The 57,671-nt window shown below is 67.6% G+C and carries 50 protein-coding genes (2 of these 50 cut by a window edge); 14 read left to right on the forward strand and 36 right to left on the reverse strand.

The genetic code is table 11. The annotated features are described in order from the left end of the window. Positions 1–1,809 carry the 3' portion of an AAA family ATPase gene (locus tag ESP51_RS04235; protein WP_164990398.1) on the forward strand. The gene continues 597 nt to the left of window position 1, outside the view, so the window shows 1,809 of its 2,406 coding nt (coding positions 598–2,406); its start codon lies off the left edge, out of view; the stop codon is at positions 1,807–1,809. Positions 1,810–2,022: 213 nt separating this feature from the next. Here ESP51_RS04235 and nrdF read toward each other — a convergent pair whose 3' ends face one another. The 4 genes from nrdF to nrdH all read right to left on the reverse strand — a co-directional run bounded on the left by nrdF (position 2,023) and on the right by nrdH (position 5,981). Further along, on the reverse strand, positions 2,023–3,045 hold the full coding sequence (gene nrdF, locus ESP51_RS04240) for a class 1b ribonucleoside-diphosphate reductase subunit beta (RefSeq protein WP_129519652.1): 1,023 nt from the start codon (positions 3,043–3,045) through the stop codon (positions 2,023–2,025). Between the two features lie 95 nt (positions 3,046–3,140). Then, complete coding sequence (gene nrdE / locus ESP51_RS04245) at positions 3,141–5,246, reverse strand: class 1b ribonucleoside-diphosphate reductase subunit alpha (RefSeq protein ID WP_129519728.1); 2,106 nt, start codon at positions 5,244–5,246, stop codon at positions 3,141–3,143. 20 nt (positions 5,247–5,266) lie between these two features. Next, a complete protein-coding gene (gene nrdI, locus ESP51_RS04250; protein ID WP_129519653.1) occupies positions 5,267–5,689 on the reverse strand; it encodes a class Ib ribonucleoside-diphosphate reductase assembly flavoprotein NrdI in 423 nt (140 codons plus the stop codon). 58 nt (positions 5,690–5,747) lie between these two features. Continuing rightward, positions 5,748–5,981 carry a glutaredoxin-like protein NrdH gene (gene nrdH, locus ESP51_RS04255; RefSeq protein ID WP_026481845.1) on the reverse strand — a complete coding sequence of 78 codons (234 nt, stop codon included), beginning with the start codon at positions 5,979–5,981 and terminating at the stop codon, positions 5,748–5,750. 496 nt (positions 5,982–6,477) lie between these two features. Between nrdH and ESP51_RS04260 the strand changes: the two genes are divergently transcribed. Both ESP51_RS04260 and ESP51_RS04265 read left to right on the forward strand, forming a co-directional pair. Next, positions 6,478–7,275: an alpha/beta fold hydrolase gene (locus ESP51_RS04260; protein WP_164990399.1), complete on the forward strand. Its 798-nt coding sequence runs from the start codon at positions 6,478–6,480 to the stop codon at positions 7,273–7,275. Positions 7,276–7,320: 45 nt separating this feature from the next. After that, positions 7,321–7,794, forward strand: coding sequence for a MarR family winged helix-turn-helix transcriptional regulator (locus tag ESP51_RS04265; protein WP_129519655.1), 474 nt, complete (start codon positions 7,321–7,323; stop codon positions 7,792–7,794). Between the two features lie 63 nt (positions 7,795–7,857). Here the strand turns inward: ESP51_RS04265 and ESP51_RS04270 are convergent, their stop codons facing one another. Next, positions 7,858–8,433, reverse strand: coding sequence for an HhH-GPD-type base excision DNA repair protein (locus tag ESP51_RS04270; protein WP_206737200.1), 576 nt, complete (start codon positions 8,431–8,433; stop codon positions 7,858–7,860). A gap of 229 nt (positions 8,434–8,662) precedes the next feature. On the opposite strand from ESP51_RS04270, the gene ESP51_RS04275 reads away from it, so the two are divergent. Both ESP51_RS04275 and ESP51_RS04280 read left to right on the forward strand, forming a co-directional pair. Beyond that, positions 8,663–9,043 (forward strand): glyoxalase superfamily protein, encoded by a 381-nt coding sequence (locus tag ESP51_RS04275; RefSeq protein ID WP_129519656.1) that lies wholly within the window; start codon positions 8,663–8,665, stop codon positions 9,041–9,043. Between the two features lie 138 nt (positions 9,044–9,181). Beyond that, positions 9,182–10,117: a CPBP family intramembrane glutamic endopeptidase gene (locus ESP51_RS04280; protein ID WP_129519657.1), complete on the forward strand. Its 936-nt coding sequence runs from the start codon at positions 9,182–9,184 to the stop codon at positions 10,115–10,117. 110 nt (positions 10,118–10,227) lie between these two features. On the opposite strand, the gene ESP51_RS04285 is transcribed toward ESP51_RS04280, so the two are convergent. The 21 genes from ESP51_RS04285 to ESP51_RS04390 all read right to left on the reverse strand — a co-directional run bounded on the left by ESP51_RS04285 (position 10,228) and on the right by ESP51_RS04390 (position 36,489). After that, positions 10,228–11,268, reverse strand: coding sequence for a LacI family DNA-binding transcriptional regulator (locus tag ESP51_RS04285; protein WP_129519658.1), 1,041 nt, complete (start codon positions 11,266–11,268; stop codon positions 10,228–10,230). An 83-nt stretch (positions 11,269–11,351) separates the two neighbouring features. After that, the gene (gene yjfF, locus ESP51_RS04290; protein ID WP_129519659.1) at positions 11,352–12,398 is read right to left on the reverse strand and encodes a galactofuranose ABC transporter, permease protein YjfF; all 1,047 of its coding nucleotides are present in this window, start codon (positions 12,396–12,398) and stop codon (positions 11,352–11,354) included. Beyond that, complete coding sequence (locus ESP51_RS04295) at positions 12,395–13,441, reverse strand: ABC transporter permease (RefSeq protein WP_129519660.1); 1,047 nt, start codon at positions 13,439–13,441, stop codon at positions 12,395–12,397. The genes yjfF and ESP51_RS04295 overlap by 4 nt, the downstream gene beginning before the upstream one ends. Continuing rightward, on the reverse strand, positions 13,438–15,105 hold the full coding sequence (locus ESP51_RS04300) for a sugar ABC transporter ATP-binding protein (RefSeq protein ID WP_129519730.1): 1,668 nt from the start codon (positions 15,103–15,105) through the stop codon (positions 13,438–13,440). The genes ESP51_RS04295 and ESP51_RS04300 overlap by 4 nt, the downstream gene beginning before the upstream one ends. Before the next feature lie 160 nt (positions 15,106–15,265). Continuing rightward, entirely contained in the window at positions 15,266–16,243 is a 978-nt protein-coding gene (locus ESP51_RS04305) for an ABC transporter substrate-binding protein (RefSeq protein ID WP_129519661.1), read from the reverse strand. Between the two features lie 232 nt (positions 16,244–16,475). Beyond that, the gene (locus ESP51_RS04310) at positions 16,476–17,621 is read right to left on the reverse strand and encodes a LacI family DNA-binding transcriptional regulator (protein WP_206737201.1); all 1,146 of its coding nucleotides are present in this window, start codon (positions 17,619–17,621) and stop codon (positions 16,476–16,478) included. Positions 17,622–17,632: 11 nt separating this feature from the next. After that, entirely contained in the window at positions 17,633–19,156 is a 1,524-nt protein-coding gene (gene araA, locus ESP51_RS04320) for an L-arabinose isomerase (protein ID WP_129519663.1), read from the reverse strand. A 41-nt stretch (positions 19,157–19,197) separates the two neighbouring features. Continuing rightward, entirely contained in the window at positions 19,198–20,808 is a 1,611-nt protein-coding gene (locus ESP51_RS04325) for a xylulokinase (protein WP_129519664.1), read from the reverse strand. Next, a complete protein-coding gene (locus tag ESP51_RS04330) occupies positions 20,805–21,560 on the reverse strand; it encodes an L-ribulose-5-phosphate 4-epimerase (protein WP_129519665.1) in 756 nt (251 codons plus the stop codon). The genes ESP51_RS04325 and ESP51_RS04330 overlap by 4 nt, the downstream gene beginning before the upstream one ends. A gap of 196 nt (positions 21,561–21,756) precedes the next feature. Next, positions 21,757–23,001 carry a multiple monosaccharide ABC transporter permease gene (gene mmsB / locus ESP51_RS04335; protein WP_129519666.1) on the reverse strand — a complete coding sequence of 415 codons (1,245 nt, stop codon included), beginning with the start codon at positions 22,999–23,001 and terminating at the stop codon, positions 21,757–21,759. A 31-nt stretch (positions 23,002–23,032) separates the two neighbouring features. Further along, positions 23,033–24,562 carry a multiple monosaccharide ABC transporter ATP-binding protein gene (gene mmsA / locus ESP51_RS04340; RefSeq protein WP_129519667.1) on the reverse strand — a complete coding sequence of 510 codons (1,530 nt, stop codon included), beginning with the start codon at positions 24,560–24,562 and terminating at the stop codon, positions 23,033–23,035. A 136-nt stretch (positions 24,563–24,698) separates the two neighbouring features. Then, on the reverse strand, positions 24,699–25,778 hold the full coding sequence (gene chvE, locus ESP51_RS04345) for a multiple monosaccharide ABC transporter substrate-binding protein (RefSeq protein ID WP_206737208.1): 1,080 nt from the start codon (positions 25,776–25,778) through the stop codon (positions 24,699–24,701). Positions 25,779–25,962: 184 nt separating this feature from the next. Further along, the gene (locus ESP51_RS04350) at positions 25,963–26,724 is read right to left on the reverse strand and encodes an L-ribulose-5-phosphate 4-epimerase (protein WP_129519669.1); all 762 of its coding nucleotides are present in this window, start codon (positions 26,722–26,724) and stop codon (positions 25,963–25,965) included. A gap of 240 nt (positions 26,725–26,964) precedes the next feature. Next, the gene (locus tag ESP51_RS04355) at positions 26,965–27,984 is read right to left on the reverse strand and encodes a LacI family DNA-binding transcriptional regulator (RefSeq protein ID WP_129519670.1); all 1,020 of its coding nucleotides are present in this window, start codon (positions 27,982–27,984) and stop codon (positions 26,965–26,967) included. Between the two features lie 109 nt (positions 27,985–28,093). Further along, positions 28,094–29,557, reverse strand: a complete 1,464-nt coding sequence (locus ESP51_RS04360) for an MFS transporter (protein WP_241842967.1) — start codon at positions 29,555–29,557, stop codon at positions 28,094–28,096. A gap of 59 nt (positions 29,558–29,616) precedes the next feature. After that, positions 29,617–30,447 carry an aldo/keto reductase gene (locus tag ESP51_RS04365; RefSeq protein ID WP_129519671.1) on the reverse strand — a complete coding sequence of 277 codons (831 nt, stop codon included), beginning with the start codon at positions 30,445–30,447 and terminating at the stop codon, positions 29,617–29,619. Positions 30,448–30,510: 63 nt separating this feature from the next. Further along, positions 30,511–31,452: a cyclase family protein gene (locus ESP51_RS04370; RefSeq protein ID WP_129519672.1), complete on the reverse strand. Its 942-nt coding sequence runs from the start codon at positions 31,450–31,452 to the stop codon at positions 30,511–30,513. Next, positions 31,449–32,879 carry an APC family permease gene (locus ESP51_RS04375; protein WP_241842968.1) on the reverse strand — a complete coding sequence of 477 codons (1,431 nt, stop codon included), beginning with the start codon at positions 32,877–32,879 and terminating at the stop codon, positions 31,449–31,451. The genes ESP51_RS04370 and ESP51_RS04375 overlap by 4 nt, the downstream gene beginning before the upstream one ends. A gap of 76 nt (positions 32,880–32,955) precedes the next feature. Beyond that, positions 32,956–33,747: a slipin family protein gene (locus tag ESP51_RS04380; protein WP_129519673.1), complete on the reverse strand. Its 792-nt coding sequence runs from the start codon at positions 33,745–33,747 to the stop codon at positions 32,956–32,958. Between the two features lie 180 nt (positions 33,748–33,927). Further along, entirely contained in the window at positions 33,928–35,091 is a 1,164-nt protein-coding gene (locus tag ESP51_RS04385) for a cystathionine gamma-synthase (RefSeq protein WP_129519674.1), read from the reverse strand. 30 nt (positions 35,092–35,121) lie between these two features. Further along, complete coding sequence (locus tag ESP51_RS04390; RefSeq protein WP_129519675.1) at positions 35,122–36,489, reverse strand: cystathionine beta-synthase; 1,368 nt, start codon at positions 36,487–36,489, stop codon at positions 35,122–35,124. Between the two features lie 277 nt (positions 36,490–36,766). On the opposite strand from ESP51_RS04390, the gene ESP51_RS04395 reads away from it, so the two are divergent. Together ESP51_RS04395 and ESP51_RS04400 are read left to right on the forward strand one after the other, a co-directional pair. After that, entirely contained in the window at positions 36,767–37,447 is a 681-nt protein-coding gene (locus ESP51_RS04395) for a DUF3105 domain-containing protein (protein ID WP_241842969.1), read from the forward strand. Next, a complete protein-coding gene (locus tag ESP51_RS04400; RefSeq protein ID WP_241842970.1) occupies positions 37,444–38,103 on the forward strand; it encodes a DUF305 domain-containing protein in 660 nt (219 codons plus the stop codon). Before ESP51_RS04395 ends, ESP51_RS04400 begins: the two co-directional genes overlap by 4 nt. Positions 38,104–38,115: 12 nt before the next feature. On the opposite strand, the gene ESP51_RS04405 is transcribed toward ESP51_RS04400, so the two are convergent. Next, positions 38,116–40,050 (reverse strand): ABC transporter ATP-binding protein, encoded by a 1,935-nt coding sequence (locus ESP51_RS04405; RefSeq protein WP_129519677.1) that lies wholly within the window; start codon positions 40,048–40,050, stop codon positions 38,116–38,118. Between the two features lie 212 nt (positions 40,051–40,262). Between ESP51_RS04405 and ESP51_RS04410 the strand changes: the two genes are divergently transcribed. Beyond that, positions 40,263–41,786 carry a helix-turn-helix transcriptional regulator gene (locus tag ESP51_RS04410; RefSeq protein WP_129519678.1) on the forward strand — a complete coding sequence of 508 codons (1,524 nt, stop codon included), beginning with the start codon at positions 40,263–40,265 and terminating at the stop codon, positions 41,784–41,786. 309 nt (positions 41,787–42,095) lie between these two features. Here the strand turns inward: ESP51_RS04410 and ESP51_RS04415 are convergent, their stop codons facing one another. Beyond that, positions 42,096–42,365, reverse strand: a complete 270-nt coding sequence (locus tag ESP51_RS04415) for a hypothetical protein (protein WP_129519679.1) — start codon at positions 42,363–42,365, stop codon at positions 42,096–42,098. A gap of 27 nt (positions 42,366–42,392) precedes the next feature. On the opposite strand from ESP51_RS04415, the gene ESP51_RS20835 reads away from it, so the two are divergent. Then, positions 42,393–43,202, forward strand: coding sequence for an LPXTG cell wall anchor domain-containing protein (locus tag ESP51_RS20835; RefSeq protein WP_129519680.1), 810 nt, complete (start codon positions 42,393–42,395; stop codon positions 43,200–43,202). A gap of 67 nt (positions 43,203–43,269) precedes the next feature. On the opposite strand, the gene ESP51_RS04425 is transcribed toward ESP51_RS20835, so the two are convergent. The 3 genes from ESP51_RS04425 to ESP51_RS04435 form a co-directional block, all read right to left on the reverse strand. Then, the gene (locus ESP51_RS04425) at positions 43,270–44,256 is read right to left on the reverse strand and encodes a carbohydrate ABC transporter permease (RefSeq protein WP_129519681.1); all 987 of its coding nucleotides are present in this window, start codon (positions 44,254–44,256) and stop codon (positions 43,270–43,272) included. After that, positions 44,253–45,224, reverse strand: a complete 972-nt coding sequence (locus ESP51_RS04430; protein WP_129519682.1) for a carbohydrate ABC transporter permease — start codon at positions 45,222–45,224, stop codon at positions 44,253–44,255. Before ESP51_RS04430 ends, ESP51_RS04425 begins: the two co-directional genes overlap by 4 nt. A 95-nt stretch (positions 45,225–45,319) precedes the next feature. Further along, positions 45,320–46,663, reverse strand: coding sequence for an ABC transporter substrate-binding protein (locus ESP51_RS04435; protein WP_129519683.1), 1,344 nt, complete (start codon positions 46,661–46,663; stop codon positions 45,320–45,322). Positions 46,664–46,937: 274 nt separating this feature from the next. Between ESP51_RS04435 and ESP51_RS04440 the strand changes: the two genes are divergently transcribed. Then, entirely contained in the window at positions 46,938–47,963 is a 1,026-nt protein-coding gene (locus ESP51_RS04440; protein WP_129519684.1) for a LacI family DNA-binding transcriptional regulator, read from the forward strand. Between the two features lie 307 nt (positions 47,964–48,270). After that, positions 48,271–49,788, forward strand: a complete 1,518-nt coding sequence (locus ESP51_RS04445; RefSeq protein ID WP_206737202.1) for an AbfB domain-containing protein — start codon at positions 48,271–48,273, stop codon at positions 49,786–49,788. A gap of 270 nt (positions 49,789–50,058) precedes the next feature. Here the strand turns inward: ESP51_RS04445 and rplL are convergent, their stop codons facing one another. From rplL to ESP51_RS04460, 3 genes are all read right to left on the reverse strand, one after another. Then, positions 50,059–50,442, reverse strand: coding sequence for a 50S ribosomal protein L7/L12 (gene rplL / locus ESP51_RS04450; protein ID WP_022891542.1), 384 nt, complete (start codon positions 50,440–50,442; stop codon positions 50,059–50,061). A gap of 48 nt (positions 50,443–50,490) precedes the next feature. Further along, on the reverse strand, positions 50,491–51,006 hold the full coding sequence (gene rplJ / locus ESP51_RS04455; protein WP_129519685.1) for a 50S ribosomal protein L10: 516 nt from the start codon (positions 51,004–51,006) through the stop codon (positions 50,491–50,493). 301 nt (positions 51,007–51,307) lie between these two features. After that, on the reverse strand, positions 51,308–52,024 hold the full coding sequence (locus ESP51_RS04460) for a response regulator transcription factor (protein WP_129519686.1): 717 nt from the start codon (positions 52,022–52,024) through the stop codon (positions 51,308–51,310). 278 nt (positions 52,025–52,302) lie between these two features. Between ESP51_RS04460 and ESP51_RS04465 the strand changes: the two genes are divergently transcribed. Beyond that, the gene (locus ESP51_RS04465; protein ID WP_129519734.1) at positions 52,303–54,000 is read left to right on the forward strand and encodes an MDR family MFS transporter; all 1,698 of its coding nucleotides are present in this window, start codon (positions 52,303–52,305) and stop codon (positions 53,998–54,000) included. Between the two features lie 9 nt (positions 54,001–54,009). After that, positions 54,010–54,519: a MarR family winged helix-turn-helix transcriptional regulator gene (locus ESP51_RS04470; protein ID WP_129519687.1), complete on the forward strand. Its 510-nt coding sequence runs from the start codon at positions 54,010–54,012 to the stop codon at positions 54,517–54,519. Between the two features lie 84 nt (positions 54,520–54,603). Here ESP51_RS04470 and ESP51_RS04475 read toward each other — a convergent pair whose 3' ends face one another. Both ESP51_RS04475 and ESP51_RS04480 read right to left on the reverse strand, forming a co-directional pair. Beyond that, the gene (locus tag ESP51_RS04475) at positions 54,604–56,154 is read right to left on the reverse strand and encodes a sensor histidine kinase (protein ID WP_129519688.1); all 1,551 of its coding nucleotides are present in this window, start codon (positions 56,152–56,154) and stop codon (positions 54,604–54,606) included. Then, entirely contained in the window at positions 56,151–56,894 is a 744-nt protein-coding gene (locus ESP51_RS04480) for a response regulator transcription factor (protein ID WP_129519689.1), read from the reverse strand. Before ESP51_RS04480 ends, ESP51_RS04475 begins: the two co-directional genes overlap by 4 nt. Positions 56,895–57,033: 139 nt before the next feature. Between ESP51_RS04480 and ESP51_RS04485 the strand changes: the two genes are divergently transcribed. Continuing rightward, on the forward strand, positions 57,034–57,671 hold the 5' portion of the coding sequence (locus tag ESP51_RS04485; RefSeq protein WP_206737203.1) for a Cof-type HAD-IIB family hydrolase. Its footprint extends 295 nt past the window's final position; the window shows 638 of its 933 coding nt (coding positions 1–638); it begins with the start codon at positions 57,034–57,036; the stop codon falls past the right edge of the window.

The following is a 57,671-nucleotide window of genomic DNA, read 5'->3' on the forward strand; positions in this document are numbered from 1 at the left end:
GCCGAACTGGATGGCGCAAGGGCTCGCCTAAAGGCTGCATTCGACACGCTCCAGGGCCTCATGGAGACGCCAGGGAGCGTGAAGGTCGAAGAGCTGCTGAGAATCGCGGTCGAGCGTGGGCGTGACTCCGAGAGTAGCCGGGCTGACCTGGCTGAGCTGGAGGAGCTCCAAGCCAAAGTAGACGCCATTGCTAACTTGAGCCGTCAGCTTGAATCTTCCGAATCGACCGTGAGCGGCCAGCTTGATGTGACACGGGCTGAGGAGGCTCAGTCAGCGTATCGTGCGTGGGAGGAGGGTCCCGGAGCCGCAGCGTTGGCTGAACTCAATCAGATTCGTCAAGATTCGCTGCGCCTTCCACTCGTTCGGATGTCACAAGTGGGTGAGGCTTACAAGGAGAGCATCGAAATTGCTGCCGAGGCCTCGCGTCAACATTCTGAAGCCGTCGCCGCCGACCAGGCCAGGGCTGAGAAAATCGACACCTTGGACCGTCGGATCGAAGTGCTCGAGCAGGAGATTGCGGAGACTGAGAAGCGCGCGAGGTCGGTCGACGTGCCTACGGACGTGCGGGTACTGATTGAGATTCTTCAGCTGGCGGTTCCACTGGTGGATTCTGACCGCTGCCCTTTGTGCGACCAGAAGTTCGCAGGTGCCGGTACTCTCAGCGACCATCTCGCGGCAAAGCTCGGCCGGCTGAGCGCCGGCTCGCAGGAGCTCCTTCTGATCGAGCGGGAGTTGAATTCGCTTCGCTCAGACCACCAGACTGCGGTGAAGCAGGTGATCCTCTTCAAGAGTCTGCCTCCGGTTGCCGCTGGTAGTCCGCTCGACAAGTCGATTCGCAGTCTCAACTCCTTGGGCGATTCCGTCGGCCAAGGTGCTCGCCTGCTGCGGGACGTCCAGTCGACGCAGGCCAGAAGTGCCGAGCTTGCTGCACGCGAGGCCCAGCGCTTGGTAGTGCGGGAGCGTGTCACGCAGGTATGCGAAGCGTTGGGGCTCTCGACGGACGATGTACCGGGTCAAGCCCCCGATGAAACGCTCGGGCGTGAGATTTCCGCGCGCATTCAGAAGGTTCGCTACGCGGACATCCAACGAGGCCGTGAACGCGAGGCACGCGAGGCCGTCGAGGATTCGCACCGTGACGTAGAACGCTTGGAGCGGGCGTCCCGAGAAGCAGAACTCGCGGTCTCCAGAGTCCGATCGCAACTGTCGACAGCGGAGTCACGAATGGCGAGCGCGCGTGAGCTTCTTCAAGTCTCCGAGCAGACCCGTTCCACGCTCATAAACCAGGTATTTGATCAATCGCTCAACTCCTTGTGGGCTCAACTCTTCGGTCGCTTTGCGCCGTCCGAGAAGTTCACTCCGCGTTTTGTGAAACAGACATCTGCCAGCCGTTCAGTCGACGTGCGGCTCGAGACCGCGCTTCCCGACGGGAGAACGTCGGGAAGTCCCGGCGCAATGCTTAGCTACGGGAACACGAACTCTGCGGCGTTGGCGCTGTTCATGGCATTACACCTCTCCGCGCCTCCCCAGCTTCCATGGCTCATCTTCGATGACCCCGTTCAGTCGATGGATGAGATCCACGTGGCGAACTTCGCAGCGATCGTGCGACAACTTGCCTTCGTGCATGAACGCCAGGTCGTGATTGCAATCCATCAGCCGGAACTGTTTGACTACCTCGCTCTTGAGTTGGCGCCGAGCACTAGCGACCATTCGCTGGTGCGGGCAACGTTGGATCGTGGCGCTGGGACGACGAGCGCGCGAATTGAGCGGATCGACTATGCGCCTGAGTCGGTACTGCATGGCGCTCTTTGACTGGTCTCGATCAAGCGATCGCGCCTCATTGGAACTCCGTCAACTGGTTGGACTTTCCGTGAGCGGTGCGCCCCATCTCGGGCGCATCACAGCGAACGGGCGGCGTGCTTTCTAGCAATTGAATGGCTCAGGTCCAGCGATGACGGTCAAGATGTTGGGTGGGATAACTTCGATGCGACGCCGGCTCACCTATCGTGACGTTTCACACAACGGTTAGAAGTCCCAGTCCTCATCCTCGGTAACCACGGCCTTGCCGATGACGTACGACGAACCAGACCCCGAGAAGAAGTCATGGTTCTCGTCGGCGTTAGGCGAGAGGGCCGAGAGGATCGCCGGGTTCACGTCGGTGACCGAGGAGGGGAACATCGACTCGTAGCCGAGGTTCATCAGGGCCTTGTTGGCGTTGTAGTGCAGGAACTTCTTGACGTCTTCGGTGAGGCCGACGCCGTCGTAGAGGTCTTGCGTGTACTGCACCTCGTTGTCGTAGAGCTCGTAGAGCAGCGAGAACGTGTAGTCCTTCAGCTCGTCGCGCTTGGCCTGGTCGACCCGCTCAAGTCCCTTCTGGAACTTGTAGCCGATGTAGTAGCCGTGCACGGCCTCGTCACGGATGATGAGGCGAATGAGGTCGGCCGTGTTGGTGAGCTTCGCCCGCGACGACCAGTACATGGGCAGGTAGAAGCCCGAGTAGAACAGAAAGCTCTCGAGCAGCGTCGAGGCGACCTTGCGCTTGAGGGGCTCGTCGCCACGGTAGTACTCCATGACGATCGCAGCCTTCTTCTGCAGGTTCTCGTTCTCGACCGACCAGCGGAAGGCGTCGTCGATGTCTTTCGTCGAGCACAGCGTCGAGAAGATCGACGAGTAGCTCTTCGCGTGCACCGACTCCATGAACGCGATGTTCGTGTACACCGCCTCTTCGTGCGGGGTGATCGCGTCGGGAATGAGCGAAACCGCGCCGACCGTGCCCTGGATCGTGTCGAGCAGCGTCAGGCCGGTGAACACGCGCATCGTCAGCGTCTGCTCTTCGGGGGTGAGCGTGTTCCACGACTGCACGTCGTTCGACAGCGGCACCTTCTCGGGCAGCCAGAAGTTGTTGACGAGACGGTTCCAGACGTCGACGTCTTTCTCGTCCTGGATCTTGTTCCAGTTGATCGCGTTGACGTGCGAGACGAGCTTGAGCTTGCCGCCGACGTGTGCGGGGTCGTTCTGTGCCGAGTTGACCGGGTCTGTGAGGGTCATGTCATTCCTTTGGAAATCGGATGCTTCGGGGTGGTGAGTGGTTTCGATACGCGGCGCTTCGCGGCGCTACTCAACCACCGGAACGTGAGCAATGCTCATAGCATGCACGAGACGCACATTTCCAACTCAGTTCCTTCAAGCGCCATCTGCCGCAGGCGGATGTAGTAGATGGTCTTGATGCCCTTCTTCCACGCGTAGATCTGCGCGCGGTTGATGTCGCGGGTCGTCGCGGTGTCTTTGAAGAAGAGGGTGAGCGAGAGGCCCTGGTCGACGTGCTGCGTCGCCGCGGCGTAGGTGTCGATGACCTTCTCGTAGCCGATCTCGTAGGCGTCTTGGTAGTACTCGAGGTTGTCGTTCGTCATGAACGCCGCCGGGTAGTAGACGCGGCCGATCTTGCCTTCCTTGCGGATCTCGATCTTCGACGCGATCGGGTGGATCGACGCCGTCGAGTTGTTGATGTACGAGATCGATCCGGTGGGCGGCACGGCCTGCAGGTTCTGGTTGTAGATGCCGTGCTCCTGCACGGAGGCCTTCAGCTCCACCCAGTCCTGCTGCGTGGGGATGTGCACTCCGGATGCCTCGAACAGCCCGGCGACCTTCTCGGTGGCGGGCACCCACGCGGCATCCGTGTACTTGTCGAAGAATTCACCCGACGCGTACTTAGACTCGGCGAAGCCGTCGAAGGTCTCGCCGCGCTCGATCGAGATGCGGTTCGAGGCGCGCAGCGCGTGGAAGAGCACCGTGTAGAAGTAGATGTTCGTGAAGTCGATGCCCTCTTCGCTGCCGTAGAAGATGCGCTCGCGGGCGAGGTAGCCGTGCAGGTTCATCTGGCCGAGGCCGATGGCGTGGGACTTGTCGTTGCCGTCTTCGATCGAGCGCACCGACGTGATGTGGCTCTGGTTCGACACCGAGGTAAGGCCGCGGATCGCGGTCTCGACGGTCTTGCCGAAGTCGGGCGAGTCCATGGTGAGGGCGATGTTCAGCGAACCGAGGTTGCAGCTGATGTCTTTGCCGATGACGTTGTACGAGAGGTCTTCGTTGTACGTGGTCGGCGTGTTCACCTGCAGGATCTCGGAGCACAGGTTCGACATGTTGATGCGGCCCTTGATGGGGTTGGCCTTGTTCACCGTGTCTTCGAACACGATGTAGGGGTATCCGCTCTCGAACTGGATCTCGGCGAGGGTCTGGAAGAACTCGCGCGCGTTGATCTTCGTCTTCTTGATGCGCGCGTCGTCGACCATGGCGCGGTAGTTCTCGCTGATCGGCACGTCGCCGAAGGGCTTGCCGTAGACCTTCTCGACGTCGTACGGCGAGAAGAGGTACATGTCTTCGTTGTTCTTCGCGAGCTCGAACGTGATGTCGGGCACGACCACGCCGAGGCTCAGCGTCTTGATGCGGATCTTCTCGTCGGCGTTCTCACGCTTGGTATCGAGGAAGCGCAGGATGTCGGGGTGGTGCGCGCTGAGGTACACGGCGCCGGCGCCCTGGCGAGCGCCGAGCTGGTTGGCGTAGCTGAAGCTGTCTTCGAGGAGTTTCATGACGGGGATGATGCCCGACGACTGGTTCTCGATCTGCTTGATCGGCGCGCCGGCTTCACGGATGTTGCTGAGCGACAGTGCCACACCGCCACCGCGCTTGCTCAGCTGCAGTGCCGAGTTGATGCCGCGGGCGATCGACTCCATGTTGTCTTCGATGCGGAGCAGGAAGCACGAGACGAGCTCGCCGCGCTGCGCCTTGCCCGTGTTGAGGAATGTGGGGGTGGCCGGCTGGAAGCGGCCGCCGATGATCTCTTCGACGAGGTCGACGGCAAGCTGCTCGTCGCCCTGCGCGAGGCCGAGCGCGGTCATGACGACGCGGTCTTCGAAGCGCTCGAGGTAGCGCTTGCCGTCGAACGTCTTGAGCGTGTAGCTCGTGTAGTACTTGAACGCGCCGAGGAAGGTCTCGAAGCGGAACTTCTTCGAGTAGGCGAGGTCGTTGAGCTTCTGGATGAACTCGAACGGGTACTGGTCGAGCACGGCCTGCTCGTAGTACTCCTTCTCGACGAGGTAGTCGAGGCGCTCTTTCAGCGAGTGGAAGAAGACGGTGTTCTGGTTGACGTGCTGCAGGAAGTACTCGCGCGCCGCTTCACGGTCTTTCTCGAACTGGATCTCGCCGTTCGGACCGTAGAGGTTGAGCATCGCGTTGAGCGAGTGGTAATCCATCGCCGTACGAGGTGCCTCGATCACTGAGACACCGTCTGCAATTGCTGAGTTCGCCAAAATGCGTCCAATCCATCGTTGACGGCGCGAACGTCGTCAGGGGTTCCGAATACTTCGAAGCGGTAGAGGTGCGGCACATGGCATTTCGCGGCGATGACGTCGCCGGCGAGGCCGAAGGCCGTACCGAAGTTGGTGTTGCCGGCGCTGATCACGCCGCGGATGAGTGCACGGTTGTGCGGGTCGTTGAGGAAGCGGATGACCTGCTTGGGCACCGCGCCGTGCCCGTCGCCGCCACCGTAGGTGGGAACGACGAGCACATACGGCTCTTCGACCGTGAGCGCTTCGTCACGCGCGTACAACGGGATGCGGGTCGCTGCGCGACCGAGCTTCGCGATGAATCGTTGCGTGTTGCCCGAAACGCTCGAGAAGTAGACCAGGTTCGTCATGGTTCATCCTTCGCGTTGCGTTCTCTTCCGGCTGCTCCCCCGAGCGACCGGAGGGCCGCTATGCGAGGCGTGAGGCGAGTTCGTCGATCTTGTCGGGGCGGAAACCGGACCAGTGGCCTTCGTCGGTGATGACGACCGGCGCCTGCAGGTAACCCAGCTCTTTGACCTGCGCGAGGGCGTTCTCGTCGACAGACAGGTCGAGCACTTCGTACTCGATGCCCTTGCTGTCGAGGGCACGATACGTGGCGTTGCACTGCACGCACGAAGGCTTCGTGTAAACCGTTACCGTCATTGTTTTCCCCTCGTTCTCCGGGCTCCCGAGGGAGCTCGCCCCCAGTACCTCACTGGACTTCTAATACTACATCTAGTGCCTGCGGAACAGAACTGGCACAACATGCTGTAGTTACATTCGTGTAGTTATCCACCGGTTTCTCCACCGGCTGTGCACAACGGATGTCGCGACGATCGGCGGATTCTCGCGGGTGGCCCGGAGGTTATCCACATGCGACGAGCCGGAAAACTCTTCGCCTGTGGACGGATGCCGGGCGTGTCGCGGCGTGTCGCCCGGCACGATCCCTAGGGCCTGCTCGACCCGCCGACCCCTACATATGGTGTTGTGACTCCAACGATGCCACCACCCACCGACATTCCTGCGGGCCTCGCACCGGCGGTTGAGTAGCCGGCGAAGCAGGCGTATCGAGACCCCGACCGCGCCACACGGCCGCCGTCCGATGCGGACGTCGGACGGGCTGGGTAGCCTGACCTCGAGCAGGAGGAAGGACTCGACGATGACTCTGTACGCGACATCCGCCGACGGCACCCGCATCGCCTATGAAGAGGAGGGCTCCGGGCCGCCCGTGATTATCGTGCACGGGGCGATGCAGTTCCGGGCGTTCGATCCCACGACGGCCGAGATGGTGACGATGCTCGCGTCGCACGGCTTCACCGTCGTCAACTACGACCGGCGCGGGCGCGGCGAGAGCCCGGCCGATGGGCCGATCACGCTCGCGCAGACGATCGACGACCTGCGCGCGATCATCGCCGCGGTCACCGAGGGGGCCGACGACGCGGTCGCCCTGTACGGCAGCTCGTCGGGCGGTGCGATCTCGCTCGCGGCGGCGGCATCCGGGCTCCCGATCTCGAAGCTCGTGCTCTGGGAGGTGCCGCTCGACGAGGAGCTCGGCTCGCAGGGCGCCGAGTTCCTCGCGGGCTTGCGCGAGCGCATCGCCGCCGGTGACGGCGACGCGACGATCGAGTACTTCATGAAGGACATGCCGCGCGAGTGGCTCGAGGGTGCGAAGGCGAGTGGCGGCTGGCCGATCATGACGGCGCTGGGCCCGAGCCTCGAGCCCGACTCCGAGGCGCTCGAGTGGACGCAGAGTGCCCCGCGCGCCGAGCTCTGGCGCGACATCACGCAGCCGACCCTCGCGCTCGTCGGCGATGAGACCCTCGACTTCATGGGGCCGGCGGCCGACTCGATCGTCGCGGCGCTGCCCAACGCCGAGAAGCGCGTCATCCCGGCCGCTGATCACACCTGGGAGCCGCGGCTCATGGCGCTCACGATCGCGGAGTTCCTCGTCGACTGATCCTGAAAGCTGACGTGTCAACCAAACGTCGAGTAGTCTGAAGTCATGTCTGAGGTGTCCGAGATCGACGAGGCCGAATGGGCTCTCTGGAGCGGCTTCGTGGCCATGCACAACCACTTGGCACGCGAGCTCGACCGTCGGCTGCAACGCGACGCGGGCATCTCCCAAGGCGACTACGGGGTTCTGCTCACGCTGTTCAAGGCCCCTGAGCATCAGCTTCGACCGAGTGCTCTCGGCGAGAAGATCGGCTGGGAGAAGAGCCGGCTGTCGCACCAGCTCACGCGCATGGCGAACCGCGGGCTCGTCGAGCGCATCGAGCACGACACCGACGCCCGCGGCACGCTGGTGGTGCTCACGAAGGCCGGCCGCCTCGCCCTGCTCAAGGCGATGCGCGATCACGCGATGGCGATTCGCAGCCTCTTCCTCGACCAGCTCGAGCCCCACGAGAAGCAGGCGCTGGCGGATGCCTCGTCTCGCGTGCTCGCCCGCCTAGCCGCTCCGGCTCCGGTGGTTGAGTAGGCAGCGAAGCAGCCGTATCGAAACCACCCTCTGCGAGGAGCTCAGCCCGGCCACCGACCATCCTCAGCTCTTCGCGTCCTTCGCGGCGGCCTTGGCCGCTTGCTTCGTGGCACGTACCCTGACGAGCGACTCGGGGTCGACGATGTCGGCGACCGAGCGATACACGCCGTCTTCGCCGTAGTGACCGGCGGCCTCGCGCCATCCGCTCGCCTTCAACCCCAATTGCTTGCCGAGCAGCGCCAGGAAGATCTTCGCCTTCTGCTCGCCGAAGCCGGGCAGCGCCTTCAGTCGTCGCAGCACCTCGGCGCCGTCGGGGTCGCCTTGCGTCCAGATGGCGGATGCGTCGTCGCCCCACTCATCGCGAACGGCGACGGCGAGCGCCTGCACCCGCCCGGCCATCGAGCCGGGGAAACGGTGCACCGCCGGCGTCTGCTTGAACACGTCGACGAACGCCTCGGGATCGTAGTCGGCGATCGCCGCCGGGTCGATCGTGCCGATGCGCTGGCGGATCTTCTCGGGCCCCGCGAAGGCGGATTCCATGGGCACCTGCTGGTCGAGCAGCATGCCCGTGAGCAGTGCGAACGCGTCGTTGCCGAGCAGCTCGTCGGCCGCCGTATCTCCCGTGATGTTCAGCGCCATGGGGTCAATCTTGGCAGGTCGGGTGTGGTTTCGATACGCGTCCGGCTTCGCGCGGGCGCTACTCAACCCAAGGGTTTCGATACGCGTCCGGCTTCGCGCGGGCGCTACTCAACCCAAGGGTTTCGATACGCGTCCGGCTGCGCCGGGCGCTACTCAACCACCGGGTGCGAACGTCGGCGGGCAGTGCCACGATGAAACAGATCGCCACTCGAGAAGGAGAGCACGCCCCATGGACTGGAAGATCGAACTCATCTTCGTGCCCGTCACCGACGTCGACCGCGCGAAGGACTTCTACGTGAACAAGCTCGGCTTCAACGCCGACCACGACCAGCGGGTCTCCGAGTCGCTGCGCTTCGTGCAGTGCACGCCGCCCGGCTCGGCCTGCTCGATCGCGTTCGGCGAGGGCATCGGCGGCACGCTGCAGCCGGGCCAGCAGGACTCGATCCAGGTCGTCATCCCCGACGCCGATGCCGTGCTCGCGCAGCTCCGCGCCAAGGGCGTCGAGGCCGAGGGCGTCGACGAGCAGCCGTGGGGCCGATTCATCACCGTGAACGACCCCGACGGCAACAAGTGGACCCTGCAGCAGCTGCCCGATTACTCGGCCGCGTAGCCGAGCGGATGCCGCGCTCGCGGCGCCAGGCGGGCGCGCCGGGCAGACCTGAATTGGGGCCTGCGCACGCGGTGCCGCAGTGGGACACTGTGCTCATTGCACGCCCCATCCACTCTTCGCCGAGAGGAAGGCACCGCTATGACCACCGTCGACAACGCCGACCAGCCGGTGCGCGAAGCTCCGCGCGGCGTGCTCGCGCGGCATCCGCTGATCTCGTTCTTCGTGATGGCATACGCCTTCGCATGGCTCGTCGAGTTGCCGGTCGTGCTTTCGGAGACCGGCACCGGCCTCTTGCCCTATACGCTTCCGAAACCCGTCATCGCGTTGTCGCTCGCCGCCGCCACCTACCTGGGCCCGACGGTGTCGGCGTTCATCATGACGGGCGTGACCGAAGGCCGGGCGGGCATTCGCCGTCTATTGCGCCGGTACGTCCAGTGGCGAGTGGGGGTTCAGTGGTACCTGTTCGTTCTCGTGGGCATCCCGATCATCATCCTCTTGGGGGCGATCGTCGTGCCTGGGGTCCTCGCTTCGTTCGAGCCGCTGACGCTCTCGTTGATCCTCGCCTACCCGTTGGCGTTCGTGACGACCCTCCTCCTCGGGGGGCCGCTGGGCGAGGAGCCCGGCTGGCGTGGCTTCGCCCTCCCCCGCTTGCAGCGGCGAAACGGCCCACTTCTCGGGTCCGTCATCCTCGGCGTCCTGTGGGCGCTGTGGCACCTCCCCCTGTTCTGGACCGGCGTGTGGACGCCGCCCACGATCCCGAACATCCTCATGTTCATCGTGATGATCACCGCGCTCACGATCATCATGACGTGGGTCTTCAACCACGCGAACGGCAGCCTGCTCATCACGATGCTGATGCACGCATCCTTCAACACCTTCGCCAACAAGGTCGAGGCGCCGCTCTTCCCCGCTCCGATCCTGAACGAGTTCGGACTCCTGCCAGTGCTCATCGGCTTCACGGCGACGGCGTTGGTGCTGATCGCGGTGACGCGCGGCCGACTCGGGTACGAGCACTACCACCCCGAGGAAATCGCTGACGCGGGCTCCCGGCGCGAGGTGCAGCAGAGCGAGTAGCCGAGCGGATGTCGGCGCGCCAGCGGCGGGGCACCTCGTCCCGACCCCACTGCACGCGGGTGGTTTCGATACGCGTCCGGCTTCGCCGGGCGCTACTCAACCACCGGGGTTCAGGGGGTGAGGGCGACGCGATCGCGGCTCGGGGCAGACGTGCTCGCCCGCACGATGAGGTCGGGCACGCTCGGCTCGGGCACGAGCCGCTCGTCGTCGCCGAGCACGCCGAGCACCCCGGCCATGGCGGCACGGCCGAGCGCGTCGAAGTCCTGGCGCACGGTCGTGAGCGGCGGGGCGACGTAGGCCGCCTCGGGGATGTCGTCGAAGCCGACGATGCTCACATCATCGGGCACCGAGAGGCCCGCCTCGGCGAGCGCGTGCATCACGCCGATCGCCATCTGGTCGTTCGACACGAACACTGCGGTCATCTCGGCGTCGCGCGCGAGCACGCGGCCGTGCACGTAGCCGCTGCCGGGCGTCCAGTCGCCGAGCAACGGCTCGCGGGCGGGCAGTCCGTGCTCGGCGAGCGCGGCCGACCAGCCGCGCACGCGCTCGGCGGCGTCCATCGCGTTGGGCGGTCCGCCGAGGTGCCGGATCTCGCGGTGGCCCAGGCTGACGAGGTGGTCGACGGCGAGCCGCGCGCCGGCGTACTGGTCGAGCCAGACCCGATGCATGCCGCCGCGATCCTCGGAGGCGACCGCGATGAGCGGCACGCCGAGCTCGATGCCGTCGAGCGCGTCGAGCGCTGCACGCTGCGCCGCGATGAGCACGATCGCCTCGACGTTCTGCCGTACGAGCAGCTCGGCCGCGGAGCGCATTACCGCGGCATCCGTCTCGAGCATGCTCGCCGTGATCACCGAGTACCGGGCGTCGCGCGCCGCCTCGTTGAAGTGCAGCGCGGTGCTCGACGGTCCGTAGTCGGGGGCGCCGGTCACGATGAGGCCGAGGGTGCGGGTGCGGCGCGTGACGAGCGCCCGGGCTGCGGGCGAGGGCACGTAGCGCAGCTGCTTGATCGCCTGTTCCACTCGCGCGCGAGTCGCGGGGCGCACGTTGGGCAGGTCGTTGAGCACGCGCGACACGGTCTGATGCGACACGCCTGCGAGTCGCGCGACGTCGAAGATCGTCGCGACGCGCCCCTTGTCGTCCCGGTCGCTCACTCGCTGCTGCGCTCCTGCCTCGCGCCCCCGGCGCGTTCACTACCGTTGATTATGCTGCCCACGGTTCCCCGGGCCCGGGAGGCTCAGCGCCTTCGGGCGGTAAGCACCTTCTGCAGAATGATGAACACGAGCAGCAGGGCCCCGATGAAGATCCTCGTCCACCACGACGAGAGGGTGCCCTCGAACGTGATGATGGTCTGGATCACGCCGAGCACGAGCACGCCGAGCACCGACCCCAGTACGAAGCCGTAGCCGCCCGTGAGCAGCGTGCCGCCGATGACGACCGCGGCGATGGCGTCGAGCTCGGTGCCGATCGCGGTGAGCGGATACCCCGAGAGCGTGTAGAAGGTGAAGAGCACGCCGGCCAGGCCAGAGCAGAAGCCGCTGATCACGTAGACGAGCACCTTCGTGCGTGCGACCGGGAGGCCCATGAGCAGGCCGCTCTGCTCGCCGGCGCCGATCGCGTACACGGTGCGGCCGAACCGCGTCGCGTGCAGCACCCACACGGCGATCGCGACGACGACGAGGGCGATGATGACGCTCGGCGTGATCGAGAGGATGCCGCCGAGCGGAATGCGGGTCTGCGCGAGCGACACGAACACCGGGTCGGTGATCGAGATCGAGCTCTGGCTCACCATGTAGCAGAGGCCGCGAGCGAGGAACATCGCCGCCAACGTGGCGATGAACGGTTGCACCTTGAAGACATGGATCATGAGCCCGACGAGCAGGCCGAGCACGCTCGTGAGCACGAGAATGAGCGGGATCACCACGGAGGGCGACCAGCCGGTCTGCAGCAGGCTCGCGGCGATCATGCCGCTCAATGCCACCACCGCCCCGACCGACAGGTCGATGCCGCCCGTGAGGATCACGAACGTCATGCCCACGGCGAGCACGATCAGGTACGAGTTGTCGACGAGGAGGTTGAGGAACACCTGGCCCGAGAAGAACCCGCGGTAGCGCACGCCGCCGATGACGAACACGGCGATGAAGAGCACGGCGGTGACGATGACCGGCCCGTACTTCGGGCTCGTCATGAGGTTGCGGATCGTGGCTCCGAGCCGACGCGTGGACGGCGTGCCCGGGCCAGCGGGGAGCTTCGGTTGCTGCGGGGCTTCGAGGAGGTTCGTCATGATGCTGCGACGCCCTTTCCGGCTCGAATGGCGAGTCGTTGTCGGAATCCTCGCAACGCCTCTGCGGTCGTGGGCGACTGCAACAGGCACACGGCGGTGACGACCGCGGCCTTGAAGACCATGGTCGCGATCGGCGGGATGCCGACGGTGTAGACCGTCGTGACGAGCGTCTGGATCACGAGCGCCCCGACGAGGGTGCCCACGAGCGAGTACCGCCCACCGGCGAGCGACGTGCCGCCGATGACGACCGCGAGGATCGCGTCGAGCTCGATGAACAACCCGGTGTTGTTCGCGTCGGCCGCGGCGGTGTTCGCGGTGAGGATGAGCCCCGCGATCGCGGCGCAGAACGCGCTGAACGTGTAGACGACGAAGAGGAGCCCTCGCGCCCGGACGCCCGCCTGGCGGCTCGCCTCGGGGTTGATGCCGACCGACTCGATGAACATGCCGAGCGCCGTGCGGCGCGTGACGAGCGCGGCGACCGCGAAGACCACCGCAGCGATGATCACCGCGATCGGGATGCCGAACCAGAACCCCGACCCGAGGAACTTGAACGGCGGGCTGTTGACCGTGAGGATCTGCCCCTCGGTGATGAGCATCGCGATGCCGCGACCGGCCGTCATGAGGATGAGCGTCGCGATGATCGGCTGCACGCCGACGACGGCGACGAGGAATCCGTTCCACATGCCGAGCACGAGCGCGATGAGCATCGCCACCGTCACGGCGACGGCCACCGTCGAGAGGCTCCCGGGCGTCGGCGATCCGAGGATGATCGAGCACGCGACGGCACCCGAGATCGCGCACACCGCGCCGACCGAGAGGTCGATGCCGCGGGTGGCGATCACGAGCGTCATGCCGATCGCGATGATGAGCGTCGGCGCGCCGTTGCGCAGGATGTCGATGAGGCTTCCGAACAGGTGCCCGTCGCGAATGGTGACGGTGAAGAACCCCGGGAAGGCGATCAGGTTGATGGTGAAGAGCACGAGGAGCATCACGACGGGCCAGAACAGCCGGTGCGCGACGACCCGAGCGAACAGGGCGCTCATCGGCGGCCTCCTGGAACATTGTCGATGGTGAGGTGGTCGGAGGTCTCGGATGCGTCGGATGCCCCGAGCACGGCGACGCGATCGCCGTTCGTGCCGCTTGCGGCATCCGTGTCATCCGCTTCGACGGAGCCGTCGGCGATGAGCGCGAGCAGCGCGTCGACGGTGAGCCCGTCGTTCTCGAGGTCGGCGACGACGTGACGGTCGCGCAGCACCACGACGCGGTGGCTGAGGCGCAGCACCTCTTCGAGCTCGGCGGAGATGAACAGCACGCTCATGCCGTTCTCGGCGAGGTTGAAGACGAGCTTCTGGATCTCGGCCTTCGCGCCGATGTCGATGCCGCGCGTCGGCTCGTCGAGGATCAGCAGGCCGGGTGCGATGGCGAGCCAGCGGGCGAGCAGCACTTTCTGCTGGTTGCCGCCCGAGAGGTTGCGCACGAGCGCGTCGGGATTGCCCGGACGGATGTGGAGGGCCTGGATGTAGCTCTGCGTGAGCTCGTCGCGACGCTTCTTTGGGATGGGACGGAACCATCCGCGATCGGCCTGCAGGGCGAGCACGATGTTGTCGCGCACCGTGAGGTCGCCGACGATGCCCTCGTCGCGGCGGTTCTCTGACGAGAACGCGATGCGGTGCGAGATCGCCTGGCGCGGCGTGCGCAGCTTCGTGGCCTTGCCGCGGATCGTGAGCTCGCCGGAGTCGGCGCGGTCGATGCCGCCGAGAAGGCGCGCGAGCTCGGTGCGACCCGAGCCGAGCAGGCCGGCGAGACCCACGACCTCGCCCACGGCGATCGGCAGGTCGGCCGGGTTGATCGCGCCGCGACGGCCGAGCCGTGCGGCGGTCACGAAGTTCGCGGCATCCGACTCATCGACGACGACGGACCGAGCGCGCTGCTCGAGATCGTCGAGCGTCGTGAGCTCTTTGCCGATCATCTTCTGCACGAGGTCGATGCGCAGGAGCTCTTCGGTGAGGTACTCCCCCACGAGCTTGCCGTTGCGCAGCACCGTGAGTCGATCGCAGATCTCGTAGACCTGGTCGAGGAAGTGCGAGACGAAGAGGATCGCGACGCCCTGCTCCTTCAGCGAGCGGATGACGCGGAAGAGCTCGGCCACCTCGTCGGTGTCGAGGCTCGAGGTGGGCTCGTCGAGGATCAGGACCTTCGCCTGCACGTCGATCGCGCGGGCGATCGCGATGAGCTGCTGCACCGCGAGCGAGTGGTCGCCGAGCAGCGAGCCCGGGTCGATGTCGAGATTGAGCCCTGCGAGGAGCTGCGCCGAGCGGCGGCGCATGGCCCGCCAGTCGATCGAGCCGAACCGGCGGGGCTCCCGGCCGAGCATGATGTTCTCGGCGACCGACAGGTTCGGCAGCAGGTGCACCTCTTGGTACACCGTCGAGATGCCGGCGGCCTGCGCTTGTGCCGGGCCGCTGAACGACACCTGGTCGCCGGCGAGTGTGATGGTGCCCGCGTCGATGCCGTACACACCGGTGAGCGCCTTGATGAGCGTGGACTTGCCGGCGCCGTTCTCGCCCATGAGCGAGTGCACCTCGCCGGGGAACATTCGGAAGTCGACGTCGTCGAGTGCCTTGACGCCCGGGAAGGTGATCGAGATGCCGCGCATCTCGACGACCGCCGTGGGCGGGTCGGTGTGGTTGGTCACGGTGCTCTCCATCGAGTCGTCGGTGGGCCGGTCACGGGGCATCCGGCGTCGGATGCGGCCGCCGGGGCCGACACGGTTCTGAGAATACGGGGTGCGGGTGCGCGGCATGGATCCCGCGCACCCGCCCGACGATCCGGTCGGCGGATGCCCCGAGGCATCCGCCGGCTCGGAATCAGTACTGCCGGTCGGGCAGGGCCTCGATGGCCTGCTCCTGGTTGAATTCGCCTTCTTCGGTGATGATGCGCTTCTCGGGGGTCTCGCCGGCGTTGATCTGCTCGACGATCTCGACGAGCTGCTTGCCGAGCAGCGGCGAGCACTCGACGATGTAGTTGATCTTGCCGTCGGCGAGGGCCTGCATGCCGTCTTTCACGGCGTCGATCGTGAGGATCTTGATGTCGACGCCCGGAACGAGCCCGGCCGCCTCGATGGCCTCGATCGCGCCGAGACCCATGTCGTCGTTGTGCGCGTAGATGAGGTCGACGCCCGGGTTGGACTTCAGGAGCGCCTCGGTGACCTGCTTGCCACCGGCACGGGTGAAGTCACCCGTCTGGCTCGCAACGACCTGGAGGTTGGGGTTCTCGGCGATGACCTCGGCGAAGCCCTCGGCGCGGTCGATCGCCGGAGCGGCGCCCGTCGTGCCCTCGAGCTGGATGATCTCGACGGGCTCGGTCGCGTCGGCGAATTCGGCGAGCGCCCAGGCGCCGGCCTTCTCGCCCTCGACGACGAAGTCGGAGCCGAGGAACGACTCGTAGAGCGAGTCATCCTTCGAGTCGACCGCACGGTCGGTGAGCACGACAGGGATGCCGGCGGCCTTCGCCTCGTTGAGCACGGCGTCCCAGCCGGTCTCGACGACCGGCGAGAAGGCGATCACGTCGACCTGCTGCTGGATGTAGGAGCGGATCGCCTTGATCTGGTTCTCCTGCTTCTGCTGCGCGTCGGAGAACTTGAGCTCGATGCCGGCCTCTTCGAAAGCGGCCTGGATGTCCTTCGTGTTCGCCGTGCGCCATCCGCTCTCAGAGCCGACCTGCGAGAAGCCCACGACGAGTTCGTCGAGAGGCTTGGGACCGGATGCCTCGCCGGCGCCGTTGGCGCAACCTGCGAGTGCGACGAGCATTGCTCCGGCCGCTGCGATTCCGATGAGCTTCTTCATCTGGATGAACCTCCTTGTTCAATGAGCCGGCCTGAGCGTGCTGCGTTCCTGGTGTGCCGGACGACGGGGTCGTTCCTGTCGTTCTTGGATGTTAGCGCTCACTTGTTAGCGCTCACAAGTCGAGTTTGTAACAGATGTATCACGGACGAATGGCACGCCTCGGGCGGTGCTGCTCGGCGCGGCCGACGCGGAGGCTCGGGAATGTGAGCGCTCATATTCGCGTTGGCCCGAGTCAGGGAGCAGCAGTGCGCGGCGGCGCCGTGCTCTCGCGCACGACGAGCTCGGGCACGCGTGCCGTGCGATCGGGCGCAGTCGGCTCGTCGCGGAGCACGTCGAGCACGGTCGCCATGATGTCGCGGCCGAGGCCGTCGAAGTCCTGCCGCATGGTCGTGAGCGGCGGCGCGAAGTATGCCGCCTCGGGGATGTCGTCGAACCCGATGACACTGACGTCCTCGGGCACCAGGAGGCCGGCGCTTCGGAACGCCGCAAGCAGACCGAGTGACATCTGGTCGTTCGACACGAACACGGCGGTCATCTCGGGGTCGGTACGCAAGAGCTCGCCCGCTGCGTGGCCCGACGGCGGCATCCAGTCCCCCACGATCGGGTCGTGCAGCACGAGGCCGTGCTCGCGGATCGCGTCGGCGAACCCGCGGCGCCGCTCGGCGGCATCCATCGAGTCGGAGGGCCCAGCGACCTGCCGGATCTCGCGGTGGCCGAGGCCGATGAGGTGCTCCGTCGCGAGGCGCGCGCCCGCGTACTGGTCGAGCGAGACCCGGTGCGTGCCGGGTTCGTCCTCGGATGCCACAGCCACGAGCGGCAGTCCGGCCTGGATGCCCCGCAGCACCTCGACGGCCTCGCGCTCGCCCGAGATGAGCACGATCGCCTCGACGCGCTGGAGCGCGAGCCGATGCACCGCTTGGGTGAGCGTGTCGGCGTCAAGGGTGCGCATGCTCGTCTGGCTCACGGTGAACCCGGCGGCGCGGGCCGCCTCGTTGAAGCCGAGCGCAGCGCTCGACGGTCCGTAGTCGGGTCGCCCGGCCTGGATGAGCCCGATCGATCCCGACCGGCGCTTGGCCATGGCACGCGCCGCGGGCGACGGCGTGTAGTTCAGCTCGGCGATCGCCTGCTCGACCCGGAGCTTCGTGGAGGCGGCCACGCCGGTGAGGTCGTTGAGCACTCGGGAGACCGTCTGGTGCGAGACGCCCGCGCGGCGCGCGACGTCGAACATCGTCGGCACGCCGGCGGGCTCCGCCTGGGCGGAATCGGGCGGAGCGGGCTCCGCCTGGGCGGGTTCGGGCGACCCCGGCTCGGGCGGGGCGGGCTCGGGCGACTCGGGCTCGGGCGCATCCGCCCGGCCCGAGTCATCCGTGCGGCCCATGCGTGCTCCGATCAGAGACCCTGCGCCAGGCGGTAGTAGGCCTGGTTCCAGCGCACCTCGCGCTGGAAGTCACGGGTCGTCGTGTCTTCGTCGATGACGAGCAGCTCGAGCTTCGCCATGTCGGCGAAGTCGCGGAAGACCTCGACGCCCACGGCCGTCGACATGACGGTGTGGTGCGCCGCGCCGGCGGTGAGCCAGGCGGCGGCACTCGTCGCGAAGTCGGGGGCGGGCTTCCAGACGGCGCGCCCCACGGGGAGCTTCGGCAGCGGATGCCGCAGCTCGACGTTCTCGACGACGTTCGCGGTGAGGCGGAACCGGTCGCGCATGTCGCTCATCGCGACGACGACGGCGGGGCCGGGGTCGGCCGTGAAGACGAGGCGCACGGGGTCTTCCTTGCCGCCGATGCCGAGCGGGTGGATCTCGAGCGACGGCTTCGAGGTCGTGAGCGACGGCGAGACCTCGAGCATGTGCGCGCCGAGGATGAGCTCGTCGCCGGGCGTGAGGTCATACGTGTAGTCCTCCATGAGCGACGCGCCGCCCGGGAGCCCTGCACCCATGACGTTCGCGATGCGCACGAGCACGGCGGTCTTCCAGTCGCCCTCGGCGCCGAAGCCGTAGCCCTCGGCCATGAGCCGCTGCACCGCGAGGCCCGGCAGCTGCTTCAGGGCACCGAGGTCTTCGAACGAGGTGGTGAACGCGCCGAAGCCGCCCTCCTCGAGGAAGGAGCGCAGGCCGAGCTCGATCGCCGCACCGTCGCGCAACGACTGGTGCCGTTCGCCGCCGTTCCGCAGCTCGGGCACGACCTCGTAGAGCTCCTCGTACTCGGCGACGAGCGCGTCGACATCGGAATCGGATGCCGCGGCCACCGCCTCGGCGAGCTCGTTGACGCCCCACGTGTTGACCTGCACGCCGAGTCGCAGCTCGGCCTCGGTCTTGTCGCCCTCGGTCACGGCGACGTAGCGCATGTTGTCGCCGAACCGGGCGAGCTTCATGCTGCGTGATGCCGCGAGGCCGGCCGCGGCACGCTGCCACGTGCCGAACTCCTGCTGCACGCGCGGGTCGCTCGCGTGGCCGACGATCGTCTTGCGGGGCACGCCGAGCCGGGTCTGGATGTACCCGAACTCCCGGTCGCCGTGAGCGGCCTGGTTGAGGTTCATGAAGTCGAAGTCGATCTCGCCCCATGGCAGCTCGACGTTCGCTTGCGTGTGCAGGTGGGCGAGCGGCTTCTGCAGGGCGTCGAGGCCGCCGATCCACATCTTCGCGGGGCTGAAGGTGTGCATCCACGCGACGAGGCCGATGACGTTGTCGGCCGCGTTCGCCTCGAGGGCGGTGCGGCGGATCGCGTCGGAGTCGGTGAGCACGGGCTTCCACACCACCTTCACGGGCACGGCGGATGCCGCGTCGAGCGTCTCGGCGACCTGCCGTGACTGGTCGGCGACCTGCTTGAGGGTCTCTGGGCCGTAGAGGTGCTGGCTGCCGGTGAGGAACCAGACCTCGTAGCCGTCGAGCGACGTGGTGAGCGGGGTGCGGGTCATGCGTGTCTCCTTGGTACGGGGTTCGGTGTCGGTGCGCGCAGTCAGAGCGCTTCGACGGCGGCGGCCTCGGCGGCGAGGCCCGCCCGGTAACGGTCGAGGAATGCAGCGAAGCCGGCGACGTCGTCGGGGTTCGGGTCGACGGTGTCGACGGCCGCGCCGGCGAAGACGCGCTCGTTCAGGTAGGCGCCGAGGTCGGTCTGCGCGGATGCCGAGAGGTACGACGCCAGCACGGCGATGCCCCAGGCGCCGCCCTCCGACGCCGTCTCGCCGACGGCGACCGGCGCGTCGAGCGCGCCGGCGAGGAGCCGCTGGGCGACGCCCGCGGTGCGGAAGATGCCGCCGTGCGCGAACATCCGGTCGAGCTCGACGCCCTCACGGTCGAGCACCCGCATGCCGAGCGCGAGCGTGCCGAACACGCCGTAGAGCTGCGCGCGCATGAGGTTCGCGAGGGTGAGCCGGCTGTCGGGCGTGCGGACGACCATCGGCCGACCCTCCGTGAGCCCCGCGATCGGCTCTCCGGCGAGGTGGTTGTACGCGAGCAGCCCGCCCGCGTCGGCCTCGCCGTCGAGGGCCTCCCGGAAGAGCAGCTCGAAGATCGCATCGCTGTCGAGGCCGGTGGCCGCGGCATCCGCGAACCGCCCGAACACGCCCACCCACGCGGCGAGCTCGCTCGCCCCGTTGTTGCAGTGCACCATCGCGACGGGGTCGCCCGCCGGCGTCGTGACGAGGTCGAGCTCGTGATGCGGCTCCGACAGTGGACGCTCGAGCACGACCATCGCGAAGATGCTCGTGCCCGCGCTCACGTTGCCGGTGCGCGGCGCGACCGCGTTGGTCGCGACCATGCCCGTGCCGGCATCGCCTTCGGGCGGGCACAACGGCGCGCCGGGCTGCAGCGCGCCCGACGGGTCGAGGAGCGCGGCGCCATCGGCGGTCAGGCGACCGGCTTCGCGCCCGGCCGCGAGCACTTCGGGGAGCAGCTCGGCGACCTGCAGGCCCGGTGCCCGGTCGGCGACGAGCCCGTCGTACACGCCGAGCAGCCGCGAGTCGTAGTCGTTCGTCGAGGAGTCGATCGGGAACATCCCCGAGGCATCGCCGACACCGATCACCTTGCGGCCCGTGAGCCGCCAGTGCACATAGCCCGCGAGGGTCGTGACGAAGCGGATGTCGGGGACGTGCGCCTCCTCGTCGAGGATCGCCTGGTGCAGGTGGGCGATCGACCAGCGCAGCGGGATGTTGAGCCCGAACCGCTCGCTGAGCTCAGCGGAGGCCACACCCGTCGACGTGTTGCGCCACGTGCGGAATGGCACGAGCAGCTCGTCGTTCGCGTCGAACGCGAGGTAGCCGTGCATCATCGCCGACACGCCGATCGCGCCGAACGTCTGCGGTTCCACGTCGTAGCGGCGTCGCACGTCGGCGACGAGGTCGGCGTACGCCTCCTGGAGGCCCGACCAGACGTCTTCGAGCGAGTAGGTCCAGACGCGGTCGACGAACCGGTTCTCCCACTCGTGGCTGCCGACGGCGAGCACGACGGTGGGGTCCTCCCCGACGAGGCACGCCTTGATGCGGGTCGAGCCGAACTCGATGCCGAGCGACGTGCGTCCTTCGAGGATCGCGGCCCGCGCTTCATCCGGTGTCGTGACGGTCTCGGTCATCGGGATGCATCTCCACTCTGTTCGGCTGCGCCTTCTCGACGTGCATCACCAGTCTGCCCGTAGACGTTCTGGTAGCGGTCGTAGAGGCGGTCGATCGCATGCTGCGGAATCGGGATGAGCGGTCCGGCCTCGCGGGCGAAGTGCACGCTGCGGGCCACGTCTTCGACCATGACGGCGGCCTTGACCGCGTCCTTCGCGTTCTTGCCGATCGTGAACGGACCGTGATTCTGCATGAGGACGGCGCGGGACCGGTGGCCGGTGAGTGTCTCGACGATGCCGCGGCCGATCGAGTCGTCGCCGATGATCGCGAACGGGCCGATCGGGATCGGCCCGCCGAACTCGTCGGCCATCGCGGTGATGACGCACGGGATCTCTTCACCGCGCGCGGCCCAGGCGACCGCGAAGGTCGAGTGGGTGTGCACGACGCCGCCGACCTCGGGCATGTGCCGGTAGACGTAGGCGTGCGCTGCGGTGTCGCTCGACGGGCTGCGGTCGGAACCGGGCGTGCCCGGGATCACGTTGCCGTCGAGGTCGCAGAGGATCATGTTCTCGGGTGCGAGTTCGTCGTACGAGACGCCCGAGGGCTTGATCACGAACAGGTCGGCACCCGGCACGCGGCCCGACACGTTTCCGCCCGTCCAGACGACGAGCCCGTTGCGGGTCAGTTCGCCGTGCAGCTTCGCGACGTCGTCGCGCACCTGCGCGATCGCCGCCTCGGTCTCGGGTTCGAACTCGGGGGCCGTGCCGCTCAAATCGACACCGCCCGGTTCACGCTCTGCACTTGGTGCGGCACGGGGACTCCTTCGTCATGGCGCTTCGTTAGCGCTAACGAAGCAAGATGTTAGCGCTAACGAAGCCGAGCTTCAAGCCAGGCTCGCTCTTCACCCGAGATCGAGAGCACGACGAAGGGGGCGGATGCCGCAGCATCCGCCCCCATGGTCGATCTGCCTAGCGGCCGCCGGAGCGGCGCTTGTTGTAGACGTCGAAGGCCACCGCGAGCAGCAGCACGAGGCCCTTGACGGCCTGCTGCCACTCGATGCCGATGCCCATGATCGACATGCCGTTGTTCAGCACACCGATGATGAGACCACCGATGATCGCGCCGCCGATCGTGCCGACGCCGCCCTGCACCGCAGCGCCGCCGATGAAGGCCGCCGAGATCGCCTCGAGCTCGAAGCCGTCACCGGCCTTCGGCCCCGCAAGGTTCAGTCGAGCGGTGAAGATGAGGCCGGCGAGCGCGGCGAGCACGCCCATGTTGACGAAGAGCCAGAAATCGACGCGTCGCGTCTTGATGCCCGAGAGCTCCGCCGCGTGGCGGTTGCCGCCGATCGCGTAGATGTGGCGGCCGAACACCGAGCGGTTCATCACGACGCCGTACACGAGCACGAGCACCGCAAGGATGATGAGCGTGACCGGGATGCCCTTGTACGACGCGAGCGAGTAGACGAAGAAGCTGATTCCCGCTCCGACGAGCACGAGCTTCGTGATGAACCAGATGAGGGGCTCGACCTCTTGGCCGTACTTCTGTCGCCCGAGCCGGGTGCGCACCTGCTGCACGACGAGGGCGATGATCGCGATGGCGCCGATGCCGAGCGTCAGCGGATCGATCTCGAACTCACCCAGCAGGTCGGTGAGGAAGCCGTTGCCGATGCCGCGGTACTCGGCGGGGAACGAGCCGATGTTCGCGTTGCCGAGCACGACGAGCGCGAGGCCGCGGAAGATGAGCATTCCCGCGAGTGTCACGATGAACGCTGGAATGCCCACGAAGGCGATCCAGAATCCCTGCCACACCCCCACGGCGGCGCCGATCGCGAGCGAGAGGATGACGGCGATCCACCAGGGCATGCCCCAGTGCACCGCGAAGACGCCCGAACAGGCTCCGACGAACGCCGCGACCGATCCGACCGAGAGGTCGATGTGGCCGGCGATGATGACCATCACCATGCCGATCGCGAGCACGAGGATGTAGCCGTTCTGCACCACGAGGTTCGAGATGTTCTGCGGCCGCAGCAGGATGCCGTTCGTGAGGAACGAGAACAGCACGACCACCGCGATCAGGGCGATGAAGATGCCGTTCTTGCCGAGGTCGGCGAGGATGTGGCTGAGGCGCTCGGTGAACTTGTTCTCGACGGGGTTGATGGTGCCGCCGACGGCATGCGACTCGGTGGTCTCAGTTGGATTGGGATTCGACATCGTGTCTCCTGTGTGTTCCGCTCGCGTCGGCTTAGCGGGGCTTTTCCATGGTCATGAGCTTGAGCATTGCTTCGGGCGTCGCCTCGGCGACGGGCAGTTCGCCGGTGATGCGACCCTCGGAGAGGGCGTACACCCGGTCGCAGATGCCGAGCAGCTCGGGCAGCTCGGAGGAGATGACGATGATGCCCTTCCCCTCGGCCGCGAGCCGGTTGATGATCGAGTAGATCTCGTACTTCGCGCCCACGTCGATGCCGCGGGTGGGCTCATCGAGGATGAGCACCTGGGGATCCGAGTAGATCCACTTCGAGAGCACGACCTTCTGCTGGTTGCCGCCCGAGAGCTTGCCGGTCTTCACGAGCACGTTCGGCGCCTTGATGTTCATCGAGTGCCGGTACTCGTTCGCGACCTTGTACTCCTCGTTGTCGTGCACGAGGCCGTACTTCTCGAGCTTCTTGAGCGACGCCATCGAGATGTTGCGCTTGATGTCCTCGATGAGGTTGAGGCCGTAGGTCTTGCGATCCTCCGTTGCATAGGCGATGCCGTGGTCGATCGCCTCGGCGACCGAGCGCGTCTTGATCTCCTTGCCGCGCAGGAACACGCTGCCCGAGATCTTCGACCCGTAGGAGTGCCCGAAGAGGCTCATCGCGAACTCGGTGCGGCCGGCGCCCATGAGGCCCGCGATGCCGACGATCTCGCCCGCGCGCACGTTGAGGTTGACCTTGTCGACCATGACGCGAGTGGTGTCTTGCGGGTGGTGGGCCGTCCAGTCCTCGACGCGCAGCAGCTCCTCGCCGATATGCGGCGTGTGGTCGGGGTAGCGGTGCTCGAGATCGCGGCCGACCATGTCCTTGATGATGCGGTCTTCGGTGACGTCGGCCTTCGCGATGGTCTCGATCGTCTTGCCGTCGCGGATCACGGTTACCGAGTCGGCGACCTTCTTGATCTCGTTGAGCTTGTGGCTGATGATGATCGACGTGATGCCCTGCTCCTTGAGGTGCAGGATCAGGTTCAGCAGGTGATCGGAGTCCTCGTCGTTGAGGGCCGCGGTCGGCTCGTCGAGAATGAGCAGCTTCACGCGCTTCGAGAGCGCCTTCGCGATCTCGACGAGCTGCTGCTTTCCGACGCCGATGTCGAGGATCTTCGTCGTGGGGTTCTCGCGCAGTCCGACGCGCGCGAGGAGCTTCGACGCCTCGTGGTTCGTCTTGTTCCAGTCGATCAGGCCCGAGCGGCTCTTCTGCTCGTTGTTGAGGAAGATGTTCTCGGCGATCGACAGGTAGGGGCTGAGGGCGAGCTCCTGGTGGATGATCACGATGCCCTTGGCCTCGCTGTCGGTGAGGTCCTTGAACTCCACCGTCTCGTTCTCGAAGACGATGTCGCCCTCGTAGGTGCCGTGCGGGTAGACGCCCGAGAGCACCTTCATCAGCGTCGACTTGCCGGCGCCGTTCTCGCCGCAGATCGCGTGCACTTCGCCGCGAGCGACGCCGAGCGTGACGTTGGAGAGCGCCTTCACGCCGGGGAAGGTCTTCGTGATGCCCTGCATCTCGAGAATGTTCGTGGTCATCCTTGCTCCTGCTTCGTTGCCGGGGGCCGGCCGGATGACGATGCCTCCGCGGTCGGGACCTGAGGCGAGAGTACTCCCGCTCAGGCCCCGACACGCAGCGGTGGACCGTCATCCGGTCAGCGTGTACCGGTGGTGACTAGCCCTGGATTTCCTCTTCGGTCCAGTAGCCGCTGTCGACCAGGGTCTCGGTGATGTTGTCCTTGACGACGATCACCGGGTCGAGGAGGAACGACGGCACGACCTTCACGCCGTTGTCGTAGTCCTCGGTGTTGTTCACCTCGGGCTCCTCGTCGTTCAGGAGGGCGACGGCCATGTCCACGGCCACGACCGCGAGCTCGCGGGTGTCCTTGAAGATGGTGGCGTACTGCTCACCCGAGTTGATCGCCTTGACCGAGTCGAGCTCGGCGTCCTGGCCGGAGATGATCGGCCATCCTTCGCCGACCGAGTAGCCGGCGTCGGTGAGTGCCGAGATGATGCCGCGCGAGATGCCGTCGTAGGGCGAGAGCACCGCGTTGACCGTCGAGCCGTCGGAGTAGTTCGCAGTGAGGATGTCCTCCATGCGGCTCTGGGCGGTCTCGCCGTCCCAACGGAGCGTCGCGACCTGCTCGATGTCGGTCTGGCCCGACTTCACGACGAGCGTTCCGTCGTCGATGAGCGGCTGGAGCACGTCCATCGCACCGTCGAAGAAGAAGAACGCGTTGTTGTCGTCGAGCGAGCCCGCGAAGAGCTCGATGTTGAACGGGCCGGCCGGAGCGCCCTCGATGGGCGTGCCGTCGAGCTCGGTGAGGCCGAGGCCGTTGAGCACCGACCACGCCTGCTGCTGTCCGACGACGAAGTTGTCGAACGAGGCGTAGTAGTTGACGTTCTCGGTCTCGCGGATGAGGCGGTCGTAGGCGATGACGGGGATGTCAGCGTCAGCGGCATCCTGCAGCACGCTCGTGAGCGTGGTGCCGTCGATCGCGGCGATGATCAGGGCCTCAGCACCCTTGGTGATCATGTTCTCGACCTGCGAGACCTGGGTGGGGATGTCGTCCTCTGCGTACTGGAGGTCGACGGTGTAGCCCTGGTCCTCGAGCTGGGCCTTGACGGCGTCGCCGTCCTGGATCCAGCGCTCCGAGCTCTTGGTGGGCATCGCGACGCCGATGAGGCCGCCGCCGCCTTCGCCGTCGCCTTCGCCGCCGCCGCCGCCGCCTGCGCACGCCGCGAGCGCGAGCATGGAGCCCGCTGCGAGCGTCGCGAGAAGCACCTTCTTCGTGTTCTTCACGGTGTTTCCTTTCACTGTGTCCGTCTGGACGTCGTTGTCTTGGTGACAGTCGGATGCGGCTGCGTCCATGCCAGCCGTCTCCCTCGCGCCAACCCGATGGTTGGGGTGCGCAAGCTCCATGTGACCGGGCGATCGTTCATCGCCGGTCGACTTTCTTCCGGCGGGCGTCGTTCGACTGCCCGTCTGCGGTCGTCAGGCGGGCATCGCCCTGCTGCCCGTACACGTTCTGGTACCGGTCGTAGAGCCGGTCGATCGCGTCCTGTGGAATCGGGACCAACGGGCCCGACTCACGAGCCAGATGCACCGTGCGGGCGACATCCTCGACCATCACGGCCGCCTTCACGGCGTCCTTCGCGTTCGCGCCGATGGTGAACGGGCCGTGGTTCTGCATCAGCACCGCGCGGGACCGGTGGCCCGTGAGCGTCTCGACGATGCCCTGGCCGATCGAGTCATCGCCGATGATCGCGAACGGACCGACGGGGATCGGCCCGCCGAACTCGTCGGCCATCGCGGTGATGACGCACGGGATCTCCTCGCCGCGCGACGCCCACGCCGTCGCATACGTGGAGTGCGTGTGCACGACGCCGCCGATCTCCGGCATGTGCCGGTACACGTAGGCGTGCGCCGCCGTGTCTGACGACGGGGCCCGATCGCTGCCCGGAGTGCCCGGCACCACGTTGCCGTCGAGGTCGCACAGGATCATGTTCTCGGGTGCGAGCTCGTCGTACGAGACGCCCGAGGGCTTGATCACGAACAGGTCGGCACCCGGCACGCGGCCCGACACGTTGCCGCCCGTCCACACGACGAGGCCATACCGGGTCAACTCCCCGTGCAGCCGTGCCACGTCGGCACGCACTCGTGCGATGGCGACCTCGATCTGGGGCCCGAAGGTGCTCAACGCACTGCTCCGCAGCTCGCGCTGGACCGGCCGGAACTGCAGCGGCGGTCGTGCGAGGTGGGCGCTGTCAGCACGGAGACTCCTTCGTCGATCAGGTTGGGGCATTCCATGTGACAGTCAATGTGACCGTTCACATGGCGACACTCATGTTAGCCATATGGCCGAAGCTTCTGTCAACTCCGGGTCGTCACGAATCGGTAACGACGGAACTTCCGAGCCGAGCGTTCGGCAACGGAGCCGTCAGAACGCCGGAGCGCCGGTGGTGCCGCGCACCACGAGTTCCGGCGTGATCGTGCCGCGGTAGTCGGGCGCTGCGGGGTCGAGGTCGCCGAGGAGCAAGGCCACGCAGCGGCGGCCCAACTCGGCGAAGTCCTGCCGCACGGTCGTGAGCGGCGGCCAGAAGTGCGCCGCCTCGGGGATGTCGTCGAATCCGACGATCGAGACGTCGCGCGGGATCTCGAGGCCGGCGTCGCGGACGGCGTGCATGAGGCCGAGCGCCATCTGGTCGTTCGACGAGAAGATCGCCGTGAAGTCGCGTACCGTCAGCAGCTCACGGCCGGCGTGATAGCCGAAGTCGGCCGTCCAGTCGCCGAGGATCGGCGCGGTCGTGGGCACGTCCCTGGCGCTCATCTCATCGAGGAAGCCACGCATCCGCGCTTCGGCCTCGATCCAGTCCTGCGGGCCGGTGAGGTGGTAGATGCTGCGGTGTCCGAGGTCGATGAGGTGCCTCGTCGCCATGCGCGCACCGGCGATCTGGTCGACCGAGAGCGCGTGGTCGGGGTCGCGGGCGGTCGACTGGAGCGTCACGTAGGGCACGTCGATCGAGAGCTGCTCGAGCGTGTCGAACACGCGCACCTGCGGGGCGATCACGACGAGGCCCTCGATGCCCTGCGCCGCGAGATGCGCCAGCCCGTCGGCGATGGAACGCGCATCCGACGACTCGATGTTCGCGGTGCTGACCCAGTAGCCGGCAGCGCGCGCGGCCTCTTCGATCGCCGCGATGCTCGAGGCGGGGCCGTACCAGGTGCTCGACGCCGAGAGGATTCCGATCGTGCGCGAGCGGCTCGTCACGAGCGCCCGGGCTGCGCGGTTCGGCTTGTACTGGAGCTCTTCGATCACGTCGAGCACACGTTGCTTCGTCTCTGGACGGATGCTCGGATGGTGGTTGAGCACCCGCGACACCGTCTGGTGCGAGACGCCTGCGAGGCGTGCGACATCGCGGATGCTCGGGGCGCGAACCCTCTGCAGTTCCTCCGTCACGGGCACCTTCGATCGATTTCGGCATGTTCACGGTCACACACGCCGGCCTGACCATTATGCACACTTCCGAACGGAATGTGACTGTCACAGATGTGACGTCACATCGGCGCTATGAGCCGGCGGATGCCCCGGCGCTCGGCCGCACGCGCTGCGCGAGCACGACCGCCACCACCGCGATGGCCACGCTGACGGCGAACTCCGCCGTGAACGCCCCGCCCACGACGGCGCTTGCCGCGAGTGCCGTGATCGCGAGCGCGACGGATGCCCCGAGCGACTCGCCGATCGAGAGCGCCGCACTGTTGAACCCTTGCGACGACACGGGCGAGAGGCTCAGCACCGCCACCGAGAAGCGCGGGTACATGAAGCCCATCGCGCCGCCCGCGAGGGTCCACGCGGCGAAGGCGATGAACGGCGAGAGCATGAATGCCGCGACGAGGAGCACGACGACGAGCGACACGGCGAGGAGCCCGGCTCCGATCTGCACCGATTGCGTGTTCGACACCCGGTCGCCGAGGCGGCCCTGCAGCCAGGAGGCCGCCGCCCAGGAGACGCCAGCGCCGGTGAGCACTGCGCCCGCAAGGCTCGGCGAGAACTCGTACCGCTCGATGAAGAGGTACGGCAGGTAGATCTCAGAGCCGAAGAACGCACCCGCGACGATGAGCCGCAGCAGCACTGTAGCGGGCATGCCCCGCGCGGCACGCAACGTGCCCGCGGGCATGAGAGGGCGCACCGCAACCACGACGAGGCCGATCGACAGCACTGCGATGATCCAGCGCCACGGCTCGGGGAACTCCTTCGAGAGCGCGAGTGCGAGGGCGGCGACCGCCGTGAGCACCGACCAGCCGACCCGGCCGAGACTCCAGCGCACCGTGGGATCGCCCTGCACCTGGTCGCGCACGCGCAGGATCGGCGGCAGCATCATCGCGGCCGCGGGCAGCATGAGCCCGATCACGCCGAGGAACACCCAGTGCCAGCTCACGGCCTCGGCGACGACGCCGGCGAGCGCCGGGCCGATGATCGACGGGATGACCCACGCCGCCGCGAACCCCGCGAACACGCGCGCCCGAAGCGCTTCGGGATACACCCGCGCCACGATGACGTAGAGCGGCACGATCACGGCGGCGCCGCTCAAGCCGTGCACGAAACGGCCGACGATGAACACGCCCATGTCGGCCGCCGTGCCCGCGATCAGCAGGCCGATCACGAAGAGCAGCGCCGAGACGACAAGCGACGGCAACGGCCCCGACCGGTCGGTCCAGTTGCCGGCGAGCACCATGCCGATGATGCCGGCCGCGAGCGGCACGGCGAACGCGAGGGCGAAGAACTCCACGCCGTCGAGGTCGCGGGCGACGAGGGGCATCACGGTGGTGACCGCCATCGCCTCGAACGCCGCGAGGAAGATCAGCGAGAACATGCCGATCGACAGCCACCGGTAGGGCAGGGAGAGCGGGCCGCTGTCGCGGCCCGAGCGCGTCGACGGTTCGGTCGCGCCGGTCTGCGAAAATCGCTCGGCGTCGTCGAGGTCGCCGAGCTCAGCCGCGCGCGGGTTCGGCTCCGTCATCGGTTCACTCACTCGAACGACGCTAGGACTTCAACCGAACTTGAGGTCAACCGATGCGAGCACATCGGTGCTCAGAACTCCTCATGCGTGTCGGGGTCGCCGCCCCAGAGGCGTCCGCGCGCGAGCGACGAGATCGCCTCGACCTCGTCATTGGAGAGCTCGAACCCGAACACGTCGATGTTCTCGCGTTGGCGTGCGGCATCCGACGACTTCGGAATCGGAATGGCCTCGAGCTCGATGTGCCATCGCAGCACCGTCTGCGCGGGCGTGACCTGGTGCTCGGCCGCGATCGCGGTGACGACGGGCTCGGCGAGCAGTTCGCGGCCCTTCGCGAGCGGGGTCCAGCTCTCGGTGCGGATCTCGTGCTCGTCGTGGAAGGCGCGCAGCTCGGCCTGGGGCAGGTAGGGGTGCAGCTCGACCTGGTTCACGACAGGGGTGACGCCGGTCTCGTCGATGAGTCTCGTGAGCATCGACGGCGTGAAGTTCGAGACGCCGATCGAGCGCACGAGACCCTTCTCCCGCAGGGAGATCATCGCCCGCCAGCTCTGGAGGTACTTGTCGACGCGCGGCAGCGGCCAGTGGATGAGGTAGAGGTCGACCCAATCGAGGTCGAGGCGGGAGCGGGACTGCTCGAAGCTCGCGAGCGTCTCGTCGAAGCCGTGATGACGGCCCGGGAGCTTCGTCGTGATGACGAGGTCGCTGCGGTCGACGCCCGAGCGACGGATCGCCTCGCCGACCTCTTCTTCGTTGCCGTAGTTGTAGGCCGTGTCGACGAGCCGATAGCCGGCGTTGATGCCCGCGGTGATCGCGTGGATGCCCGTCTGGTCGTTCAACCCGAAGGTTCCGAGGCCGATGGCCGGAATCGAGTTGCCGTCGCGAAGGGCGTACGCGGGAGCAGTCATTGTTCCATCCTCACCCACCCACGCGGTTGATGCCAGCAGGCACCGCCCGCGCGGCGTGGGCGGCTAGGAGGCGGGTACCTCCGCGAACGCCCGCACCGGGAACGTGCCGAAGCCCTCGACCCGCGGCGGCACCGCGGTGAAGCTCGCGCCGCGCACCGGCACCCGATCGAGCGCCGTGAGGTGCTCCACGACGTGGATGCCGGCCTCGAGCAGGATCGAGTGCGCCGGCCGCTCGCCGCCGCTCTCGGTGTCGTCGATGTTGAGCGCGTCGATGCCCACGATGAGCACGCCGACGTCGGCGAGGTGCTGCGCGCCCGCCTCGGTGAGGAACGGCGACCCGTGGAGGTACTCGGGCCGGCCGAAGTGGCGGCTCCAGCCGGTGTGCAGCAGCACGGCCGTGCCCGCGAGTTCACGGTCGAAGAAGACCTCGGCCGGGATGCCGCGGCTCGAGGCATCCGTCATCCGGAAGACCTCGGCGGGCACGCCCACGAGCGTGTCGAGCTCGAGGCTCGCGAGGTCGCCGCCGCTCTCGTAGCGGTGGAACGGGCTGTCGAGGTAGGTGCCGGTGTTGCCGATCATCGTGATGATGTCCATCGCGAACTCGGTGCCGGGCGCGTAGACGCCGCGCGAGGCCTCACGCGTGAGGTGCGGCGTGATCGTGGGCGAGGGCAGGCCCGGGTAGGTGACGAGTCCCGCACGGATCGTATGGCTGAGGTCGACGAGTTCGCCGCGACGAGCGGCCGGGACTGCGGATGCCGCGGCTGCGGCGCCCACGCCGTCGCCGCCCACGCTGCGCGAGCCGCGGTGGGCCTCCTCGACGATCTCGAGGTTCGCGAGCTCGACGCGGCCCACGAGCGCGAGCCCGAGATGGCGCACGAGGAGCTCGGCGATCTCGGCTTCGGTGACGCTCGCCGACGGCAGGTCGAGGCGGAAGCCGTGGGCGCGCAGCCCGCCCCCGTTCACGAACTCGATCTCCGCGTCGAAACGGGCGCGGTACTCGGTCACTCGGTCTCCTCTGCGGTTGCGGATGCTGCGGCGGAAGCGCCCACCGGCACGCGCGGGCGCGCGTCGTCGACGGGGTCGGGCATGGGCTGTGCTGCGGCATCCGCTCGCCAGCTGCGGCCGCGCCGGACGCGGCGCACGACGGTCACGATCACCGCAGCGACCGCCAGCACGAGCGGCACCACGAGGTTCGCCCACGCGAGCACGAGGAGGCCGGCCGTCATCACGGTGGCGATCACGGCGAGCCACCAGCCGAAGCTCCACCGGCGCAGCAGGAGCGTCGCCGCGACCATGCCGAGGGCGTAGATCGCGACCATGTTGCTCGTGTGGATGAGGATGAAGCCCGTGAGGTCGAGGTCGTTCAGCAGCATGAGGCCGAAGTACACGATGATGAGCACGCCCGTGAGCGCGAGGGAGCGACGCGGGATCTCGCCGTCGGCCGCGCCCTTCGCGAAGAACCGGGGCAGGTCGCCGTCGCGGCCGAGCGCGGCCCCGAGCTTGCCGAAGGCCGGCAGGTAGGCGTTCATCACGCCGAACGTGACGATCGCGGCGACGATCGCGATGAGCACCGGCCCGACGCCGGGCATCGTGGTCTCGACGAGGTCGACGAGCGGCGCTTGGCCATTGCCGGCACGGTCGCCGAGCACGGCAACGGTGACGAACTGCAGCGCGAGGTAGCCGACGCCGACGACGACGATCGCGATGCCCGTGGCGAGCGGGATGGTGCGCCGAGGGTTCTTGAACTCGCCCGCGATGTGGGTGCCGACCTCCCATCCGGCGAACGCCCAGACGAACAGGCTGATCGCGAGGCCGACACCGGTCCAGCCATTGGGCAGGAACGGCTCGAAGTTCGAGGCGTCGACCGCCGGGAACGTGACGGCCACGACTCCGACGACGACCGAGATCAGCAAGCCCGTGAGCACGAACTGCACCCACCCGGCCACGCGCACGCCGAACCAGTTCGCGATGAACGGCGGCACGAAGACCGCGAAGCCGATGATCGGCACGGCGGAACGGTCGACCCCCAGCACGGCGACCACGTATTCGCCACCGAGGATCGCGAGCACGGGCGCGCCCACGCACACGCCGAAGAAGAACCAGTACCCGGTCATGCGCGCGGCGGTGCCGCCGAGGGCGCGCCGCACGAAGCTCGCCACTCCCCCGGCATCGGGATAGCGCGCGGCGAGCGCGGCGAACGTGCCGGCGAGCGGGATCGAGAGCACGAGCACCGCAGCCACCGCGAGGATCGACGCCGGGCCGGCCGCGGCGGCCGCGAGCCCGGGCAGCACGAGGATGCCGGTGCCGAGCACGCTTCCGATGTAGAGCGCGGTGCCCTGGCCGAGGCCGAGGGTGCCGCCGTGCGCCTTCGCACCGTCGGTGGCGGGAGCTATGGTGCCAGCTGCGGCGGTGGCGGACTGATTCGAGGTCACCCGCTCACTCTGCCGCACCTCACCGACATTTGACGATGGCAGGATTGACAGCGTTCGTCAATATCCTGCCACCGTCTCAATGCCCGCGAACCTGCGCCGTCGCCGACTCCCGGTCGATGAAGCTCGTGAGCTCCCCGATGGTGCTCATGAGTGGCGCCGGGAACAGCACGAGCGTGTTCTTGTCGACGCCGACCTCGACGAGCGTCTGCAGCGTGCGCAGTTGCAGGGCGAGCGGATGCGCCATCATCGTGTCGCTCGCCACCCCGAGTTGCGACGCGGCGAGCGCCTCGCCCTCGGCGGCGATGATCTTCGCGCGCTTCTCGCGCTCGGCTTCGGCCTGCTTCGCCATCGCTCGCTTCATCGAGTCGGGCAGGAGGATGTCCTTCAGCTCGACGAGCGTCACCTCGGCGCCCCACTCAGCGGTGATCACCTCGAGGAACTGCTTGATGTCCGCATTGAGCTTGGCGGTCTCGGACAACGTCTCGTCGAGGTGGTGCTGGCCGACGACCTTGCGGAGCGTGGTCTGCGCGATCTGGTCGATCGCCGACTTCACGTTCTCGATCGCGATCACCGACTTCACCGGATCCACGATCCGGTAGTACGCGACCGCGGAGACGCCGACGCTCACGTTGTCGCGCGTGATGATCCCCTGCGACTGGATCGGCACGGTGACGATGCGCAGCGACACCTTGATCATCACGTCGACGATGGGAATGATGAAGCGGATGCCGGGCTCGCGCACATTGTGCAATCGCCCGAAACGCAGCACGACGCCGCGCTCGTACTGCCTCACGATGCGTGCCGACATGAAGAACAGCACGATCGCGATCACGCCGACGATGATCAGGGTGACGATGAGGGCGGTCATCGGATCCACCTCCTGGGCGCCGGTGACGTGCCGTACGCCACTCCCATTCTCCCACCCGCGCTCACCCGGTGGTCGAGTAGCGCCGCGAAGCGACGCGTATCGAGGCCACCGTTGCCCCAAGGTGATTTCGATACGCGTCGCGCTGCGCGCGGCGCTACTCAATCACCGGGGTTCGTGGCGTCAGAGCCGCTCGAGCGCGCGGTCGATGTCGTCGAGCAGGTCGTCGACGTCTTCGATGCCCACCGAGAGGCGCACGACCGACTCCGGCACTTCGGCCTCGGTGCCGCGCACCGACGCGTGCGTCATCTCGGCCGGGTAGTTCACGAGCGACTCCACGCCACCGAGCGACTCGGCGAGCTGGAACACCTCGGTCGACTCGGCGAACCGGCGCGCGGCCTCGCCGCCGCCCGAGAGCGCGATCGAGATCATGCCGCCGAAGCCCGACATCTGCCGTCCGGCGAGCTCGTGCCCGGGGTGCGACTCGAGACCCGGGTAGTAGACGTGCTCGATGCCGGCGTGCTCCTCGAGTCGCCGCGCGATCGCGAGCGCGTTCTGGCTGTGCCGCTGCATCCGGATTCCGAGGGTCTTGATGCCGCGTGTGGTGAGGAACGCGTCGAACGGGCTCGAGACCGCGCCCGCGGCGAACTGCGTGAACGTCACGCGCTCGGCGAGCTCGTCGAGGCCCTCGGCGAAGACGAGGCCTCCGCCGATGATGTCGGAGTGGCCGCCGAGGTACTTCGTCGTGGAGTGCACGACGACGTCGGCTCCGAGCGCGAGCGGCTGCTGCAGCGCCGGCGACGCGAACGTGTTGTCGACGACGACGAGCACGCCGGCCTCTGTGCCGAGCTCGGCGAGCGCGGCGATGTCGGAGATCTTCATGAGCGGGTTCGACGGCGTCTCGACCCAGAGCACCTTCGTCGCGCCGAGCTCGATCGCATCGCGCACGGCGCCGAGATCGCTCGTGTCGACGGTCGTGTGACGGATGCCCCATGCGCCGAAGATCTTGCGGATGAGCCGGTGCGTGCCGCCGTACACGTCGTTGCCGATGACGACGTGGTCGCCCGGCACGAGCACGGTGCGCAGCAGCGCGTCTTCGGCGGCGAGGCCCGACGCGAACGAGAGCCCGTGGGCGCCGCCCTCGAGCGCGGCGAGCTGGGTCTCGAGCGCCGTGCGCGTGGGGTTGCCGCCGCGCGAGTACTCGTAGCCGCCGCGAAGGCCGCCGATTCCGTCTTGTACGTACGTGGAGGTGAGGTAGACGGGCGGGATGACCGCACCGGTCGTGGGATCGAACTCCTGGCCCGCGTGGATGGCGCGAGTGTCGAAGCGAGCGTTGGTGGTGTCCATTGTCGTGTTTCTTTCGGCGATGCGCGGCGGTCAGGCTGAGAGGTAGGAGAGCAGGTCGGAGCGGGTGATGACGCCGAGCGCCTTGCCGCCGTCGGTGACGAGCATCGCGGGCGTCGTCGTGAAGGCACTGCGCGCCGCCGCCACCGGCTCGTTCACGCCGATGAGCGGCAGCGGCTCCCCCACGACGCTCGACACCTTGTCGGTGAGCTTCGCCTGGCCAGAGAAGACGAGCTCGAGCAGCTCCTCCTCGTGCAGTGCGCCGGCGATCTCGCCGAGCACGACGGGCGGCTCGGCAGAGAGCACGAGCAGTTGCGAGACACCCGACGCGGTCATCGTGTCGATGGCCTCGCGGATGGTGTCGTTCGGGTGCACGTAGACGAGCGGCGGCATCCGATCGGCCTTGGCGCCGAGGAGTTGCGCGATCGTGTGCCCGGCGGGGGCGTTCGAGAAGCCGTAGGCGCGCAGCCACTTGTCGTTGAAGATCTTGCCGAGGTAGCCGCGGCCGCCGTCGGGCAGCAGCACCACGAAGACATCGTCGGGACCAGCGGATGCCGCGGCCTTGAGCGCCGCAACCACGGCCATGCCGCTCGAGCCGCCCACGAGGATGCCCTCCTCGCGCGCGAGGCGACGCGTCATGTCGAACGACTCGGCGTCGCTGACGGCGATGATCTCGTGCGGCACGGTGGGGTCGTAGGCCGCCGGCCAGAAGTCCTCGCCGACGCCCTCGACGAGGTAGGGCCGCCCGGTGCCGCCCGAGTACACGGACCCCTCGGGGTCGGCGCCGATGATGCGCACCGAGTCGCCCGACACCTCGCGCAGATAGCGGCCGGCGCCCGTGATCGTGCCGCCCGTGCCGACGCCGGCGACGAAGTGCGTGACCTTGCCCTCGGTGTCGCGCCAGATCTCGGGGCCGGTGGTCTCGTAGTGCGAACGCGGGCCGTTGGGGTTGGAGTACTGGTCGGGCTTGAACGCGCCGGGGATCTCGCGCGCGAGCCGGTCGGAGACCCCGTAATAGGACTCAGGGCTGTCGGGCGCGACGGCAGTGGGCGTCACGACGACCTCCGCGCCGTAGGCCGTGAGCACGTTGCGCTTGTCTTCACCGACCTTGTCGGGGCACACGAAGATGCACTTGTAGCCGCGCTGCTGTGCCACGAGCGCGAGGCCGACACCGGTGTTGCCCGAGGTGGGCTCGACGATCGTGCCGCCGGGCTTCAGCTTGCCCTCGGCCTCGGCCGCGTCGATGATGCGCTCGGCGATGCGGTCTTTCGAGGAGCCGCCGGGGTTGAAGTATTCGAGCTTCACGAGCACCGTGGCATCCGTGACCCCCTCGGTCACTCGATGGAGCTTCACGAGCGGGGTGTCACCGACCAGGTCGACGATGGTCTCTGCGTACTTCATGCGGTGTCCTTCGGTAGTCGACTCGCGCGCCGCCCATCCGGCGGCGTGGCGGATACGGGCGAGCGGTCGGGCGTGTGGGGTCGGGCGACTTCGGCGTCAGCGACAACACAAGGAGAGGACCACGCCGCCAACTCTAGTCGCGGGGCCCGCGCGCTGTCACCCGCGCCGGAACGGCGGGACGACTGTGAATGCGCTGTGAAGTACGCCTCTCGCGGAGGAGAACCGGTGTGGCATACGTTCGTATGGTTGCATCCCCACGATCGAGAGAGGCCTCCGCGTGAGCGCGACCCCGCCCGTTCCCCCGTCCGTCAAGAAGCAGCTCACCGTCAAGCAGCAACGCGCCGAGCAGCGCGCGAAGAAGCTCGAGGAGTACCGCAAGCGCGAGCAGCGCTCGAAGCGCAACCGTCGCATCGGCATCGGCGCCGCGGTCGTGGGAGGCGTCGCCGTCGTCGCGCTGCTGGTGTCGGCGATCGTGCTCACGCCGCAGCCCGCCTCGTACAGCCCCGGCGGCACGGGCGCCGAGGTCGAGGGCGTCGAGACCTTCGAGAACGAGTCGACGCACGTCGAGGGGGTCGTCGACTACCCGCAGACGCCGCCGACCGGCGGCGAGCACAACCAGGTGTGGCTGAACTGCGGCGTCTACACCGAGCCCGTGCCGAACGAGAACGCCGTGCACTCGATGGAGCACGGCGCGCTCTGGGTCACCTATGACCCATCGCTCGCCGACGACGAACTCGCCGCGCTCCGCGCGAAGCTGCCTTCGACCTACGTGATCCTCTCGCCGTTCGAGGGCCTGCCCTCGCCCATCGTGGTGAGCGGCTGGAACACCCAGCTGCAGGTCGAGGATGCCGACGACGAGCGCATCGCCGCGTTCTTCGAGGAGTACTGGAAGAGCCAGAACGTGCCCGAGCCCGGCGCCCTCTGCACGGGCGGCATCGACGGGCCCGGCAAGGCGTGACCGAACCGGCGGGCCGCGCGGGCCGGGGCTCTCGCGTGGCCGTGCTCGTCGCGGCATCCGTCGCGCTCGCCGTCGTGGCGATCGTGGCCTTCTCGATCGGCCGGCTCTCGACGCTCGCCGACCCGACGCCCGTCGACGCGAGCGCTGAGGCCGGATTCGCTCGCGACATGCAGGTGCACCACCTGCAGGGCGTCGATCTCGCGATGATCGTGCGCGACGCTACCGACGACGACGAGGTGCGGCGGCTCGCCTACGACATCGCGACGACCCAGGCGCAGCAGGCCGGCCAGATGTACGGCTGGCTCAGCACGTGGGACCTGTCGCAAGCCGGCGGAGAGCCGTCGATGACGTGGATGTCGCGGCCCGCCGAGGGCGAAGCGCACGACTCGCACGCGGCGACGCACACGGCCGGCGCGCCGATGCCCGGACTTGCGACCCCGGCGCAGATCGAGGAGCTTCGTGCGGCGACCGGGGTGGAGGCCGAGCGCCGGTTCCTCGAGCTCATGATCGTGCATCACCAGGGCGCGGTCGAGATGGCCGAGGCGCTGCTCGCGCGCTCGTCGAACGACGTGGTGGTGAGTCTCGCGACCTCGATCGTCGCCAGCCAGACCTCCGAGATCGCACTCATGGAGCAGATGCTGGCAGAGCGCAGCTGAGCCTCGCCGGCCTCAGCCCTCGAGCACGGGCCGCTCCGCCTGCTGTCGATAGAGCGAGGCGTAGACGCCCTCGGCCCCCACGAGCTCAGCGTGCGTACCCCGTTCGACGATCCTGCCCCCGGCGATGACGAAGATCACGTCGGCCGCCACGACCGTCGAGAGGCGGTGCGCGATCGCGATGGTCGTGCGCCCGCGCGCGGCATCGTCGAGCGCCTCCTGCACCACGCGCTCCGAGATCGTGTCGAGGGCGCTCGTCGCCTCGTCGAGCACGAGCACCGCGGGATCCTTCAGCAGCACCCGGGCGATCGCGATGCGCTGCTTCTCGCCGCCCGAGAGCCGGTATCCGCGCTCGCCCACGACGGTGTCGTAGCCCTCTGGGAATGAGGCGATGGTCTCGTGGATGTTCGCGGCCCGAGCGGCGGCCTCGACCTCGGCGTCGGTGGCGTCGGGCTTCGCGTAGCGCAGGTTCTCGCCGATCGTGGCATGGAAGAGGTACGTCTCCTGGCTCACGATGCCGATGTTCGAGATGAGCGACTCCTGGCGGAGCTCTCGCACGTCGACCCCGGCGAAGCGCACCGAGCCGGCGGATGCCTCGTACAGTCGCGGCACGAGGTAGGAGACCGTCGTCTTGCCTGCTCCACTCGGCCCCACGAACGCCGCGAACTGGCCGGGCTCGATCACGAAGCTCACGCCGTCGAGAGTCGGACGCGAGTCGCCGTCGGTGTCGGGGTAGCGGAAGCTGACGTCGTCGAACTCGACGCGACCGAGCGACCCGTCGGCGGGAACCTCACGGGCGTCGGCGCGATCGGTGATCGACGGCTTCAGGTCGAGGTACTCGAAGATCCGGGCGAAGAGCGCGCTCGACGTCTGCAGGTCGAGCGCGACGCGCATGAGGCCCATGAGGGGGAAGAGGAGTCGCGCCTGCACGGTCGTGAACGCGACGATGGTTCCGGCGGTGACATCCGCAGCGCCTCCCGTGATGAGCCAGCCCGCGACCAGATAGACGATCGCGGGGATCGACGACATGAAGATGTTCACCATCGCGAAGAACCATTGGCCGGTCATCTGCTGCCGCACCTGCAGGGCGATCTGGTTGCGGTTCTCGTCGGCGTAGCGATCGATCTCGCTGCCCTGCCGGGTGAAGCTCTTCGAGAGCAGGATGCCCGAGACCGAGAGGGTCTCCTGTGTGATCGCCGTCATCTCGGAGAGGGACTCCTGGGTCTTGCCGGCGATGCGCGCCCGCACCTGCCCCACGCGACGCTGCGCGATCACCATGATGGGCATGAGCACGAGCGCGATCACCGTGAGCTGCCAGTTCAGGATCACCATCGCGACGAACGCCGAGATCACCGTGACGGTGTTGCCGAGCACGCTCGAGACGGTGTTGGTCAGCACGCCGGCGACCCCGCCCACGTCGTTCTGCAGGCGGGACTGGATGACGCCCGTCTTCGTGCGGGTGAAGAAGCTGAGCTCCATCGACTGCAGGTGGGTGAAGAGGCGCACGCGGAGCGCGCCCATGACCTTGTTGCCGATCGTCGCGGTGAGCCAGGTCTGCCACACCCCGAGCAGCGCCGAGACGATGAACACGGCGATCATCGCGGTGACGAGGCCCGTCAGCACCGGCACATCAGGGCCGCCCTCGGCGAACAGCCCGTCGTCGAAGGCCCGTTGTGTGAGCAGCGGCGGCACGACGCTGAGCGCAGCGCCCACGAGCACGAGCACGCCCGTGGTGATGAGCGCGACCTTGTGCGGGGCGAACAGCTCGCCGATGCGGCGCAGGAGATGCGGGATCTTCGGCGCCTCGGCATTGGCCGCGCGCTGCGCCTCTTCGTCGGCCGAGCCGATGCGGCGGCCGCCGCCCGGGACTCCGCCGCCTCCCGGGCCGCCCGGGCCATGAGTCGTTGCTCCGCCGCGGCCGCTGCCGCCACGCCCGCCGACATTGCTCATGGATTCACCCTAAGCCGGTGAACGCAGGTGACGGCCGGGGGCACGTACCCCGAATGGGGCGGTTCGCTCTCCGCGTGACCGGAGTAGTTTGGGCCCAAACCCGAAGAAGTCTCGACACGGCGACAGCCGCCCTCGATCACCCGAAGTTCACACCCGTTTCGTCAGAGAGCCACCCGAGGCTCACCGGCGACGCCTCCCTGTAAAGGAGGCCCATGCAGGAGTCACCCGAAGACCCCGCTGGGATCTCATGGCGTACCATCGCCCGCGAGTGCGGATCAGCCCTGCGCAGTCGCATCAGCACTGAACCCGAGCAGTCCTGGTCGAGCGACCCCGCGAAGCTGCTCGCACTCGCGGGCGGCTTCCGCGCCGCCGGTGCAACGAACCCGTACGCGGCCGAACCGTACCTCGACGCCGCCGATGCCCTCCTCGCCGACGGCACGGCGGAGCCGGGCCTCACGGCGCTCGCCCTGGTCGTGCGCTCGGTCACGATGCGCGAGCTCGGGCGCTACTCATCGGCTCGCAGTCTCCTCCGAACGGCCAGCGGTTCACTCGCCAGGGCCGACCTCTCATTCAGCGAGCGGATCGAGCTCAGGGCCCTCGTGGTCATGCACGAGGGCTTCTGCGAACTCCAGCAGGGCGACCTCGACTCGGCACGGAGGACGCTCGTGCGCGCCCTCCATCTGGCCGGCGACCGAACGGCACCCGCCCTCCTTGCCGAGGGGTACGGATGCACCGCGCTCATCGAACTGCGCACGGGCAGTCTCCGCGACGCCGAGGCGACCATCACCACGGCACTCGAAATCGCCCGATCCGCCGAGCTCGGCAACGAACCCTGCACAGCGCCCGCACGGCTCGCACAGGCCTCGCTGGCCATCGAGCGCGGACAGCTCGACGGGGTCGGCGATCGACTCGCCGAGCTCGCACATGACACCGCAGGCACCGAATACGCGCCGCTCGTTCTCGCCATGACCAGCAGCTTCCATGAAGCAGTCGGCGACGACGACGGCGCGATGGATGACCTGCAGGAGTTGCAGCTCGTGATCCGCGACTGGGAGGCGCCGAGTCTTTCACGGACCCTGCACGACTACGCGCGGGTGGGACTGCTCGTGCGGCATCAGGAAACGGCGAGCGCTCGCGCGCAACTCGCGCGACTCGAACCGGATGCCACCCACTCCCGGTGCCCCGCGGCATGGTCTGCGCGAATCGCGCTCGACACCGGCGACTATGCCGGTGCGATCGAGCTCACCAACCCGTGCCTCGCAATGGGTGACATGCACGCGCCTGGTACCGCGACGCTCGCGAACCTCGCGAACGCGGCCGCACACGACCTGCTCGGCGACGTCAAGACCGCCGACACGCTCTTCGCTCGCGCGCTCCTGCTGGCCTCTTCTGCTGGACTCGTGCGACCGTTCGGCTTCCTGCCTCGCCAGCACCTCGCCCAACTCGTCGAGCGGGCCAACGGCATGCGGCAACCCCAGCACGTGCAGCGGATGCTCGAACTGATCTCGACGAGGCTCACCGATGATCACGCGGATGGCGCCGCCGTACTGAGCCCGAGAGAGCACATCGTGCTCGAGCGACTCGTCGAGGGCGAAACGCAGCAGCGCATCTCATTCGAGCTCTCGGTGTCGCCGAACACGGTCAAGACACAGTTGCGCAGCATCTACCGCAAGCTCGGTGTGACGACCCGGGACGGCGCGGTGCAACGGGCTCGCACCCTCGGAATCATCAGCTGACACCATCACGTCCCGCGTGAGTTTCGGCGCGCCCGCATGCGACCGAGCCATCGAGTGACCTGTTCAGGATCATCACAGGTTCACCCTCCGGTCACCATTCGAAGCTCTCACAGGTCACCCGCCGGGTGGTGCTTGCATGAGCCCTGTATGGCCACCCGAGCCATCGATCCTTTCAGAAGGAGGGGGACACCGATGCATTCACGCAAGGGTCTCGCTGAGCGACATGAGGGACGACCCGAATCGTTCCGCGATAATCAAGCGACCGAAGACCGTCAGAAATGGCGGCGAGTACTCGCCGCGATCGCCATTTCAGCTCTCGCCGTCGGCGGTATGAGCGCCTTGGTGGCTTCGCCTGCCGCAGCCGACGAGGGCACGGAGGTCGTTCTGGAGGAAGCGGCCGAACTCGTCGAGGAGGTGACCGAGCCGGCTGAGGTCGAGGAGGTCGAGGAGGTCGTCGAGGAAGTCGTCGAAGAGGTCGTCGAACCCGTCGTCGAGGAAGTCGTCGAAGAGGTCGTCGAACCCGTTGTCGAAGAGGTCGTCGAACCCGCGGCCGAGGCTGTCGTCGAAGATTCGGCCCAATCACTCGCCAAGGTCGCTGACGAGGAGGTGACCACGGAGCTCGAAGCTCCCATCGTCGCGCTTCTCGTACCGCCGGACCCCGAAGAGGTCATCCACCAGATCGACATCTGTCACTCCACGGGTGCGCACAACAACCCGTACGTGATCAACCATCCGGCTGCCGACGGCGATGTCGCAGGACACGCCGATCACACCGGACCGATCTGGTTCCCGGGCATCGAGGTCGAATGGGGCGACATCATCCCGCCGTTCACCTATGAAGGAGGGGGCGGAGAGATACTCACCTTCGAGGGTCTGAACTGGGACGCCTTCGGACAGCTGATCTTCGAGAACGACTGCAACATTCCGCCCGCGGAGCTGGCAGTCACGGCCGTGGCATGCCCCACCCATGGCGGCACGGGAACCGTGTCGTTCTCGGTGATCTTCCTGCTGGACGAGGACTACCGCTTGACGATCCTCGACTCCGAAGGCGCATTCGTCGACGCGGTGACGTTCGACGGTGCCGGGGGTGCCGGGACGTTCGAGGGTTCCTTCTCGCTACCGCCTGGTAACTACGAGATCGTGTTCGAGCAGCTGAACGGCCAGGCAACCGAGCTCGACCGGCAGCTCTTCACGATCGGCGCCTGCCCGCCGCCGCCTCCGCCGCCTCCGCCGGCACCGCCGGCACCGCCGGCACCGCCGGCACCGGCACCCGTGGTTCCCGTGAAGACGCTCGCAGCGACGGGCGCCGAGACGGCTGAGCCGCTCCTGGCAGGTGGCATGATCATGCTGCTGCTGGGCGGGGCGGCGCTGCTTGCAGCGAACCGCCGCCGCTGGGGAACCTCGCACTCCGAGTAGTCGAGATCCTGCAACGAACGATGGCGGGTGCCCTCACGGGCACCCGCCATCACCCTGTCCGGAAGGACTACCCCTTCGTCGAGCCCGCCAGCAGGCCGCGCACGAAGTAGCGCTGCAGGCTGAAGAACACGATGAGCGGAATGATCAGCGAGATGAAGGCGGCGGCCGTGAGGCGCTGCCACTCCTGACCGCGGTTTCCGGTGAGCTCCGCCAATCGCTGGGTCAGCGGCGCGACATCCGCTGTGCCTCCTGAGAAGACGAGCGCGACCAGCAGGTCGTTCCAGACCCAGAGGAACTGGAAGATGGCGAACGACGCGAGGATCGGCACCGACAGCGGGAGGATGATCCGGAGGAAGATCTGCCCGTGGTTGGCGCCGTCGACCCGTGCTGCCTCGACGAGTTCGTTCGGGATGTCCGAGATGAAGTTGTGCAACAGGAAGATCGCGAGCGGGAGTCCGAAGATCGTGTGCGCGATCCAGACCTGGATGTAGCTCTGGTCGGGGATGATCGGGATGACGTCGTGGATCGCCCGCTGGACCGGCAGCAGCCAGGTCGTGAACATCTGCAGCAGCGGGATGAGCGCCATCTGCAGCGGCACGATCTGCAGCGCGAAGATCGCGATGAAGATGATGCCCGCGCCCTTGAACGGGATCCACGCCAGTGCGTAGGCCGCCATCGCGGCGAGCACCGTCGCGAACACGACCACGGGGACCGTGATCGCGATCGAGTTCACGAAGTACGAGCCGAGCTGCGGCGCCGACGACGACGACGACAACAGCACCTCGCTGTAGTTGTCGAGGGTCCAGCCCCAGTTCTCGAAGATGGTCCACCAGCCGGTGGTCTTGATGAGCTCCTCTGGCCGGAACGACGAGATGAGCAGGCCGAAGGTGGGGATGACCCAGATCACCGCGATGATGAGGGAGACGATCGTGGCCGTGCGCGAGGTCAGCCGCTTCTTGACGCGAGTCGCCTTCGTGCCGTCGGCGTTGTACCCGCGGCGAAGCTCGGCTTTCGTGTCGGAGTCGACCGGGATCTCGATCGGTGTGTAGGTCATCGGATCTCCTTCTGCTGCCGGAGCACTCGAACGTTGTAGACGACGATGGGCAGCACCAGCACGAACAGCACGAGCGCGAGCGCCGAACCGCGCCCCGGCTCGAGCGCCCGGAAGGCCTGGGTATACATCTCGTTCGCGACGACGCTCGTCTCGAAGTTGCCGCCCGTCATGGTGCGCACGATGTCGAAGACCTTCAGTGTCGCGATGGAGATCGTGGTGACGACCACGACGAGCGCCCCGCGGATGCCCGGGAGCGTGACGTTCGTGAAGCGTTGCCAGCCGTTCGTGCCGTCGAGCTCGGCGGCTTCGAGTTGCTCGGCGGGAATTCCCTTGATCGCGGCGGAGAGCACGACGACCGCGAAACCGGTCTGCACCCAGATCATCACGACGATGAGGAGCAGGGTGTTCGCGGGTGGCGACTGCAGCCAGAGCACGGGATCCTGACCGAGCCAGACGAGGATCTGGTTGAGGAGGCCGATCTGGTCGCGGCCGGCCGGCCGGAACTCGTAGACGAACTTCCAGATGATGCCGGCGCCGACGAACGAGATGGCGAACGGCATGAAGATGAGCGCCTTGTAGATGCGCTCACCGCGTGACCGGTCGATGAAGTTCGCATACGCGAGGCCGATGATCGTGGAGATCGTCGGCACGAGGAGCACCCAGATGACCGTGTTGCGCAGCGTGATGAGCGCTTCGGGCTGGGTGAACATCCAGACGAAGTTGTCGAATCCGACGAACTCCCCCGCCCTGTTGGCGAAGGCCGCGATGGTCGTGAGGACGAACGGGTAGACCAGTCCCACCGCGAGCAGGATGACCGCGGGAAGGAGGAAGAGCAGCAACTGCAGCACGTCACGGCCGCGCTTGGGTGCCTTGTCGATGAAGAACAGGATGAGGCCGATGACGGCGACGAACACCGCGATACCGGCAACGAGCTGGACGATCTTGCCGATGAGATCAAAGGTCGTCATGCGGAGCTCCTCTCCGTTGAGGGGTGGCAGCAGGGCCGCGCGGCGAGCCGCGCGGCCCCACTGGTCTCGATGCTAGATCAGTGGTCGGTTCGCGACTACTGCGGCCAGCTGTCCTGGATGAACTTCGTGGTGTCGGCGGTGGACTTTCCGCCGATCCAGTCGACCATGCCCTTCCAGAACGACCCCGCACCCACCGCACCCGGCATGAGGTCCGAAGCGTCGAAGCGGAACGTGGTCTCGGGGTCCTGGAGGATCCCGACGGCGTTCGACAGGAGGTCGCTCGACGCGTTCTCGGGGTCGAGACCCTTGTTGGCGCTGATCACACCGCCGAGTTCGACCCGGATGTTCGCCCAGGTGTCGCTCGAGAGGTATGTCTGGAAGGCGGCGACCTCTTCGGCGTCGCTGTACGCGGCCACGATCTCGCCACCACCGGTGACGGCGTTGGCGCCGGCCTCGGTGCCGGGAAGGAGGAATGCCCAGACGTCGCCGTCTTCGGCGACCGTCGTGCCCTCGGGCCAGAAGCCCTCGTAGAACGTCGCCTGGTGGTGCAGGGCGCACGTGCCGTCGAGGATCGGGAGACCCGCGTCGCCGAACTCGGTCGTCGCGATCGAGTTGACGTCGCCGAGGCCGCCGTTGACCATGGCGGGCTCACGGATGAACGCGCCGACGGAGTCGAACGCGGTCGTGATCGGCTCGTCGGTGAACTTCACCTCGTTGGTGACCCACTGGTCGTAGACCTCGGGGCCGGCCTGCCGGAGCACGAAGTCTTCGATCCAGTCGGTGCCGGGCCATCCGGTGGCGTCACCGGAGGCGAAGCCGACGCACCAGGGCTTGTCGACGGTGCCTGCACCTGCGATCTCCTCGGAGAGCGTCGTGAGCTCGTCGAGCGTCTCGGGGACCTCCCAGCCGTTCTCCTCGAACATCGTCGGCGAGTACCAGACGTAGCCCTTGACGCTCGCCATCAGCGGCGCACCGTAGACCGTGTCTTCGACGGTGCCGTAGGCCTGCCAGTCCTCAGACCAGAATTCCTGTGCGTTGGCCACGACCGAGTCGGGCGCCGGCACGAGGTATCCGGCCTCGGCCTGCGCGGCCAGGAGACCGGGCTGCGGGAAGATCGCGAGGTTCGGCGGGTTGCCGCCCTGTGCGCGCACGTTGATCTGGGTCTCGAACTCCTTGCTGGGCTCGTAGACCACGTCGATACCGGTGCAGGACTCGAAGTCGGCCCAGGACTCGTTGAGGCGATCGGCTTCGACGTCGCTGATGGTGCCGTAGATGCTCACCTCAGTGCCCTCGTCGAAGGTGCCGTAGGTTTCGTAGGGCCCACAGTCCGCATCGGATGTCTCGGGGGCTGTGTCCCCCGTGCATCCGGTGAGGGCGAGGCCCACGGTTGCAGCCGCTGCGAGTGGAATCAGCAGACGGCGATGCCGTGTTGAACGCATATCTCTCTCCTCATTGAGTGGTGCAGGGGAAGCCGGGAACCGGTTCCAGCCTCCAACGTAGGACAGGACGCCGCTCGGCCACAAGATATCGATGGTCACGAAACGGACACTGCTCGGATCTTGGAGTCAATCGGCCGGTCGCGCGGGGAGAGCGCTCTCACAACGAACTGGCCTGAGGACCTCCGTTGCAGGCCGCCTCGTCGGAACCGGTTCCACTCACGTCCCCTTCGCGACTACACTCTGCAAACGGAGCTGCCCGACGAAGGGAGGCGCTATGGCTGCGATCAGCGACGTCGCGCGCCTCGCGGGCGTCTCCAAGGCGACGGCATCGCGCGCGCTGAGCGGCCGCGGCGCCGTGGCCGACGAGACCCGCCGCCGCGTCGAGGCCGCAGCCGCCGAGATCGGCTTCATCGCCTCGCCCGCCGCCGCGAGCCTCGTCACTGGCCGCACGATGAACGTGGGCGTCATCATCCCGTTCGTCAATCGCTGGTTCTTCGGCGAGGTGCTCGAGGGCATCGAGCGGGCGCTGCTCGCCGCCGGCTACGACCTCACGCTCTACAACCTGGCCGACCACGGACCCGAGCGGGCGCGCGTGTTCGACTTCTTCCTCGCCCGCAAGCGCGTCGACGCCGTCATCGCCATCGGGGTCGATCTCTCCGAGCGTGAGATCGCGTCACTCGAACAACGCGGCAAGCCGATCGTGGCGCTCGGCGGCGCCGAGGCGGGGGTGCCGAGCCTGACGATCGACGACCGCGCGGTCGGCTTGCTCGCCACCGAGCACCTCCTCCACCTCGGGCACACGAGGATCGCCCACCTCGCGGGCACTGGTGCGGCGGCGATGCCGAACAGCGTCCACGGGCGACGACGGCACGGATTCCTCGAGGCGATGACCGCGGCAGGGCTCGCGCCCGGCGGGCGGGCGCACATCCACGAGACCGAGATGAGCATGCCCGGCGGGTACACGGGCACGCTGCAGCTCCTCGGTCATCCCGGGCGGCGGCCGACCGCGCTCTTCGCCGTGTCCGACGAGGTCGCCTTCGGCGCGTTCCGCGCGGCCGAGCACCTGGGCATCACGATTCCGGGCGAGTTGTCGATCATCGGCATCGACGGCCACGAGTACAGCGAGATGTTCGGGCTCACGACGGTGGAGCAGTATCCGGGCGAGCAGGGCAGGCTGGCGGTCGACGTCGTGCTGCGCCTGCTCGGCGAGGGGGAAGAAGCCGACCCGCTCCCCGACTCCGGGGCCCCACTGCCGACGCGGCTCGTCGTGCGCTCGAGCACGACGTCCGCCCCGCGCTGAGGCGGATTCCGCGAATGCCCTTGTAGGACCACGCATGCGTATGTGAGGATGCCGCTCAACGGAAACCGCTATCCCGCTGCCGCCCCCTACGACGGAACGGAAGTCAATGTCGACGAATCATAGCCACCCTCAGTCATCCGGTCATGGGATTTCGCGCAGGTCCTTCGTAGCGGGTGCCTCCATCGCCGTGCCGCTGGCCATCTTCGCCCCCGCCGGAGCATCCGCGGTCCCGGGCGGAACCCGCCGGCCAGTTCCGCGCATCGCCGCGGCATCGGGCGCGACGTCAACGTACGCTCACCCCGGGCTCGTGCACACCCTGTCAGATCTCGAGCGCGCGTCGGCGCAGGTCGCCGGCGGCGCCGAGCCGTGGGCGGGAGGCTGGGGCCGCCTCGTCGCGAACGGCCGCTCGAGCGCGGGGTGGTCGCCGCGTCCGGTCGAGACCGTCATCCGCGGCGGTGACGGATCGAACTACGGGCCGCTGTTCCTCGACATCCATGCCGCCTACCAGAACGCCCTGCGGTGGCACATCTCGGGCGAGGAGGCTCACGGTGCCACCGCGGTGCGGATCCTCAACGCATGGTCGGCGACGCTGAAGACGGTCACGGGCAACGCCGACCGCTTCCTCGCCGCGGGCATCTACGGCTACCAGTTCGCGAATGCGGCCGAGCTGGTGCGCGATCGCCCCGACTTCGAGTTCGAGCGATTCCGCGAGATGCTGCTCGGAATCTTCCACCCGATGAACGAGCACTTCCTCACGAACCACAACGGTGCGGTGATCACGAACTACTGGGCGAACTGGGACCTCTGCAACATGGCGTCGATCCTCGCGATCGGCATCTTCGCCGACCGCGACGACCTCGTCGACCGGGCCGTCGAGTACTTCCACAACGGTGCAGGGAACGGCTCCCTGCCGCACGCCGTGCCCTTCGTCTATGACGACCAGGGCCTCGCGCAGTGGCAGGAGAGCGGTCGCGACCAGGCGCACTCGATCATGGGCATCGGACTCATGGGCGCGTTCTGCGAGATGGCCTGGAACCAGGGCATCGACTGCTACGGCGTGGATGACAACCGCTTCCTCAAGGGCGCCGAGTACGTCGCGAAGTACAACCTCGGGCACGACGTGCCGTTCACGCCGTACACCTGGCAGTCGGGTCCGTCGACCACCGCGTCCCACGCCGGCTGGCAGACGCACACCGTCCCGAGTCCGTCCGCTCGCGGACAGGGCCGACCGGTGTGGGACCAGGTGCTGGGGCACTACTCGGGCCGCATGGGACTCGACACCCCATGGGTCGCGCAGATCGCCGAGAGCCTGCGACCCGATGGCGGAGGCGGCGACTACGGCCCGAACTCGGGAGGATACGACCAGCTCGGATTCGGCACCCTCATGCAATACCCGGCCGAGACGGGCAGGCGCGTCGTGCGGCTGCAGAGCTTCAACTACCCCGAGCGCTACGTTCGGCATTCGGGAACGGCGGTGCGAATCGACCCGACGGCGTCGCCGCTCGGAGATTCCCAGTTCCGGGTGGTTCCGGGCCTTGCCGGCACTGCCGACGGGCGTGTCTCCTTCGAGTCCGTCGACGCGCCCGGTCACTTCCTGCGGCACGCGAGCTACAGGCTCGGTCTCGTCAGGAATGACGGCTCGGCGCAATTCGCCGCCGATGCCACGTTCCTCCCGGTCGCGGGGCTGGCGCACTCCCGACTCACGTCATTCCGGGCGCACAACTTCGCCGACCGCTACCTCCGTCACTACGCCTACGGCCTCCGGCTCGATCCGGTCTCGACCGACCTCGCTCGCGCCGACGCGACGTTCCGCATGGTCGACTGAACAGGCCGGAGACGGATGCCTCGCCATCGGCAGATTCTTGAAGATGCACGTGGGACCTGCAGGAAGATCGGCTCGGCGCGCCGATCCCAGTGGGGCGACACGCCGTCGGGATGAGGATTCTTCCTGCATTTCCGTTTCGGATACCTGTGAGGGCCGCAAATTCCGGGTGGTACGACGGATGCCCCGTGGCTCGTGAGCCACGGGGCATCCGTGTGTTTCAGGTGACGCTGGTCACCTCAAGCTGCGGCGCGCTCGAACGAGCGCGTGCAATTACTTGAGGGTGACGGTGGCGCCGGCCTCTTCGAGAGCAGCCTTCGCCTTGTCAGCGGCTTCCTTGGTTGCGCCCTCGAGCACAGCCTTGGGAGCGCCGTCGACGACGGCCTTGGCCTCGCCGAGGCCGAGCGAGGTGAGCTCGCGCACGACCTTGATGACCTGGATCTTCTTCTCGCCAGCGGCCTCGAGCACGACGTCGAACGCCGTCTGCTCTTCGACCTCTTCAGCAGCAGCCGCGGGGCCCGCGACGCCGGCAACGGCGACGGGGGCAGCAGCGGTGACCTCGAAGGTCTCCTCGAATGCCTTGACGAACTCAGAGAGCTCGATGAGGGTCAGGCCCTTGAACTGCTCGAGCAGCTCTTCAGTGGACAGCTTCGCCATGATTTTTCTCCTTAGATTCTGTGGTTACTCACCGCTGGAGGCTCTCGCCTACGCAGCGGACTCCTGCTTCTCACGCAGCGCGTCGACCGTGCGAACGGCCTTCGACAGCGGTGCGTTGAACAGATATGCGGCTCCGAACAGCGAGGCCTTGAATGCACCGGCGAGCTTCGCCAGCAGCACTTCGCGGGACTCGAGGTCGGCGAGCTTGCCTACCTCTTCAGCGGTCAGGGGCTTGCCATCGAAATAGCCGCCCTTGACCACGAGGAGGGGGTTCGCCTTGGTGAAGTCACGCAGTGCCTTCGCGACGGCGACCGGGTCACCGTGCACGAATGCGATCGCGGAGGGACCGGCGAGCTCGTCATCGAACGACGAGATGCCGGCGTTGTTCGCCGCGATCTTGGTCAGCGTGTTCTTCACCACGGCGTAGCTCGCGTCCTCACTGATGGACTTGCGCAGCGTCTTGAGCTGGGCAACAGTGAGGCCGCGGTATTCGGTCAGCAGAACGGCGGTCGAGCTCTCGAACAGGTTCGTGAGTTCGGCAACCGAGGCTTCCTTGTTCGCCATGGCCACTCCTTGTGTCTTCAACGTGCATCGCGGAAGCGGTGCACGGCCTGGAGCCGCTGGGCTGCTGCTCATTCGAGCGGCAAAAAAGAGAAAGAAAAAAGCTCCGGCGCAGTTGCGCGGAGCTCGGCCCGATTCATCGGGAAGTCTTCGTCACACCTGCGCGGGCCCTTGCTTTCGCAAGACTTCGGTCATGCTCCCCGATTGTGTCAATCGGCGCGCACGAACAACCAGCGGTCTTCGGCTCCGACAAGGCTAACGGATGCCCCGCCCCCTCGCAAATCGACGGCCGCCGCTTGGCGCCTCAGCCCTCGTTGATGCGGTACCCGATGCTGCGAACGGTCTCGAGCAGGTGGCTCGACTCCGGAGCGGCGGTCTCGAACTTCTTGCGCACGCGGGTGACGAGCACTCGCGTCGCGGCAATGCTCCCCTCGTCATACGTGGCCAGGGCGCGCGCGAGCTCTTCGACACGCACGACCCGCGGACTGGCCTGCATCAGGCACTGCACGAGCAGGAACTCCCTCGGTGTGAGCGTCACGGTCGCTTCGCCGATGGACACCTTGAACGCCTGTGGATCGAGGACGAGGTCGCCGACCCTCAGCGTGCGCGCGGAAGGCTCCATCCGGATGCCGCAGGCCCGAACCGCCGCGATGAGCTGCTCGGCCCGACACGGGAGGGCGAGGATCGACCGCGCGCCCCGCGCAATGGCCTCGTATGCGAGGTCGGTGGCGTGCTCGTGCGTCGCGAGTCCGACGATCACGGGCACGTCGCTCCTGGCGGCCATCGCCTCGATGAAGCTGAGGAAGTCGACGTTGATCATGTCGGTCGGGGCGACGATCGCCGCCGGCTCAGACGACCGGGCGGCCAGCAGGGCACCGATCGCGTCGCGGTATCCGTGGATCTCGAATCCATGGGTCTCGAACGAGTCGACCGGATGCCCCGGGGCAGATCGTGACTCGATGAAGAGCACGCGAGCGGGCCAACTGGGCGCGAGAGTGATCTTCGGCGCGTCCTCGTGCACGATTGCCTCGCTCAGCCGAATGTTCAGTCGCCGGCGAGCGCCGACCTATCCATAGAAGGACGTCACGATGAACTCGATGTGAACGGCGGCTTTCTGTTCACCGACGAACGCTCGAGGACTTCGACCGTCGAACCGCGTTAGTTGACGAAAGTCCACTATCAACATATAGTTGACCATCGTCAATCAATAACGGGAGTTCCATGGCCAGCACCACGAGCACGCGAACGCGCACGAAGAATCCGGATGTCGCGGCATCCGTCGAGCTCACCGAAAGCGGCATGACGCACCGGCAGGTGCTCTCCGCACTCTCGGGCCTGCTGCTCGGCATGTTCGTGTCGATGATCGCGACGACGGTGGTCGGCACCTCGCTGCCGCTCATCATCGCCGACCTCGAGGGCGACCAGGCGTCGTTCACGTGGGTGGTCACGGCGACGCTGCTCGCGACGACGGTGTCGACGCCGATCTGGGGCAAGCTCGCCGACCTCTTCAATCGCAAGCTGCTGCTGCAGCTCGCGCTCGTGATCTTCGTCGTGGCGTCGGCGATCGCCGGCTTCTCTCAAGACCCGGGCATGCTCATCACGATGCGCGTGTTCCAGGGCCTCGGCGCCGGCGGCCTCGCCGCGCTCAGCCAGATCGTGATGGCCGACATCATCAGCCCGCGTGAGCGCGGCAGGTACGCGGGCCTCTTCGGAGCGGTCATGGCCGTGGCGACCGTCGGCGGACCGTTGCTCGGCGGCGTCATCACCGACACGCTCGGCTGGCGGTGGAACTTCTTCGTCGGGCTCCCGATCGCCATCGTCGCCCTCGTCCTGCTGCAGCGCACCCTGCACCTGCCGAAGCGCCCGAAGACCAAGGTCTCGATCGACTACCTCGGCATCGTGCTCATCACCGCCGGCGTCTCGCTGCTGCTGCTCTGGGTGAGCTTCGCGGGGCAGCAGTTCGAGTGGAACTCGCAGCAGAGCTACCTGATGGTCGGCGGCGCCGCCGTGCTGCTGCTCGCGGCCGTCTTGGTCGAGCTCAAGGCGAAGGAGCCCGTCATCCCGCTCGGGCTCTTCAAGAACCGCACGTTCACGCTCTCGGTCATCGCGAGCCTCTCGGTGGGCGTCGCGATGTTCGGCACGGCGGTGTTCCTCAGCCAGTACATGCAGCTCGCGCGCGGCGCGACTCCCACCGAGTCGGGCCTGCTCACCATCCCGATGATGGCAGGGCTGCTCATCGCCTCCACCGTGGTCGGCGGTCTCATCAGCCGGCGCGGCAAGTGGAAGGCGTACATGATCACCGGCGCCGCGCTCGTCGTCGCCGGCAGCCTGCTGCTCTCGCGACTGCACTACGACACCGACTTCTGGTACGTGGGCATCTCGATGTTCGTGCTCGGCGCGGGCGTCGGAATGGTGATGCAGAACCTCGTGCTCGTCGTGCAGAACACCGCCGAGGTGAAGCACCTCGGCGTCGCCACGAGCGCCGTCACGTTCTTCCGCAGCCTCGGCGGCACGGTCGGCGTCGCCGTCATGGGCTCCGTGCTCGGCACGATCGTCGCCGAGCAGATCAAGACCGGCGTCGGCACGCTCGAGCCCGAGCAGCAGGCCGTCGCCGCCCAGACCCTCGGCTCCGGCACCATCCCGACCATCAGCGCGCTGCCCGACTACCTGCGCGTCGTCGTCGAGTCGGCGTACGGCACCGGCGTCGGCAACGTCTTCCTCGTGGCCGTGCCGCTCGCGATCGTCACGCTCATCGCGGTGATCTTCCTGCCCAACAGCGATCTCGGCACGCTGAGCGCCGTGCAGCGCGCGAAGGCCGAGGCGCGCCATCACCGCGAGGTCGAGGACGCGGAGGATGCCGCGATCGATGTCGCCACGGCATCCGTCGCCCTCGCTCCGGTCGGCCTCGCGCACCCCGCCGGCGACCGCGCTGCCGGCAGCGAGCGCGACGGCGCGAACCGCGACGCCGGCCGTTCCGCCGGATCGCGCGACGAATAGGATGCCCGCATGACCGCCACCGCACCGTCGGCCGCCCGCACGGCCACCGACACCGAGATCGCCGCGGTCGAGGAGCAGCTCCGGCTGCTGTTCGTGCGCGTGCGAGCGGTGTGGAAGGAGGCCGCGGCCGCGGTGCACCCTGAGCTGCAGCCCGTGGGCTACAAGATCCTCGTCACCGTCGCGCGCCGTGGTCCAATGCAGCCCGGCGCGCTCGCCGACCATCTCGTGATCGACAAGAGCGTCGTCAGCCGTCAGATGAAGCACCTCGAGTCCCTCGGTCTCGCCGAGGTGCGCGTCGACCCGGCCGACGGGCGCGCCCGCATCCTCGAGGCCACACCGGCGGCGGTCGAGACCGTCAGCCAGCGGGGATCGCGGATGCAGCAGCAGCTCTACGCGCAGTTGCGCACGTGGCCCGGGCACGACGTCGACGAGCTCGCGCGACTGCTCGGCCGGCTCACGTCAGAGGTCGTCGGGCCCGCCGCGGACTCGCCGCAGGATCGCGCCGACGCGCTGGAGTGACCGTGTTCGCGCAGAGGCTCTGATCCGCACCACTCAGCCGGAACACCATCACTCCAGCGCGATGCGAGCGCGAGCCGGCCGGCCTCAGCGAGCGGGTTCCGCCTCCGCGCCGGCCGGGGCGGCGGGCAACCGCACCGTGAAGCGCGTCGAACCGGGCTCGCTCACGACGCCGACGGTGCCGTGGTGCGCCTCGACGACGGCCCGCACGATCGCGAGGCCGAGCCCGGTGCTGCCCGCAAGCCGCGAGCGCGACGAGTCGCCGCGGGCGAAGCGTTCGAAGAGCGACTCGGCCAGCTGCTGCGGGATGCCGGGGCCGTTGTCCTCCACCGAGAGTACGACCTCGTCGCCGTCACGATCGAGGGTCGCAACGACCTCGGTGCCCTCGGGCGTGTGGATGCGCGCGTTCGCGAGCAGGTTCGACACCACCTGGCGCAAGCGCGGCTCGTCGCCCATCACGTGCGGGGCGGCATCCGGCATCCGCACCTCCCAGTCATGATCGGGGCCGGCTGCCTGCGCGTCGCCGACCGCCTCGCCGACGATGCGGCCGAGGTCGACGGGCTGCGACGCGAGCTCGCGTCCCTCGTCGAGGCGGGCGAGCAGCAGCAGGTCCTCGACGAGCTCCGTCATGCGCACTGACTCCGACTCGATGCGGCCGATCGCGTGGATCACGTCGGGCGGCAGGTCGCGACCGTGCATCCTCGTGAGCTCGGCGTAGCCGCGGATCGACGCGAGCGGTGTGCGCAACTCGTGGCTCGCGTCGGCGACGAAGCGGCGCACCTTCTGCTCACTGTGCTCACGGGCGGTGAGGGCGGATGCCACGTGGCCGAGCATGCGGTTGAACGCCGTGCCGAGCCGGCCGACCTCGGTGACCTCGTCGGCCTCGGCCACACGCTCGGTCAGATCGACGTCGCCCCGGTCGAGCGGCAGTTCCGAGACGGCTTTGGCGGTCGCGGTCACGCGGCCCAGAGGCGCGAGCGCCCGGCTCACGACGAGCCATCCGACGCCGAGCGCGAGGACGAGGCCAACGGCAGCGACGATCGCGACGGTCCACGCCAGTTGCGCTGTCTGCGTGTTGACGTCGGCCAGTGGCAGCGCGAGCACGGTGCGCACTTGAGGATGGGACTCGACGGACAACGCGCGGTACTCGCCGAGCGGGCCTGCGGCGATGGTGTGCGGCTCCCCGTCGGGCGGAACGGACGCGAGCGCCGCGATCGCAGCACCGCCCGGCTCGAGCAACTCGCCGGTCTCCGAGATGTAGGCGGCGCTGACGGTATCGCCCGCGACGAGCACACCGAGCGTCCCCACCGGCTGACCGGGCACCTGCAGGAACTCGACCACCGTCGCCCGTGGGTCGGAGGGGAAGCCCGGCGGGGCGGCCTCGGTCGCCCGCGATGCCGTCGCTCGCAGACTCATGTCGAGACGCTCGACAGAGGAGGTGTGGAAGACAAGTACGGTGGCGATGCCGATGACGGCGCTCACCGCCACCAGGAGCCCCGCGACGATCACCAGTAGCCGACGACGGAGGGTCCACGGTCGACGACGGTTCGTGGCATCCGGCACGACCGAAGAGTCGGTCTCGTGCGCTCGCGCCTCGCGTGCCGAAGCCGCGTACCCGGGTTCGCCCGGGCGCGTCATCCGGTGGCCTTCAGCATGTAGCCGGCACCGCGAACGGTGTGGATCATGGGCTCGCGGCCCGCGTCGATCTTCTTGCGCAGGTAGGAGATGTAGAGCTCGACGACCGACTCCTTGCCGCCGAAGTCGTACGACCAGACCCGGTCGAGGATCTGCGCCTTCGAGAGCACACGGCGAGGGTTGCGCATGAGGAACCGCAGCAGCTCGAACTCGGTCGCGGTGAGCTCGATCGGGGTGCCCGCCCGGGCGACCTCGTACGAGTCCTCGTCGAGCGTGAGGTCGCCGACGGTGAGCACCGGGTCCTTCGCCTGCGCGAGGGTCAGGGTCGAGCGGCGGATGAGGCCGCGCAAGCGCGCCACGACCTCCTCGAGGCTGAACGGCTTGGTCACGTAGTCGTCGCCGCCCGCCGTGAGCCCGGCGATGCGATCGTCGAGCGAGTCCTTCGCGGTGAGGAAGAGCACGGGGGTCTCGGTGCCGTCGGCGCGCACCCGCTGCAACACCTCGAGGCCGTCGATGTCGGGGAGCATGATGTCGAGCACGATCGCGTCGGGGCGGAACTCGCGGGCGACCTTCACGGCGCTGAACCCGTCGACGGCCGTGCGCACGTCCCAGCCCTCGTAGCGCAGGGCCATCTTCAGCAGCTCGGTGAGCGAGTGCTCGTCGTCGACGACGAGCACGCGCACCATCGAGCCGTCGCCCTTCGTGATCGCGGGGGCGCGGTGGGGTGCGGGGGCGTTGCTCATGCTTCCAGTATCCGGACGGCGCTATGCGTTTCCTATGAACCAGATGAGCGGATGCCGCGCGGCGGCGCCGCCGCCGCGCTCGTGGCGCCCGATGACGACGGCTTCATCCGAGGCATCCGTGCGTCGGTACCCTTGACGGATGATCCGGACGAGTGACTCCCCGCGCCCGCGCACGCAGCCGAACGCACCGGCGCTCGGACTGCTGCTCGACGTCGACGGACCCATCGCGAGCCCGGTCAGCCGCTCGATCGCGATCCCGACGATCACCCGCGATCTCGTGCGGCTCGCGGCAGCCGGCGTGCCGATCATCTTCAACACGGGTCGCTCCGAGGCGTTCCTTCGCGAGCAGGTCGTCGGGCCGCTCCTCGAGGCCGGGCTTCCCGAGCACGCGACGGTCTTCGCCGTCTGCGAGAAGGGCGCCGTCTGGTTCGAGATCACCGCCGCGGGCATGGGCGAGGTACAGGTCGCCGAGGAACTCGCCGTGCCGTCCGCATACGGCCGCGCCATCGAGACACTCGTCGCCGAGCGCTTCGCGCAGCACGTCTTCTTCGATGAGACGAAGCGCGCGATGGTCTCGGTCGAGCAGCGTACCGAGATCACGAACGAGCAGTACCGTCCCGTGCAGCGCGAGTTCGACGCGCTCGCGTTCGCCGAGTTCGAGCGGCACGGGCTCGGGGTCACCGACGGCGAGCGTGACGTCGCGGCATCGGACGGGGCGGTCGACTTCCGTATCGACGCGACGATCATCTCGACCGACATCGAGTCGGTGCTGCTCGG

Origin of the sequence: Agromyces albus, assembly GCF_004134825.1 — a bacterium.
GTDB classification, from domain to species: domain Bacteria; phylum Actinomycetota; class Actinomycetes; order Actinomycetales; family Microbacteriaceae; genus Agromyces; species Agromyces albus.

Bases quoted from the DNA above. Each gene is read 5' to 3' on its own strand.
- nrdI (WP_129519653.1), bottom strand. From the start codon at position 5,689: ATGACGAACCTGGTCTACTTCTCGAGCGTTTCGGGCAACACGCAACGA.
- ESP51_RS04480 (WP_129519689.1), bottom strand. From the start codon at position 56,894: ATGAGCAACGCCCCCGCACCCCACCGCGCCCCCGCGATCACGAAGGGC.
- ESP51_RS04365 (WP_129519671.1), bottom strand. From the start codon at position 30,447: ATGACTGCTCCCGCGTACGCCCTTCGCGACGGCAACTCGATTCCGGCC.
- ESP51_RS04390 (WP_129519675.1), bottom strand. From the start codon at position 36,489: ATGAAGTACGCAGAGACCATCGTCGACCTGGTCGGTGACACCCCGCTC.
- ESP51_RS04310 (WP_206737201.1), bottom strand. From the start codon at position 17,621: ATGGGCCGCACGGATGACTCGGGCCGGGCGGATGCGCCCGAGCCCGAG.
- mmsA (WP_129519667.1), bottom strand. From the start codon at position 24,562: ATGACCACGAACATTCTCGAGATGCAGGGCATCACGAAGACCTTCCCC.
- ESP51_RS04405 (WP_129519677.1), bottom strand. From the start codon at position 40,050: ATGAGCAATGTCGGCGGGCGTGGCGGCAGCGGCCGCGGCGGAGCAACG.
- ESP51_RS04325 (WP_129519664.1), bottom strand. From the start codon at position 20,808: ATGACCGAGACCGTCACGACACCGGATGAAGCGCGGGCCGCGATCCTC.
- rplJ (WP_129519685.1), bottom strand. From the start codon at position 51,006: ATGGCGAACAAGGAAGCCTCGGTTGCCGAACTCACGAACCTGTTCGAG.
- mmsB (WP_129519666.1), bottom strand. From the start codon at position 23,001: ATGTCGAATCCCAATCCAACTGAGACCACCGAGTCGCATGCCGTCGGC.
- ESP51_RS04470 (WP_129519687.1), top strand. From the start codon at position 54,010: ATGACCGCCACCGCACCGTCGGCCGCCCGCACGGCCACCGACACCGAG.
- nrdF (WP_129519652.1), bottom strand. From the start codon at position 3,045: ATGACCCTCACAGACCCGGTCAACTCGGCACAGAACGACCCCGCACAC.
- chvE (WP_206737208.1), bottom strand. From the start codon at position 25,778: ATGCTCGCGCTCGCGGCGTGCGCAGGCGGCGGCGGCGGCGGCGAAGGC.
- rplL (WP_022891542.1), bottom strand. From the start codon at position 50,442: ATGGCGAAGCTGTCCACTGAAGAGCTGCTCGAGCAGTTCAAGGGCCTG.
- ESP51_RS04275 (WP_129519656.1), top strand. From the start codon at position 8,663: ATGGACTGGAAGATCGAACTCATCTTCGTGCCCGTCACCGACGTCGAC.
- ESP51_RS04475 (WP_129519688.1), bottom strand. From the start codon at position 56,154: ATGACGCGCCCGGGCGAACCCGGGTACGCGGCTTCGGCACGCGAGGCG.
- araA (WP_129519663.1), bottom strand. From the start codon at position 19,156: ATGACCCGCACCCCGCTCACCACGTCGCTCGACGGCTACGAGGTCTGG.
- yjfF (WP_129519659.1), bottom strand. From the start codon at position 12,398: ATGACGAACCTCCTCGAAGCCCCGCAGCAACCGAAGCTCCCCGCTGGC.
- ESP51_RS04440 (WP_129519684.1), top strand. From the start codon at position 46,938: ATGGCTGCGATCAGCGACGTCGCGCGCCTCGCGGGCGTCTCCAAGGCG.
- ESP51_RS04260 (WP_164990399.1), top strand. From the start codon at position 6,478: ATGACTCTGTACGCGACATCCGCCGACGGCACCCGCATCGCCTATGAA.
- ESP51_RS04425 (WP_129519681.1), bottom strand. From the start codon at position 44,256: ATGACCTACACACCGATCGAGATCCCGGTCGACTCCGACACGAAAGCC.
- ESP51_RS04305 (WP_129519661.1), bottom strand. From the start codon at position 16,243: ATGAAGAAGCTCATCGGAATCGCAGCGGCCGGAGCAATGCTCGTCGCA.
- ESP51_RS04430 (WP_129519682.1), bottom strand. From the start codon at position 45,224: ATGACGACCTTTGATCTCATCGGCAAGATCGTCCAGCTCGTTGCCGGT.
- ESP51_RS04380 (WP_129519673.1), bottom strand. From the start codon at position 33,747: ATGACCGCCCTCATCGTCACCCTGATCATCGTCGGCGTGATCGCGATC.
- ESP51_RS04280 (WP_129519657.1), top strand. From the start codon at position 9,182: ATGACCACCGTCGACAACGCCGACCAGCCGGTGCGCGAAGCTCCGCGC.
- ESP51_RS04265 (WP_129519655.1), top strand. From the start codon at position 7,321: ATGTCTGAGGTGTCCGAGATCGACGAGGCCGAATGGGCTCTCTGGAGC.
- ESP51_RS04465 (WP_129519734.1), top strand. From the start codon at position 52,303: ATGACGCACCGGCAGGTGCTCTCCGCACTCTCGGGCCTGCTGCTCGGC.
- nrdH (WP_026481845.1), bottom strand. From the start codon at position 5,981: ATGACGGTAACGGTTTACACGAAGCCTTCGTGCGTGCAGTGCAACGCC.
- ESP51_RS04435 (WP_129519683.1), bottom strand. From the start codon at position 46,663: ATGCGTTCAACACGGCATCGCCGTCTGCTGATTCCACTCGCAGCGGCT.
- ESP51_RS04300 (WP_129519730.1), bottom strand. From the start codon at position 15,105: ATGGAGAGCACCGTGACCAACCACACCGACCCGCCCACGGCGGTCGTC.
- ESP51_RS04270 (WP_206737200.1), bottom strand. From the start codon at position 8,433: ATGGCGCTGAACATCACGGGAGATACGGCGGCCGACGAGCTGCTCGGC.
- nrdE (WP_129519728.1), bottom strand. From the start codon at position 5,246: ATGGATTACCACTCGCTCAACGCGATGCTCAACCTCTACGGTCCGAAC.
- ESP51_RS04410 (WP_129519678.1), top strand. From the start codon at position 40,263: ATGCAGGAGTCACCCGAAGACCCCGCTGGGATCTCATGGCGTACCATC.
- ESP51_RS04385 (WP_129519674.1), bottom strand. From the start codon at position 35,091: ATGGACACCACCAACGCTCGCTTCGACACTCGCGCCATCCACGCGGGC.
- ESP51_RS04295 (WP_129519660.1), bottom strand. From the start codon at position 13,441: ATGAGCGCCCTGTTCGCTCGGGTCGTCGCGCACCGGCTGTTCTGGCCC.